This is a genomic window from Mucilaginibacter flavus (genome assembly GCF_030409315.1).
In the GTDB taxonomy this organism is placed as follows: Bacteria; Bacteroidota; Bacteroidia; order Sphingobacteriales; family Sphingobacteriaceae; genus Mucilaginibacter; species Mucilaginibacter flavus.
The window spans coordinates 54,148-111,818 of sequence record NZ_JAUFPS010000042.1 but is presented as its reverse complement, the minus strand read 5'-3'; the positions used below and the strand labels follow the sequence as shown (position 1 = coordinate 111,818).

Below are 57,671 nucleotides of genomic sequence, written 5' to 3'. Positions count from 1 at the left end.
TTTAGGTTTGTAAAACATAAAGGTGAACCGTAAAGGCTGGTTTTGGTGTTTCACCAGGTAGCTGTATAGTATCAGGCTGTTTGATGCTTTGCGTTGTACAATGAGCTCTTTTCCTGTATAGGCGCCAATAATGCTGCGGGTAGTATCAATTTTGGTGATTAGTTTTACCAGGCTGTTAGAGTCAATAAGCGGATTGGTTTTAAAAATATCCATCATCGCTTTGGTGGTACTCTCTTTATCGTAGCTTTTAAAGAACTTTTCAATAAGGATGGTAGGGCCGGTTACCACAGCGGCGGGAGCTTTGACCGTAGTGCTTGATGCCGTGGTGGTTGCCGGCTTGGTTTGGGCAAAAGTTTTGCTGCATATGGTGCAGGCGAGTGCTATCAAAACAAAGGCTTTGATGCCTTTAAAATGGGGGGTTTGCATGATGTTGGTATTTGTGTGCCTAAAATAGGTATTTTATACATAAAGGCGCTAATGAGCTGGTTTCAATTAACATATTTTGTGAATAATTCATTTTAGGTTGTCGTTAGGTAGGTGCTTTTTCAGAAAAGATATATAACGAAGTACTCATTCGTGTGTCATTGTTATACAATTGTTACGTTTAAAAGCTAAAATGTTAACAATTAGGCATTAAAAATAAAAACAATTGTATTTTATGCCTTTGTAAATGCAATTTTACTTGACTGTGGAATAGTTATTTGCTATTTTCGCAATAATGGCGTCAATAAAAAAAATACTTTTTGTATTCTTTTTTTTCCAGCTTGCAATAGCTGCATCTGCCGGTGCAGAAACAATTGTTAGCCATTACCAAAAATCGGGCAATAAGGCCGATGCCATCTCCCGCCTGCACCAAAACATCAATAACATTGTTGAACAACAGGAGGTTGACGACGATTCGCCCGGTGCCCCCGGCAAGGAAGGTAACCACGGCAGGGCTTATGTGAGATTTGTTCATAGCAGGCATAATAACTCTGTTGCCGCATTGCCCTTTCAACAAGTTGTAAAAAATAATATCGCCGCTACTTTAAAAGATGGCCCAGTTCAAAACGAGGTAATTAAAGCATCGTTGCCTGCCTATTATGGCTTTCTTTTCAGGCTCAGTCCGTTCTGATCTTTTTTCTCTGAAGCGATGTATAGTTCTATACATCTTGTATTACACCCCAAAACTTAATAACAGATGCATCCGGGCAGCTACCATGACCTGCATGTTTATTTAATGCTATCAGAAAAAAATGAGATCAATAAAATCAATATTGCCTTTGTTGGCAATTATTACCGCTATATATGTCACGGGCTGCACGTCAAAGGCGCAAACAGCCCAGGAAACCGCCGATACCCTGCAACTACCCGTATTAACACTGAGCACCCGTGATACCGTAATTCAAAAACCTTACGTTGCCGATATTCAGGCATTTAAAAACATCGAGATCCGGTCGCGGGTGCGCGGCTTTCTCGAAAAAATTTATGCCGATGAGGGGGCTACCGTAAAAAGAGGGCAATTGCTTTTTAAATTGAACGACCAGGAGTTTAAAGTAAACCTTACCAAAGCCAAAGCGGCGCTCAGTAATGCCACAGCCGATGCCAAAGCCACCGCGCTTGAAGTAGACAGGGTTAAACTATTGGTTGATAAAAAGGTGATTTCCAAATCGGAACTGGAAGTTGCCCAATCAAAGTTAAGTGCCGATAAAGCTACCATTGAAGAGGCCCAATCAATGGTGCAAAGCGCCGAAGACCAGTTGGCTTATACCTATATACACGCGCCATTTGATGGTATTATTGACAGGATTCCCCTAAAATCGGGTAGTTTAATTGATGAGGGTACATTGCTTACTAGCTTATCAGATATCAGTTCAATGTATGCCTATTTCAGTTTTCCCGAAAATGAGTATCTGCAATATGTGCGGAAACGCAAAACCGCGCCCGGTAAAACAAGCGATAAAGTAAAATTAGTTTTAGCCGATGGCCTTGATTTTCCTTATGAGGGCGAAATTGAAACCGTGGAGGCCGAAATTGATCAGAAAACAGGATCAATCAACTTCAGGGCGCGTTTCCCCAATCCTCAAAATTTATTGAAACATGGTGCTACCGGTAAGCTTTATATATCAACCAAGGCCGATAACGTGATCATGATTCCGCAGCAATCGGTATTTGATATTCAGGATAAAAGCTATGTGTATACAGTTGATCAAAGCAACAAGCTGCACATGCATGCTTTCACAACGCAAAGCCGCCTCTCTACCTGGTATATTGTGAAGGATGGATTAAAGGCCGGCGACCGTATTTTAATGGAGGGAACCCAAAATGTACATGATGGCATGACCATAGTGCCAAAGAAACCCGCGAAGGATTCTATGTTGGCTATGAAATAACAGCCGCAAACTTCTTCACAAATTGGGCGCTTTTAAATTGGTGCCCCAGGTTTATTGTACACTTATCTCTCAACGCCATGTTTGAAACTTTTATAAAGCGACCGGTGCTGTCGCTTGTTATATCTTTAATAATTACCCTGTTGGGTGTGTTGGCCTTAATTACTTTGCCGGTAACCCAGTTTCCTGATATTGTGCCGCCATCGGTAACCGTAACGGCCAATTACACCGGTGCCAATGCCGAAGTATGCGCCAAAGCTGTGGCTACCCCGCTTGAACGCGCCATTAATGGCGTGCCCGGCATGACTTACATGACCACCGTTTGTAGTAACGATGGCCTTACAGTGATTCAGATTTATTTTAATGTGGGGGTTGATCCCGATCAGGCCGCTGTGAACGTGCAGGGGCGTGTGGCAACCATTATTGATGAAATGCCTGAAGAGGTTATCAAAGCGGGGGTTACTACCGAAAAAGAAGTGAACAGTATGCTCATGTACCTTAACATCATGAGCGAGGACACCTCAATGGACGAAAAGTTTATTTACAACTTTACCGACATCAACGTACTGCAGGAACTTAAACGTATTGACGGCGTAGGCCGGGCCGAAATTATGGGCGCCAAGGAATACGCCATGCGTGTTTGGTTGAAGCCCGACCGGATGATGGCCTACAAAGTATCTACCGATGATGTGATTGAAGCCATCCGCGCGCAAAACGTGGAAGCCGCGCCGGGTAAAACCGGGCAAAGCTCAGATAAATCGCCACAGGTATTGCAATATGTATTGCGCTATCCCGGCAAGTTTTTTGAACCCAAACAATATGAAGATATTGTGATCAGGGCCGAAGATGGTGGCTCTGTTTTAAAACTGAAAGAAGTTGCCGATGTTGAGTTTGGCGCGCTTACCTACAGCATGGTATCTAATACCGATGGCAAGCCTTCAGCATCTATCATGATAAAACAACGCCCCGGCTCAAATGCCAGGGATGTAATCAACAACATTAAAACCCGCATGGCCGAGCTTCAGAAAAGTTCGTTCCCGGCAGGGATGACCTATAATGTAAATTATGATGTATCACGCTTTTTGGATGCTTCCATCCACGAAGTATTGCGCACATTGGTTGAAGCCTTTTTGCTGGTATTTGTGGTGGTTTTTATCTTTTTACAGGATTTTAGGTCTACGCTTATTCCCGCGTTGGCTGTCCCGGTGGCATTGATCGGATCGCTGTTCTTTATGCAATTGCTGGGCTTCTCCATTAACCTGCTTACGCTGTTTGCGTTGGTGCTGGCCATTGGTATCGTTGTAGATAACGCTATTGTGGTGGTAGAGGCCGTGCACGTAAAAATGACCGAGCAGCATATGAATGCCATGGACGCCACCATTAGCGCCATGAAAGAAATTAGTGGCGCTATTGTGGCCATTACGCTGGTGATGTCGGCAGTGTTTGTGCCGGTGGCCTTTATGTCGGGACCGGTTGGCGTATTTTACCGGCAGTTTTCTTTAACATTGGCTATAGCTATTGTGATATCGGGCGTAAACGCTTTGACACTTACCCCTGCCCTTTGTGCCATTATGCTGAAGCATAATCCCGCTCCTAAAAAGAAAAATCTAACACAGCGCTTTTTCGCGGGCTTTAATAAACGGTACGATGGCTTGCAAAACAAGTATTCTACCTTTATGACTTTTCTATCGCCCAGGAAAGGAATCACCATAATTTTACTGCTGGCTTTTTTTGTACTTACCTGGGGTACCAGCGCCATATTGCCAACAGGCTTTATTCCAACCGAAGACCAGGGAATGCTTTACGTAAACGTAACCACCCCGGCGGGTGCCACTGTTGAGCGTACCGAACAGGTTTTAAAAGAGATAGAAAGCAAAGCCCGGTCAATAAAGTCTATCGAATCGGTATCAACCCTATCTGGCTATAGTTTGGTGAATGAGATAGCCGGGGCATCCTATGGTATGGCCATGATCAACCTGAAACCCTGGGATGAGCGTAAGGAATCGTTAGATGATATTATAGCTGATTTAACCGCTAAAACCAAAAACATAGGTGATGCATCAATCCAATACTTTCCGCCGCCTACTGTACCGGGTTTTGGTAACTCCAGCGGTTTCGAGATCAGGGTGCTTGACCGTAGCGGCCAGGGCGATCTGCAAAAGGCAGCCAAAGTAACCAAGGATTTTGTGGACGCGCTGAATGCCTCGCCCGAGATTTCGGGAGCATTTACCAGTTTCGATCCTAATTTTCCGCAGTATATGATCTCTGTTGATCAGCAAACGGCGGCTCAAAAAGGCATCACGGTTGATAAGGCGATGTCGACCCTGCAAACGTTGATGGGGAGTTTTTACGCCTCCAACTTTATTCGCTTTGGGCAAATGTATAAGGTGATGGTGCAAGCCTCGCCAGAGTATCGATCCCAACCCGAGGATGTGTTAAACCTGCAGGTAAAGAATGACAAAGGCGAAATGGTGCCCTTTTCCACCTTCATCAAAATGGAAAAGGTATTTGGTCCCGAACAGCTAACCCGCTACAATATGTATACATCGGCCATGATCACCGGCGATGCGGCCAAAGGCTTTAGCAGCGGCGACGCTAATGCGGCCATTGAACGGATTGCCGCCCAAAAGCTGCCGAAAGGTTATGCTTTTGAATGGTCGGGCATGACGCGGGAGCAAATCTTATCGGGCAACCAGGCCATCTATATATTTGCCATTTGTTTACTGTTTGTATACCTGTTGCTGGCCGCGCAGTATGAAAGCTTCCTGCTGCCGCTATCGGTAATACTATCGCTGCCTACAGGGATCTTTGGTGCGTTCTTTTTCCTTAAAATAACCGGACTCGAAAACAACATCTACGCCCAGGTGGCCCTGGTGATGCTGATTGGCTTGTTGGGTAAAAACGCCATCCTGATTGTGGAGTTTGCCATCCAAAGGCAAAAGGAGGGGTTATCAATTGTTAAAGCCGCTATTGAAGGCGCGGTATCACGCTTAAGGCCAATTTTGATGACCTCACTGGCGTTTATTGCCGGCTTGATTCCCTTATGCCTTGCCGACGGTGCAGGTGCGATGGGTAACCGATCAATAGGTACTGCCGCCGCCGGGGGGATGCTTTTAGGCACCATTTTCGGGCTGATCCTTATCCCGGGCTTGTACGTCATTTTTGCCGGTATAGCCGAGACCAATAAAAAGCCAAAGCAACCTGTTGCAGAGGCCGAACCTCATTTAGAAATTGCTCATTAATAATACCAACATGCTTAAAAAAGCTCATTTATATATATTCCCTTCCGCCCTGGCTTTGATTTTAGCAGCCGGTTGTAAAAGTTATAAACCGGTCACGGCACAGGAGGCTGCAAGCAGTTTGCCGGCCTCATTTAATGGTGGTACAGATACAACTACGGCCGCGGTATTGCCCGTTAGCCAGTTTTTTGCCGATAAAAGGCTGGTTAACCTTATTGATACCGCGCTTAAGGCCAATCCCGATATTCTTACCGCCCTGCAACGTGTAGAAGCATCGCGCAGCAACTTACGCTTTAACGCGGCTAAATTATTGCCAACTATAAACCTGGCGGCCAATGCAGGCCTGGAAAAATATGGCGACTACACTCAAAACGGTGTTGGTAATTACGATACCAATTTTTCGCAAAACATTAACGATAAGCAGCATATCCCCAACCCTACGCCAAACTATTTCCTGGGTTTTCAAAGCTCATGGGAGGTTGATTTGTGGGGTAAGCTCAGCAATCAAAAAAAGGCGGCATACGCCCGCTTCCTGGCAAGCCAAAGCGGGTACAGGTTGGTAACCACCGCACTCACGGCGCAAATAGCAGGCTTGTACTATCAATTGCTTGCGCTGGATACTGAGCTGGGCATCATTAAAAAGAATATTAATTTACAGAATAACGCGCTGGAGATAGTAAAGATCCAAAAATTGGGTGGCCGCGCTACGGAGTTGGCCGTGCAGCAATTTGAGGCGCAGCTGATGCGCACCAGGGGATTGGAGTACACGACCATTCAGCAGGTTACCGAAACAGAAAATCAGCTCAAATTTTTAACCGGAAGTTTTACAGGAAAGGTAGCCAGGGATACTTCCATCATGTCTATCAAGCTACCTTCGGTGCTTGGCGCGGGGGTGCCATCGCAAATGCTGCTTAACCGGCCGGATATTAAAGCCGCTGAATTAGAACTAACCGCCATGAATGCCGATATTAAGGCCGCCAGGGCTAACTTTTTCCCTACGCTTACCTTAACGCCGTATGTGGGGTATAATAGTTTTAACGCGGGCTTACTGTTTAATCCGGCCTCGTTTACGTACGGGTTGATAGGTGGCCTTACCGCTCCTATATTTAACCGCAAAGGCATCAAGGCCGAATATGAGCGCACCATTGCCGAAGAAAAGATAGCGGTGTACAATTATCAGAAAACCATTCTATCGGGTTTCCAGGAGGTTAATAACAATTTAAGCGGCATCAATAATTATAACCAGGCTTTTGAATTTAAGCGGCGGGAGTTACTTGCGCTCAATAACGCGCTTTCGGTAGCCAACGATTTGTACGTTGTTGGCCGTGCCAATTACCTGGAGATCATTACCGCGCAACGAAGCGTACTGGATGCCGAACTGGAGCTGGCTAATATTAAACGCAACATCTTCCTGAGTTCGGTTAATTTATACCAGGCTGTTGGTGGCGGATGGAGATAGGAATAGTATTTGCTTTTTACTAGACCAAAGCGAGACTTACGAAGTTTCAAAAACTTCGTAAGTCTTTAGTATGCAGGCCTTAAAACAAAAGCGCCCGATAACTTACCGGGCGCTTTGAATATGTTTTAAATTTTACAACCTACAGAAATCCTGTTTATCTGTAAAATCCTTAAACCGTGTTGTTATTTAGCAACGTACATTACTTCTTTAACCGCTTTAACAACTCTATCTGCATTTGGCAGGTACTCTTGTATTAAAGTAGGCGCGTAAGGCAAAGGAACGTCGCCGCCCATAATACGCAGGATAGGCGCGTCAAGGTAATCAAAAGCGTCTTTTTGTACTTTAAATGCAACTTCTGTAGCAATTGAACCTAAAGGCCAGCTTTCTTCAATAATTACCAAACGGTTGGTTTTTTTAACCGATTCAATAACTGTAGGATAGTCAATAGGACGAACAGTGCGTAAGTCGATCACTTCGGCGCTGATACCTTCTTTTGCAAGTTCGGCAGCAGCGGCTATAACCACTTTCATAATTTTACCAAAACCTACCAAAGTAACGTCGCTACCTTCAGATACTACTTTAGCTTTACCCAAGGGTATATAGTAAGTTTCTTCAGGAACTTCGCCTTTATCGCCGTACATCAATTCAGACTCCATGAAAATAACCGGGTCCGGATCAAGTATCGCTGATTTTAATAAGCCTTTTGCATCATAAGGGTTTGATGGAACAACCACTTTTAAGCCTGGGCAGTTGGCATACCAGTTTTCAAAACACTGTGAGTGTTGTGAGCTAAGCATACCCGCGTTACCGGTTGGACCACGGAAAACGATTGGTACAGAAAACTGACCGCCACTCATTGACATGATTTTGGCAGCGCCGTTGATGATCTGGTCAATAGCCACTAACGAAAAGTTAAAGGTCATGAACTCGATGATAGGGCGTAAGCCATTCATGGCCGAGCCAATGCCTATACCGGCAAAGCCTAATTCAGAGATGGGCGTATCAATAACGCGTTTAGCACCAAACTCATCAAGCATACCCTGGCTTACTTTGTAGGCGCCGTTGTATTCGGCAACCTCTTCACCCATCAGGTATATATTTCCGTCGTTGCGCATTTCTTCGACCATGGCCTCACGTAGCGCTTCTCTGAATTGTATTTCTCTCATTATATTATATCAATATGATGTTTTTTGCGAACGCAAATATAAACACTAATGTGTTAAATGCAATTGTACCCTTTACACTTTGCGTTTTAATACAGATATTTTACAAAATGTGGTTACATTGCCGGTATAAACCTGCGCCACAATGAAATTTCCATCCATAAAAACACTTGCCGAAGGCTTTTTATCCACGCTAAAACGTTACCCCTTTGAATTACTGTTTGCCATTGCAGGTACCATTGCCGGAACTATTGAGGTAGAATTGAAGCATTTGAACCGGATAGATGAGGGCTGGCTAATGCGGATGGTAATGACGGCCAACCTCGGCTTGTTGCTTAGCCTATCAGCAACACTGTTTACACAAAGCAGATCGATGCTAAAAGGTAAAGCGCTTACTGTTAAGCTTATCGCCGCTGTTTTTGCGTGTTCACTAATTTTTATTATCGATCCTACCGCCCGCGAGGCAGATTATATTCGCTTTTTCCTGCTATGCCTGGCCTTTCACCTGCTGGTAGCTTTTGCAGCTTTTACTAGTAAGGGGCAGGTAAACGGTTTTTGGCAGTTTAATAAAACCTTGTTTTTGCGTTTTTTAACCAGCGTTTTGTACGGTGTGGTATTGTTTTTAGGCATTGCCGCCGCGATAGGTGCCACTAACTTTTTATTCAACTTCAAATTTGAGTGGGATACCTATGCCATATTATGGGTATGGATAGCGGGCATGTTTACTACCACTTTCTTTTTGGCCGGTGTTCCGGTTAATCCACAAGCTCTTGATGAAGACGTAAGTTATCCCAAAGGCCTCAAAATATTTACACAATATGTGCTCATTCCGTTATCAACCATTTACGTGGCCATTCTGCTGGCGTATGAAATTAAAATATTGGTACAATGGAGCCTGCCCAAAGGATTGGTGTCTGACCTGATATTAAGCTATGCCGTATTTGGTATACTCTCCTTATTGCTTGTTTACCCCATCAGGGAGCAAGACGGTAATAAATGGCTCAAAACCTATGCCCGTAGTTTTTACTTTTTGATAGTGCCGCTGTTGGTGTTACTATTTGTTGCAGTTGGTGCAAGGGTATTTAAGTATGGCATTACAGAATGGCGCTATTTTATAATGGCTTTGGCGTGTTGGCTATTGTTTATATCGATTTACTTTTTGGCATTTAAAAAGCAAAATATAAAGCTGATACCGATATCCCTGTGCATGCTTACGTTGTTATCTGTATACGGGCCGCAAAGCGCGTTCACGGTTTCTATGTATTCGCAAAGGAGGATTATTGTTAAGTTTTTTGAAAAAAATAATGCGATAAAAAACGACAAATTTACTGTTGTTGATAGCACTAAGGTTACCGTAAAGGATGGTAGCGCTGCTGTTGCAGCGTTGCAGTATTTTATTGATAAGTATGATCTTACAGCATTACAACCTTATTTTAATAAAAATCTGGAAGCAGTATCTGACTCATTAGGGAAGCTAAGACATAAAGAATTTCCAATGACAGGTTTGTACAGCCGCTATGAGTTTCGCGAATTGAAATATGAGTGGGCTAAAACCCACCTGGGACTTGGACATTTTGAGCCTTATTATTTTGCGACTGATTCTGTAGAAAAAATTAATGACGACTATGAATTTAACATAGCCTCATCTGTCAGAGATATTAAAGGGTATGATTTTGATTTTAGTCCCGGTTATACGGTTGATAGCCTTGACGATAACCAAAATTTAATAACGTTTAAACATCGTACTCTTTTAAATAAAGTGTGTTTTTTAACGATAAATAAGGAAACCTTTAGGTTTGATCCTACAGACGTTATTAATAAAATATTTATCGACCCTAAAACGCTGGGAAAATACAAGCCCCCGGTAAAAGACTACATGGGCGTTTATAAAATGCCGGCTGATCTTTTGTCGCTCACGCAACAGGGTAAGGGGTTTGAAGTAAAGTTTCAGATAGAAAACACGCGGTTTTCAAAATTAAAAGGGAAAAAGCCCAAGTTCATGTTCATAACCTTTAGCTATTACATAAAGCGAAAATAAATCAATAAAAAGGGCGACAGGTTTACCCATCGCTTTTTTTATATTACTTAAGTGCTATTAATTCACCCTAATCACAACCGGCTCCAACTGAATATCTTTAACAGATTTAGCCATGCGTTTAATAAAGATATAATTGGTAGTGCCGCCAATAACGGCCCCTACTACGGGCACCAACCGTTCGGCAGTGCGCACACCTAAATTGAGGATTACTTTTTCGGCAATGCTTTCCATCATGGTTTTGGTGATGGCTACGCCAGTTTCTACTTTAAAGGATATCGCTACCATTTTCATGAACTCATCGAAGCCCATTTGGTAACTGCCCCGGTTATAGTACATAATAGCCATAGTAACCCTAAATTGCTGGGTTATCAGGTTTACCATATCTACCGGCATGCCTACTACCATGGTTAAAATGCCTCCACTGCCGGATATAGCCCCGGTACCGGCGGCCATGATTGCGCATTGATTAATAAATTTATCTAAACCAAGCTTATCAACACCATTTTTAATTTTTAGCTGGTCTATATGGTCAAATACCTGTTTAAAGCCATCATGGGCAAGGTGATCTGAGTATTGTTTTATATCGGTGCCTATTTGTTTTAATGATTTCATGGTATGGGCAATTAATTTACGTAAGCCTTATTGACCTCATATATAGTTAGCTATTCCCGTGCCAGTTTATTGGGGTAGTAAAAATGGCGGTTATATCGTCGCCCTTTTGTAATTAAGCGGCGGCTTAAAAAGGTAACTGTGTAAGTTTCATGCATGTTTAGTAAATTTGAAGCTTTATTAAAAATATACAGTTCAGTTGAAAAATAACATTCTTATTGTTGATGATGTGCACCCCATTTTTATGGAAATTGCACAAGCTAAAGGGTATTCCTGCGATTATCGCCCAACTATAAAAACCGAAGAAGTAATGCAGATCATCGGCGATTATACCGGTTTGGTGATCCGCTCCAAATTCCAGGTTGATAAGGCGGTTTTTGATATCGCCACCAACCTGCAGTTTGTTTGCCGGGCGGGTGCCGGTATGGATAATATCGACGAAGCCTATGCCGCGCAAAAAGGTATCCAATTAATTAACGCGCCCGAAGGTAATTCCGACGCGGTGGGCGAGCACGCTGTAGGATTGCTGCTTTCATTAATGAATAATTTTAATCGTGGCGATTTTGAGATAAGAAATGGCAAATGGGAGCGTGAAGGCAACCGTGGCTACGAATTGAAAGGTAAAACGGTAGGCATCATCGGTTATGGCCACATGGGGCATAGCTTCGCCCGCAAACTATCAGGTTTCCAGGTTGATGTTATCGCTTTCGATAAATATAAAACCGGTTTTAGTGACCGCTATGCCCGCGAAGTAAGCATGGAGCAAATTGTAAAACTAAGCGATGTGGTAAGTGTACACGTCCCACTCACCAATGAAACCAATGGACTGGTAGATGACGACTACCTGTTTTATTTTAAAAAGCCCATATTTTTCATCAACACTTCCCGCGGTAAAACAGCCAAAGTAAGCTCGGTATTAAAAGCCATAAAAGAAGGCAAAGTTTTAGGTGCCGGACTTGATGTATTGGAAGTAGAAAAATTTCCTACCTTGGCCGAGCAGGCCTGGTACGAAGAATTACGCCAAAGCGGCAAAGTGATCCTGAGCCCCCACGTAGCCGGCTGGACGTTTGACTCCTACCGCAAAATAAGCGAAGTGATGGCGGAGAAGTTGGTTGGGCTGCAATAATGTGCAGATTTCAGGTGTGCAAATATGCAGATGATGCCCAATATTAATGATGATTTAGATAGTTTTTTAAGCATTTGACATCTGTAATTTGAAATCTGCACATCTAAATAAATTTGCATATTAAAACTTAATTCCCTTATCTTCGTTTTAATCAAAGCAAGACTATGTGGCACAGGCCTTATAGTCTTGTTTGTTTTTATAGTCATTGCGTCCTTCTTAAAAAAGGGAGGGCGGTTTTTTTTGGTACGACCAATAGAATAAACAGAAAATAAATTACGTGTTATGGCAGAGGTATCATACTTTACCAAAGATGGTTTAGAGAAATTAAAAGAAGAGTTACAACGGTTAAAAACAACCGGGCGCGCGGATATATCAAAACAAATTGCCGAGGCGCGCGATAAAGGCGATTTATCTGAAAACGCCGAATACGATGCCGCCAAAGAAGCGCAGGGCTTGCACGAAGCCAAAATAGCCCAGATGCAGGAAACCCTTGCCAATGCCCGTTTATTAGATGAATCTAAATTAGATACATCTAAGGTTTTGGCATTATCGATAGTGAAAATTAAAAACCTAAAAAACGGCGCTACCATGAGCTACCAACTGGTGGCCGAAAGTGAAGCCGATATGAAAACCGGGAAAATATCTGTGGCATCGCCAATCGCCAAAGGCTTGTTAGGCAAAAAAGTAGGCGAAAAAATTGAAATTACCGTACCAGCCGGCAAAATCGAGTTTGAAATACTGGAAGTAAGCCGGTAATTTGATTTGAAAAAACAAACGTCAAGGGGCGTTTTGAAATCCGCGGCCTTTGACGTAAACTAACCAAGGGACGACTCACCCCGACGAGGCTTTGCCCGTCTGCCCCTCTCTCCGACTGCATCGCATAGAGGGGTGGAAAAATAAAGGCAGTTTTCACCCTCTAGGCGGCTTTAGCCGGAGAGAGGGTCGGCCAGCGAAGCGTAGCCGGCGTGAGTCGTTGCCAGCGTTCAAGCGATACTCAAAAAACGAAATGCTTCGTTCCTCGCAATGACGCTTTCTTTTTATAATACATAAAATCGTGTTATATGCAACCCGAAGATCTTTTAAATGAAGGGAGCGACGACCAACAAAAGGCCGCCGCGAAGGATAGTCCGCTGCTGAGTTTAGAGCGGGAACTTAAGTTTTTTAAAGATTCCATTCACGAGGTAGCCGTCGAGATCATGATGGAGGGCCTCTCATCCTACCCTATTTTTGTAGCCCATCAGCATGAAGTAAAATTGGGCGAAGTGATATTAGACAGGCATGACCTGAACTCGGAATGGAGCATTCACGCCTCAACCCTCGAAGAGTTTACCGAACGTGGCGTTATCAAACCCGAACTAAAAGACCGCTTCATTAAAAACTACAAAAACCCCGACGATTTTATGTGCGTTTTTGTAATTGTACCCGAGGGGGCAAACTTTGTATTTGTGCCGTATAAAAAATAAAGTGTTGTTACAGGAGGTTGTAAAGTTGAAATGTTACAATGTTGTAAGGTTAAAATGTACTCGTATATTTACAGCATAAAAACAGCATTACAACGTTTCAACATTCAAACTTTCCAACAAATTTCTACTCCATGTCTGAAAAGAAACTCCTGATATTAAACCAGCAGCAAATTAAGCAAAAGCTTGAGCGCATGGCTTACCAGATACTGGAAGATAATTTCGATGAGGAAGAGATTATCATTGCAGGCATACTACCACGCGGTAACCACATTGCCAGCCGGTTGAAGACAATTTTGGATGACATCGCACCTTTTAAAAGCAAGCTGTTAACTATACAGCTTGATAAGCAAAGCAGCAGTTTGCAGGCTGATATTGAGTTTGATGTAAACGACTGCAGCAACAAGGTTGTGATATTGGTTGATGATGTACTAAACAGCGGCAAAACATTAGCCTATGGTTTTGGCGTTTTCCTGGATGTGCCTTTGAAAAAACTCCGCACCGCTATTTTGATAGATCGTAACCACAAAAGTTTCCCTGTAAGTACCGATTTTGCAGGCATGGCCCTATCAACCGTAATTAAAGAACATGTTGACGTGGTACTTGATGAAGAAGGCCAGGAAGATGCTGTTTATTTGAGGTAAGCAATAGCTTATTTATTCCCCAACAGCTTTAGGCCTTAAACATTCTGCTTTAAGCTTTTAATACAGGCAACGCAAATCATTTCAATAGCGTATTTGTTGTACATTTAAACATCAGCAAAAAACTCATGAAAAAATTAATCCTCCTAACTCTGTTTATAGGCATTAGCGCCTTTACTTATGCGCAGCGTAAAGTAGTTTGTTGCAGCAATCCATCGGCAACACAGCGTTTTGCCATGCTGGCCTCCAACCCAACCTTCCGCATGGCACACTTAAAGCCCTTGCCTATCCGTTTTCAAAGCAGCATCGGCACAAATATTACTTACAAAACCCCCGATGGTAAAGAGTCGACAGCTTACCTGCTAAAAGCCAAAACACCAACCAATAACTATATCCTGGTAATTCACGAATGGTGGGGACTGAACGATTTTGTAAAACGCGAATCGGAAAAGATCTATAACGATCTGGGCAATGTAAACATCATCGATCTTGACCTTTACGATGGTAAAGTAGCCACTACCCCGCAGGATGCTGGTAAATTAATGCAGGCCGTTAACGAGGATAGGGCAAAAGCCATTATTAATGGCGCGCTTGCCTACACCGGTCCTAAAGCGCACATCGCGACAATCGGCTGGTGCTTTGGCGGTGGCTGGAGTTTACAAACAGGCTTGCTTGCCGGTAAGAAATTAGTGGGTACGGTAATGTACTACGGCATGCCCGAGCAGAATGTTGCCCGGTTAAAAACCTTGAACGGCGATGTATTAGGCAATTTTGCCAATAAAGATCAATGGATAAACCCTAAAGTGGTTGGTAAATTTGATGCCGATATGAAAGCGGCAGGCAAAAAACTATACCTGCACCAATATGATGCCGACCATGGTTTTGCAAACCCAAGCAACCCGGCTTACAGTAGTGCTGCCACAACCGACGCTTATACAAATACCATAGCCTTTTTTAAAGCAAGATTAAAGTAAACAAAACTAACGGTATTACGTTATATGGGGCAAGCTAATCCTTGCTCCATTTTTTTTGTACTATTGCGTAAATTTTACTTTATTGACTTCGTCTGCCAAAAAAATTGTTTCTTTTTTACTTAAGGCCGGTATATTAATAGTTGCTGCATGGTTTATTTACAGGCAGTTTTCCAAAAAAAACAACGACTTAAAGGAGTTTGAGCATCTGGCTTCGGGCCTTAGTGCAACCAGGGTAATAATAACCATGACGGTGGTTGTATTGCTGATGTTTGTAAACTGGTTTCTGGAGGCTTTAAAATGGCGTTACGTTAGCAAAACGCTGGTTACTATTACGTTATGGGAGGCAGTTGAATCTGTTTTTTGCGGCCTTACCTGGGCCGTTACCACGCCAAACCGCATAGGCGAATATGGTGGCCGCGTAATGTTTTTACCCAACCGCAAACGTATACCCGGCATATTTGCCATGGGGGTGGGCTCGTTTAGCCAGGGCCTGGTAACCAACGTGTTGGGCGTAATTTCAATGGTTTGGTTTGTATTTAACTTTGTTCATGATAAGGTTTGGATATATGCTACGGTAATTGTTGTTTGTGCAATATTGGCAACCATACAGCTGGTGATATATTTTCACATCAAATGGATGGTTACCATATTTGATAAAATTGGCTTTATACGTAAATACCATCGTTTTTTTGAGGTTTTGGGTCGTTATAAAACCAATGAGTTGATACGGATTATGGGTTTTAGCCTGGCAAGGTATATTACATTTTCCATGCAATATTATCTTGTTTTTCAGATGCTGGTTCCGCAAATGCAGGTGTTTAACATGTTTATGATGCTGATGCTGTTTTTGCTGATATCGGCGTTGGTGCCCTCGCTTGATTTGTTTGATATTGGCGTACGTGGCTTTACCGCGGCCCACCTGTTTGTTTACATAACCGATCAAAAACTGGCCATAATTGCAGGGGTATCCTCTATTTGGCTTATTAATTTAATTATTCCGGCTATTTTAGGCTCTTTATTTGTTTTAAAACTCAAATTCTTTGATCGCACTGCTTAGTATCATTTCGTTATCGTTTACCGCTATTTACCTGGTATTTGTTGTTTATTTGGTAAAGGGCTGGTTTAGTATAAAAGCCATATCGCCGGCAGTTAAAACATCTTTTAACACCAGGGTAACCATTTTAATAGCGGCCCGCAACGAAGGCGAATCCATCCACCTTACTATAGGCGATATCCTGGCACAGGATTATCCCAAACACCTTTTAGAAGTTATTATTGTTGACGATCATTCAACCGATAATACAGCCGCGGTTATTGAAAGTTTTGCCGGGCAAGGCATTACCCTGCTTAAGCTTAATGAAGATCAGCCATTAAACTCCTATAAAAAGAAAGCCATAACCGAAGCTATTCAATTATCTACCGGCGAACTGATGGTAGCCACGGATGCCGATTGCAGGATGAACAGCAAATGGATATCAACCATTGTAAACTATTACGAAACCCAAAACCCGGTACTGATCTCATCACCGGTTACGTTTTTCCAGGAAAAATCGGTATTTGAACTGATGCAAACATTGGAGTTTTCTTTTTTAATTGGTATAGGCGCGGCGTTTATTGGCAATGGCAGGGCATCAACCTGTAATGGCGCTAATATGGCTTACCGTAAAGATGTATTTAACGAGGTTGGCGGTTTTAAAGGGATAGATCAGCTGGCCTCTGGCGATGATGAATTATTACTGCAAAAAGTGGCCGTTAGATACCCCGGCCGCATAGGTTTCATTAAACAAACAGATGCAATAGTTTATACGCATGCCAAGCCCAATTTAAAAGAGTTTATGCAGCAGCGCAAACGCTGGGCATCAAAATTTACGGTGTACAAGGATAAAAAGATAGTGATTATAGGGCTTATATTTTGGTTGTTTAACGTATCCATGTTGCTTAACTTTTTCCTGGGCCTTTTCTTTATCGATATTTTAAAACTTTTTGCCGTACAGTTTTTACTCAAATATTTATTTGAAGCCATCTTTCTTATCCCTGTAACCTCGTTTTTTAAGCGGAGTTACCTGGTTACACTGTTGGTTATTACCATACCGGTGCACGTGGTTTACCTGGCTTATATGGGCCTGATAGGTAGTAACAAAAAGTACCAGTGGAAAGGCCGCGAGGTTAGATAAGCGTTGTTGCTTTTTAATATCAATGTAATTTGTACCCCCGTTGATTGCTTATTGCGCCTATTTAACGATATTTAGCCAACAGCAACATTAACTATTGGCCCAGCTTACCCCCTCACAAAGAACGTGGAACGCCTTTAAGCGTAACAAAATTGCCCTGGCGGGGCTAATTTATATAGCTGTTGCTTTGCTGGTTGCCATATTAGGTTACCTGGTAATGCCGGATAACACGCCGCTGGCCAATAACATGACCATACAGCTAAGCATTAAAAAACCCGGCGCTAAGTTCATGATGTTGCACATCCGTAAAAGCGAACAGGTAGATACCGTGGGCTTTTTTAGCAGGATGCTGTTTGGGCAGCCATCCTTTTACCGCGAAATTCCGATAACAGGCTATTACTTTAAGCAGGATTCTATCCATGTAAATGAATACATAGGCAACGAGGATAAGCCCGATCAAAAAGCGTATAATATTTTTGAAGTAGTAACCGGCATTAAACCACGCTATCATTTTAACAAAGTATTATTAAACCCTACCCTAAGCTGCGAAAAAAGCGCGGAGATATACAAAAACTTTAACGATAGGATTAAAAACGAGCAGATAGTAACCAAAACTTACTGGCTTGGCACCGATATTTATGGTCGCGATTTGCTGAGTCGGTTATTGTTGGGTACACGTATCTCGCTTTCTGTTGGGCTAATGGCGGTTATTATCAGTATGCTGTTAGGTGTAACCATTGGCGCCATTGCAGGCTATTTTGGCGGCTGGATAGATGCCACGCTAAGCTGGCTCATGAATATATTATGGAGCTTGCCGGCCTTGCTATTGGTTATTGCCATTTCATTTGCGTTAGGTAAGGGTTTGTGGCAAATATTTATAGCCGTAGGCCTATCCATGTGGGTTGAGGTTGGCCGCCTGGTTAGGGGGCAGGTAATGAGCTTAAAACAAGTAGAATACATAGAGGCGGCCCGCGCGCTTGGCTTTAATAACAGGCGCATCATTACCAGGCATATTTTACCAAACATCACCGGCCCTATGCTGGTACTGGCATCGTCAAATTTTGCATCTGCTATACTGCTCGAAGCCGGTCTTAGCTTTCTTGGTTTTGGGGCGCAGCCGCCAATGCCTACCTGGGGCGGAATGATAAAAGAACATTATGGCTATATTGTGATGGATTCGGCTTATCTTGCCATTATTCCGGGTTTGGCCATTATGATGCTGGTATACGCTTTTAACCTGGTTACTATAGTGCTACGCGATGCGTTCGATATAAAATCACAAAGTACGCGCATTTGAAAATATTTTTTTACTTTAGTCAGGCGTACTAACAACAAATGCAATACAAAGACGATAGTTCTGGCGAAGACGAATTAATCAGGCTGTTGCTTAAACGGCAATCGGAGTTGAACTCTTTATTGGAGATCACCCGCGCTATTAATAAAAACATCGCAACCCCTATACTTATCCAAATGCTTGAGGTTATCCTGCAAAATTACCTGCAGGTTGGCAAGCTCCGTTTTTTGATAGAAAAAGATGATAAGTTTGTATGCATTTCTAAATATGGGGGCGATATGGAGTCGGCCATGGTACTTAGCAAGGCCTGTAACAAGCTAAGCAAAGTAAAATCGCCCACCTCCATTGCCGATCATGAGGATCACACCCTGCGCAAATACAACTACTTTATTCCCATTTACCATAAAAGCAAAGCATTGGCCTACGCCCTCATTGGCGATTTTAACACATCGGGCGAAATGCTAAGCAATGATCTCAACTTCATTCAGACCCTGATGAATGTGATTATTGTTGCTTTAGAAAATAAAAAGCTTTTCCGCGAACGTTTACAATCCGAACGCTTTCAGCGCGAAATGGAGCTGGCCGTTGAAGTGCAGAATATGCTGATCCCGATGAGGATGCATAAAGATGACGCGGTAGAGATTGGTGCCAAATACCTGCCGCATCAAAACATCGGCGGCGATTATTTTGATTTTATCCGCCTTAACGAAACCGAGTTTTTATGGTGTATTGCCGATGTATCGGGTAAAGGGATCTCGGCGGCTTTGCTCATGGCTAATTTTCAGGCCAGTTTGCATGCCTGGGCCGCGGTAGAGGATGATTTGACTAATATTATTGATCGCCTTAATAAAATTGTGCTCAACAATACCAAGGGTGAGCGTTTTATCACGCTTTTCCTGGCCCGCTATAACGAAAAGAAACGTAAACTTAATTACATCAATGCCGGCCATAACCCTACCATACTTTATTCAGATGGGGAAGCGATTCCGTTAAAGCTTGGCACCACCATGATAGGCGTTTTTGAAGAGCTCCCCTTTTTAAATGAAGGCGAGATAGATATGGACCCCGGCTGCCTTATTGTAAATTACACCGATGGTTTGATGGATTTTGAATCGACCAGTACCCGGGTTTGGAACGAAGACAAACTACTTGAATTTGTGAAAGCCAACGGCCATCTATCGCCCGATAATTTCAATGATGCTCTTTTAGATCATTTGAACCTGGTACATAAGAGTAAGCCTATTGATGATATTACGCTGCTTACACTGCGGATATTTTAGTGCACACGAATTACCCGAATTGGAGCGAAATTCACGAATTTTTGGCTTCAATGGTACAATTTAGTTCTATAGCTCCCGCTTTTTAGCTCACGTTTCTTCTGTCTTGATACTTGATACTTACTACTTGATACTTCTTCATATCTTTACCCCCATGTTAGCGGCCAGATATCAGCATGAGTTAATTGAAGCGGGATGTGATGAAGCCGGACGTGGTTGTTTGGCTGGGCCGGTGTTTGCGGCCGCGGTGATTCTTCCACCGGATTTTGATCATCATTTATTAAACGACTCTAAACAGGTAACTGAAGATATCAGGTACCAGCTGCGTGCCGAGATAGAGGAAAAAGCCATTGCTTACGCTGTAGCTTCTGTGGATAATTTTGAGATAGATGAGATCAATATTCTCAACGCTTCGTTCCTGGCCATGCACCGGGCTATCGAAAAACTACACACACAACCTCAGTTTTTAATTATTGATGGTAACCGCTTTAAAAAATATGCCAATATCCCCCACGAGTGTATTGTAAAGGGTGATGGTAAATATTTCAGCATAGCGGCGGCATCGATTCTGGCCAAGACCTACCGGGACGACTATATGCTGAGGATTGCCGCCGAGCATCCCGAATATGACTGGCACACCAATAAGGGGTATCCTACCACAAAGCACCGCGAAACCGTAATGAGGATAGGCTTTACGCCATACCACCGTAAAACTTTCAGGGTGAGCGATCCGCAGCTGCGTATTTTTTAGCCACATTGCTTTGATAAACACGCCGCGGATGGTATTTTTGTGAAAACCCATCAAGCTTTTGAAGATACTTATTTTAACACATCGTGTCCCATTTCCTCAAAATGGCGGATATGCCATAGTGGTATGTAACACCATTAAGGGGTTAATTGTCCTGGGGCATGATGTATCGCTGGTATCTTTAGATGCGCAAACTTATGGCGGCGGTTCGCATGAGCGCGACGAGCTACAGGATAAAATACAGTATACTTCCTACAAAATCAACATCAGCGTATCTATGGTTGATGCCATGGTGAACCTGTTTCGTAAAAAATCAAACAATGTTGATAGGTTTTATGATCCCGAATTTGAAAAACTGTTAGTGCGCGAATTGAAGCGGGATGATTATGATATCATTCAGTTTGAAGGTTTATTTGTGACGCCATACCTGGCCGCGGTTCGTAAGGTTTCAAAAGCTAAGCTTATTTACCGGTCGCACAATATTGAGCACCAGGTTTGGGAACGATTGGCCGAGCAAAAAAGCGACTTATTTAAAAAATGGTACCTGCGCATGGTGGCCAAGCGTATTAAGGATTATGAGTTACAGCAGCTTAATAATTTTGATGCCATAGCAGTATTTACTGCCGAGGATAAAGCAACCATTATATCGTACGGAACAACTATCCCGGTAGAGATCATCCCCGTGGGTATCGACCTTACAACCTATAAGCCCGATTTTAGTAAAACAGAGTTCCCGAGCTTGTTTTTCCTGGGATCGCTGGACTGGTTGCCCAACCGCGAGGGAATAGAATGGTTTATTGACAATTTTCATAAAGACCTTACCGAGGGCGATTTGCGGGTTAAGTTTTACGTGGCCGGCCATAACATCCCCGAGCGTTTTGATGACTACGAAGTGATGGGTAAAATTTTTATCCAGGGCGAAGTTGATGATGCCTTTGAGTTTGTAAACAGCAAGGCCATCATGATAGTACCCCTGTTATCGAGCGGAGGTATGCGTGTAAAAATTGTTGAAGGCATGGCCATGCAGAAGTGCATTATTTCTACCTCATTAGGGGCCGAAGGGATCAACTTTACCAACGGCGAAAACATACTGATTGCCAATGACCAGGATGAGTTTTACCAGGCCATTGAACGTTGCATTACCGATGAGGACTTTTGCAAAAGCGTTGGTTTAAATGCCCGAAAGCTGGTAGAGCGGCAGCACGATGTAAATAAGGTAGCCAAAGAACTTGTTGAGTTTTATGAAACGCTAAGTGCTGCGCTGGTTTAGGTAGATTGTAGTGTTAAAACGAGGATTCCAATTCTGATGCCTTCGCCAGAAAACCGGGGTGGGTATAAATATTCAATATAAACAGGCAACTCCTATGGAGCAAAAAAATGTTTGTGGTTGTTTAAAACAACCACACCGGGTGCTGCGTAGCAGCTACCTGTTCCTACCTGGAAACTTAAAGAGCGATTTACCCGTATCAGATTCATACTTCCCTCTCATTTCCGGTTATAAATAATTACTTTTGCGGCTTATTTGACTGACTGCATGAAGAATACTGCTTTAACCGATGTACACATAAAAACCGGTGCCAAAATGGTACCCTTTGCCGGCTACAATATGCCTGTGCAATACGCTGGTATCAACGCCGAACACGAAACCGTACGCAAAGCGGTAGGTGTGTTTGATGTAAGCCACATGGGCGAATTTATTTTAAAAGGCGAAAACGCGCTCGACCTTATTCAGCGTGTTACCAGTAATGATGCATCAAAGCTTTATGATGGTAAAGTACAATACTCATGCCTGCCAAATGAAGATGGCGGCATAGTTGACGATTTGCTGGTTTACCGTATTGACGATAAAACCTATATGCTGGTTGTTAACGCATCAAACATTGATAAAGACTGGGATTGGATTGTAAAATACAATACCAAAGGCGTTGATATGAAAAATATATCAGATCGTACCTCCCTGTTAGCCATCCAGGGCCCTAAAGCAGCCGAAGCTTTGCAAAGCCTTACCGATGTTGACCTGGTATCAATGGAATACTACACCTTTAAAAAAGGAACTTTTGCCGGCGTTGATAATGTAGTTATTTCGGCAACCGGCTATACCGGCGCGGGCGGCTTTGAAATCTATTTTGAAAATCAATATGCCGAACAGATCTGGGATGCTATTTTCAAGGCAGGCGAGCCTTTTGGCATTAAACCAATTGGTTTAGGCGCACGTGATACTTTACGTTTAGAAATGGGCTTTTGTCTTTACGGTAATGATATCGACGATACCACATCGCCATTAGAAGCCGGCCTGGGCTGGGTTACCAAATTCAATAAAGAGTTTACCAATTCTGAAGCATTGCAACAGCAAAAAACTGCAGGTGTAAGCAAAAAGTTAGTTGGTTTTGAAATGATAAACCGCGGCATTCCACGTCATGATTATCCAATTGTTGATGCCGATGGTAACCATATTGGTAAAGTAACCTCGGGCACCCAATCATACTCGCTGCAAAAAGCTATAGGCCTTGGCTACGTAAATACCGAATTTGCCAAAGAAGGCACCGAGATTTATGTAAGCATAAGGGACAACAAAGTGAAAGCTAAAGTTGTAAAACCACCGTTTTATAAATAGTCACTGGTCATTAGTCATTGGTCATTAGTTGGTTTTAATTCCTGCAATGATCAAAGACTTTGCAAGACCAATGACCAATGACAATTGACTAATGACTAATAATTTACACGTTTGCCTAACCCCGGCTTTATTGCCGCTCTTTAATGTTGAAAAGTACATTGTAGTGGTTATTGATATTTTCAGGGCAACATCATCTATATGTTATGGTATTGAAAACGGTGCTGAGGCTATTATCCCGGTATCACAGGTTGAGGAGTGTGCCGCATATAGAGAGAAAGGGCTGGATTACCTTTTGGCAGCAGAGCGCGACGGAAAAGTAGTGGAAGGTTTTGATTTTGGCAATTCGCCATTTTCATACACGATTGAAAAGGTTGCCGGCAAAACGGTGGTGCTTACCACCACAAATGGTACCCACGCGCTGCATTTGTCAAGAGCCGCGAAAAAAATCGCGATAGGATCTTTCCTTAACCTTACGGCTTTAAGCAACTGGCTTAAAACACAAAATGAAAATATTTTGCTGGTATGTGCCGGTTGGAAAAACAACTTTAACCTGGAGGATACCCTTTTTGCCGGCGCGGTTGTAGATCAGCTTAAATCAAGTGGTTTTGAACTGGATGACGCCGCCATTGCCGCCTATGATCTTTTCCAGGTAGGTAAGCACGATATAAACGGCTACCTCAAAAAAACATCCCACGGCGAACGCCTCAAAAAATTAGGTATCGAAAAGGATATTGAGTTTTGTTTACAGGTTGATGTTACCACCGCTATCCCGGTTTTGGATGGCGAGCGGTTGGTGAAGCTGGTATAAGGAAGGAATTTTCATCTGATGAGTTATAGCGCCGAAAGACTTACGAAGTTTTTAAAACTTCGTAAGTCTGGTTTCTGGAACATGCTATTACCGCTTTCTTACTTTTGCTCATCGCCATTTTCCACTCTCCTATTCCGCTTCCTCTTCCTGTACACCCATACACCCACAAAGCCAATAAATATTACCGGCCAAAGCATAATGGTATCAAAAAATAAAGTTTTCAGGATATCCCAACCTTCGGCAACGGCGTTTTTAAATTTGGTGTTAAATTGTTCATCGGCCCGCTCTGCGGTTGGGATGTTGTAAAATGTGATATCTAAGGAGCTAAACGCCACCTGGCTGTTTAAATAGTTCAATTGGCCCTGAGTGGTTTCTATATCGGTACGGATAGACTCAAGTTTATCTTCTATCTCCAATAAATCGCTTGTTTTTGTTGCACGTTTTAGCAACTCCAGGTAACGGTTTTCCAGCAGTTGTTTATTTTTAAGCTGGGTGGTAATGTCGATAAACTCTGTAGTAACATCTTTTACCCGGATGTTTTTGGCATCAATATGATCTGCATTGGAAGATAAAGTATCCAAAAAGCGGTCGAAGTTTTTTGATGGTACCCGTATTTTCAGGTCGTATTCCCGGCGGTTATTATCGCCGTTGTTGGTTTCGTTTTCTTCACCAACATAACCGCCAAGGCTTTTTAACGATACTAAAATCTTATCGCGGGTTGCTTTTAGATTCTTTGACTCAAATCTGATCTCGCCCTCTTTAACAATCTTCTTCGCGGTATCTACTGGTATGTTAACAGGGGCTTTACTGTCGGCCCGGGCATCGGTTTTATCCATTGCCTTTTCCGCCACTCGGTTTTTATAGCCTTCTGGCGGGGCCATCAATTCTACATTAGCCACTTTGAGCTTTTCGTCGGGTGCGCGGTTGCAGGCCATGAGCGCCGATAACAACACTAAGGAGATGATACTAATTTTCATAATAAGGCAATTTAGTTTTTGATTGAAACGAAGATTGCCGTATTAAATTATATAATAATATAAATAAAACAAATTAAATTCCGTTTTATTTATATTATCAAAACATAATTCTTTAAAGTGTCACTTCAGCTTCTCGTTATTCTTATGCCGGTCGGCATCACGGATGCTTTTCTTTTCCATATTCTTTTCCAATGCATCCGTGAGGTCGATACCGGTTTGGTTAGCCAGGCATATGAGTACAAAAAGAACATCTGCCATTTCATCAGCCAGGTTAACCTCTGTATCCGATTTTTTGAATGATTGCTCACCATACTGCCTCGCCATAATACGGGCTACCTCGCCCACTTCCTCCATCAAAATAGCGGTATTGGTAAGCTCATTAAAATACCTGATACCCGTGGTATTTATCCACTTATCTACAAGATGCTGCGCTTCTTTAATTTCCATAAAAAGTTTCTCAATTTTTTTAGTGTGCGTCTTTATCTTTTGTATCCATCATAATAGTAACAGGCCCATCGTTCAATAAGCTTATTTTCATATCGGCTCCAAAAATGCCTGTAGCGATCTTTTTATCTGTAATAGTTTCTAATGTTTTGATCATTTGCTCATACATGGGGATAGCCTTATCCGGCCGGGCAGCGCGAATGAACGATGGCCGATTCCCCTTTTTTGTTTGAGCAAACAAGGTGAACTGCGATATCAATAGAATATCGCCATTCACATCGGCCAGGGCCTTGTTCATCAGGCCGTTTTCATCGCCAAAAACGCGCATGCCGGCAATTTTATTGGCAAGCCAGGTAAGGTCATCTTCGGTATCGGCATCTTCAATACCCAATAATACCAGGAAGCCTAAACCTATTTGCCCGGTAATTTCACCATCAACTGTGCAGCTTGCTTCGGTAACGCGTTGGAGTACGGCTCTCATTGTGTTTAATATTTAAAGGCAGAAAGATAAGGCAAAAACAAGTGATAACACAAGTCACTAAAAGCGGTCTCGCAGCCTTTCGCCCTTAACCTTTTACCTTTCTCCTAAAAACACTATCTTTGCGCCTCATTTAACACTGTTTGCAGCAGTATCAATGGATTATGGCAATATATAATACACTACTGTACTATTGTTATTCAACAATAGCCGATGCGGAGCAATTTGCTGCCGATCATTTAAAATTTTGTAAAAACTTAGGTTTAACCGGTCGTATTATTGTGGCCCATGAAGGACTTAACGGTACCGTGTCAGGCAGTGTAGAAGCCTGTAAAACCTATATGGATACCATACACGCCGATGAGCGTTTTGCAGGTATTGATTTTAAGGTTGACGAAGTGCCCGAGCCTTCATTTGTAAAAATGCATGTGCGGCACAAGGCCGAGATTGTTTACTCGGGCCTGCGTGATCCGGAAATGATCGATCCAAAACAGAAAACCGGCAAACACCTGGAACCAAAAGAGTTTATGGCGATGAAAGACCGCGACGATGTGGTGGTACTGGATGTACGCTCAAACTACGAACACTCATTAGGTAAATTCAAAAACGCGGTTACGCTTGATATTGAAAATTTCAGAGATTTCCCGGCGATGATCAACGAGCTGGCTAAATACAAGGATAAAAAGATCCTTACCTATTGCACCGGCGGCATCAAATGCGAAAAAGCATCTGCGTTGTTGCTGCACGAAGGTTTCCCTGAAGTATACCAGTTACACGGCGGCATTATTAAATATGGCAAAGAAGCCGGTGGCGAAGATTTTGAAGGTAAATGTTACGTGTTTGATAACCGCCTTTCGGTTGATGTAAACAGTGTAAACCCGGTGGTTATTTCTACCTGCCGTAACTGTGGTAAAACCACGCCCAAAATGATCAATTGTGCCAATCCCGAGTGTAATGAGCATTTTACCCAGTGCGATGAGTGTGGTACCAAAATGGAAGGTTGCTGCAGCGATGCCTGCCAGGCACATCCACGCAAAAGGGTTTATGATGGTACTGGTTACTATGTAAAAGTGCCCCAGCCGGTGAATATCAACAAAAAAGAAAAAATACAATTGGCATAGGTCAAACAGACGGCTGATTTTATCGTTATATTGCGGTAAGCATTAAAGATGAAATCAGCCACCTTGTCTATTATCTTCTTTATCATAACGCTGAATGCCTCCGCGCAAGCCAATTGCGATCCACAGGCGTTTAAAAAGCTTGTTTCCGTTTCAAAAAAACACGCCCTGTCTGATAGGCAATTTACTGATGCATTGGTAATTGTTAGGCAATTAGAATCTGCAGGCTGCCCGGACTATGAGGTAAAAATTAAGGGTACCAATTATCAACTTGCCTGCCTTACCGAACTTTTAGGTACCCTTTGCATTAAAACCAATACGCCTGCCGCCGTTAACGAATATGTGCTATATCTGAAAAGGCACAGCGCATCCGCCGAAGAGCAGATGGCTTATTCCTTTGAGCAGATATTTGTAAAGCAACCAGCGTATGTATTAGCCGCCGTAGGGCAAAACACAGCGTTGTTAGATCAGCTGGAATGGGGCGTGGTGAATAATCAGCCTGCTATTAAACTCAATAACTACAAAACGGCCTTTTACAGCACCTACCCCGCTGTAAAATTGCTTTACCCCAAATACAAAAAACAAGTAGATTATTTACTGAACGCGATTGCTGCCGAACTTAAAGGGTAGTAAAAGTCCATCTTCGTTATTTCCCTCCCTTGGGAATGTGCGCAAAGGCAAGGAGGTATTTCTACAAGCGATCATCTATAATGTCAACGAATACTCAATAAACCCCTACCTCCCCTTCCCCAAGGAAAGAATCGCACACTCCCGCAGCTATTTTTTTAATTCCAGACAAAATCCTCCCATTTCCCATCTTTTTTCAAAAAAAAATAAAATAATTTTCACTGCGCAAATACACTGCGCAGTGGGTGTGAACCTTTGTATCATCAAAACAAATAAAGGAGGTCACAATGAAATTTAACCTGTTAAGCAAAGTACAAAACCAGTTAGCCAATCATGAGGGCGCAAAAGCCTTCGCGTTATCGCCAGAGATGGAACTGTATACCCTGGTAGTTACCTGGAGCTTAAGCGATTCCTTTTACGAAAAAAATGACGACCGTATGGAACGCCTGCGTGCCATTATTAATAAATGTAAGCCCGAATTTGTGGGTAAGTTGGCGGTTTACGCCCGTACTAAAATGTACATGCGTTCGGTGCCGTTAATACTGATTACCGAATTGGCTAAGCTGCACTCGGGCGACGATTTGGTTGCCCGGGTTACAGCCGGGGTAGTTAACCGTGCCGATGAGATCACCGAGTTACTGGCCTGTTACCAAATGCTGAACCAGCGTACAGGCACTAAAAAACTGAACCGCTTATCAAAGCAAATGCAAAAAGGTTTACAGGCTGCGTTTAACCGCTTTGATGAGTACCAGTTTGCCAAGTATAACCGCGATACCGCTATAAAAATGCGTGACGCCTTGTTCCTGGTGCACCCAAAGGCTAAGGACGACTTGCAACAAGCCCTGTTCAACAAAATAGTGAATGGAGATTTGCAAACCCCATACACCTGGGAAACCGAACTATCGGCATTAGGTCAGCTGAATTTTGATAGCGCGGAAGCAAAGGCATTAGCGTTTCGCGATAAGTGGGAAGAACTGATAGATAGCGGTAAACTGGGCTATATGGCGCTGTTGCGAAACCTGCGTAACATACAGGAAGCCGGCGTAAGCTACGCGCATTTTCAAAAGGTATGCGCAACCCTGGCCGATGGCGAACAGGTGGCAAAAGCCAAACAGTTCCCATTCCGTTACCTGGCCGCTTACCGCGAGTTATTAAACGCTGGTACAACTGCCGCCCCTTTAAAGGGTTTAACTCAAAAGGTAAGCACGATGTTGTTTGGCAACAAGGGCTACACCGGCGAATTGCTGGATGCTTTAGAAAAAGCGGTACAGGCAAGCGCTGCAAACATCAGGGGCTTTGATGAAAATACCCGCGTGTTGCTGGCCTGCGATGTATCTGGTTCTATGCAGACACCTGTATCGGCAAAATCAAAAATATTGATGTACGATATAGGCTTAATGCTGGCCATGTTGCTGCAATCGCGTTGTAAAAATGTGGAGGTGGGGATGTTTGGTAACTTTTGGAAAACCATCATGATACCACGCCATAACATATTAAGCAACGTGCAGGAGTTTTACAAGCGCGAAGGCGAAGTTGGTTACGCCACCAATGGTTACCTGGTGATCAAAGATCTGCTGGACCGCAAAGTGCAAAAAGATAAGGTGATGCTTTTTACCGACTGCCAGCTGTACAACAGTGCGCCATCTGTTGAGGGCGAACGTATCCATAAGCTATGGATACGTTATAAGGCTACAGTTGCGCCAAAGGCAAAGCTATACCTGTTTGATTTAAAGGGTTATGGTAATGTACCATTACAGGTAATGCAAAACGGTGTTTACCTGGTATCCGGCTGGAGCGATAAGGTTTTTGAAGTGTTAGAAGCACTTGAAAACGGACAGGCGGCTTTAAGCCATATCAAAAGTATAGCCCCCTAACCCCCTAAAGGGGGAATGTAAAAACCTTCGGCTCCCCTTTAGGGGGCTGGGGGGCATAAGAATGCCGTTAGATAAGGGTTACTTCGCTCAATTAAGGGGAGGGCACTGTGGCGAAAGCCGTGATGGAGGTTCGAGTCCTCACCAGCGGGGGCCCGGTCTCTTATCGCGTGTTGCTTCTTATAAAAATATAAAAAAGGTGCCGTAAATAAGTGTTACTTCGATTTCCCGCCTGAAACGCTGGTTCGATTCCAGCCCCTGCAAAGGGTAGTTTAGTTGGTAAAACACAGGAGTAAGCTCGCACTTGTTGTTTGTAGCCCTTTTAAAAAAAAAAATTAAAGATCAAGCTCTTTCGGGCAAACCGGGGGCTAAAAAGATGTCGTAAATAAGTCTTACTTCGCTTGGGGCGTCGCGGTTGCCGGTTCGGGCCCGGCCTTTGAAGCAATTCAAAGTAGCTCAATTGGTTAGAGCACGATGAGAAAGACTAATTGCTTGTTACTCTTTTTAGTTCCCCCGGTCCGGGAAGCGAGTTGAAAACAAAATTCTCCGCAAGGGAGGGAAGCTGTATGCGAGGTGTCGTTAAACGAGTGTTACTTCGATTTCCAACATCCCAGGTCGCCGGTTCGAGTCCGGCCTTTATCAAAAATATAAAGTAGCTCAGATGGTTAGAGCAGGCATAGTCACTTATTGCCAGTTGCCCTGGCATATAGCTTTTTTCCTTCGGGAGAAAACCCCTAACCCCTAAAGGGGAATAAAAAATTAAATCCCCTTTAGGAATTGGGGCAAAGGTGCCGTAAATATGCGCTACTTCGTGCTGTCGGTTCGAGTCCGGCCTTTGGAGCAATTCATTGTAGCTCAATTGGTAGAGCAGTAACCAGCGCATATTGCTTATCGCCCTTAAAAAACAAAAGATGCCGTTGTTTAGCGTTACTTCAACTCCAAATGAAACATATCCGCTAAACGCCTGTCGCTCTTTTTTAAAACCTTAAAAGGTGCCGTAAATTGGTGATCCATCGGTTAGAGCGTCTGCCGCAAACAGAAGGTCGCGGGTTCGACTCCTGCCTTAGTAGCTCAGTAAATTCACTAATTGCTCTTCGCCCTTTTATTAAAAAACTAATACCTAAACCTTCCCCAAAAGGGAAATCTAAAGATGCCGTAGGCTGGTGTTACTTCGTCGGTTAAAAACATGTAGCGATACATGAATACAGGTTCGAATCCTGGCTACACCTGCCGGTTGTCGCTCTTTAATTTTTTATCTTTAACAAATACGTTATGATACAAACTATCCATCAAAAACTGCTCGAACTGGAGCGGTCAGAAAATATAAAGATACTGTATGCCTGCGAGTCGGGTAGCCGGGCCTGGGGTTTTGCCTCGCCCGATAGTGATTTTGATGTGCGTTTTATATATGTAAAACCATTAAACCACTATTTACAGATAACCGATCAAACAGGTGTTACCGGGCTCCCTGTAGATGAGGTGTTAGATATAAGCGGATGGGATTTACGTAAAGCATTAAAGCTTTTCCTTACATCAAACAGTACAATGTATGAATGGCTGCAATCGCCAATAGTTTATGCAGAACAGCCCGGCTTTGCCGATGAGCTTCGCGCGTTGATGCCCCGGTACTTTTCGCTCAGAGCGGGTGCGCACCACTATTTATCAATGGCGCACAACACGCTTACGCAGGATTTGCAAGCTGAGGAAGTAAAACTGAAGCGTTATTTTTATGCTTTACGCCCGGCCCTGGCTTGTTTGTGGATAGTTGAAAAACAATCGGTACCACCTATGGAGTTTGAAAAACTAAGGGTATTGATAACTGACGGGAACATCCAAAACGACATAGATGAGCTGATGGAGCAGAAAAAGCTTTCAGACGAAAAAGCAATGATAGCTCCTGTTTTATTACTCAATAACTGGCTAAAAGAAACGTTGGATTATTGCAAAAGTAAAACCGCAGGCCTTGAAAGTCACCGGCATTTGCCGGACGAACTAAATGTATTATTCAGAAAATATATACCATCATGACCTATCCGCAACTATTACAGCAAAAGCAATATATGTTGCTGGATTGCATCAGCGGCAGTACGGCCTATAACCTTAATGTGCCGGGTTCTGACATTGATAAAAAAGGCATTTTTATATTGCCCCAACGGGAACTGTATGGATTTGCTTTTACAGATCAGGTAGCCAATGAAAGTAACGACGAGGTGTATTTTGAGATCAAACGGTTTCTTGAGCTGCTTACCAAAAACAATCCAAACATCCTGGAGCTGTTAAGCACGCCCACGGCGTTTGTTTTATACCGGCACCCGCTGATGGATTTAATAAAGCCGGAGGACTTTTTATCCAAACTTTGCCTGGATACCTTTGCCGGTTACGCGCAAACACAAATAAAAAAGGCAAAAGGACTTAATAAAAAAATTAACAGGCCGTTAGCTCATCAACGTAAAACTGTACCCGATTTTTGCTATGTGGCCGGCAGTAGCGGTGCTGTGCCGTTAAACGATTGGCTTAAAACCAAGGGCTTGTTGCAACAAAACTGCGGATTGGTAAAGCTGGATCATTTTAGAGATGCGTATCTGCTTTATTACCAGGATGAGGGTACTCTTTTCCGGGGAATAGTTTCTGGCCGTGATGCGGATGATGTGCAGGTAAGCCAGGTGCCTAAAGGGATGGAAAGTTTGGCTGTTATGCATTTTAATAAAGATGCATACTCGGTTTATTGCCGAGAGTACCGGGAGTATAAAGAGTGGGAAGAAAAGCGCAATGAGGCTCGTTTTCAAAGCACTTTATCGCAGGGTAAAAACTACGATGCTAAAAACATGATGCATACCTTTCGGTTGCTCAATATGGCAGAAGAGATAGCGTTCCATCAAAAGGTTATGGTTCACCGGCACGATAGAGACTTTTTATTAAGCATTCGCAACGGCGCATTTGAGTTTGATGAGCTAATGCAAATGGTTGAAAATAAAATGGATAGGATAAAAGAGTTATACGCAAAATCGGCATTGCCAGATAAGCCAGACGAAGAGATGGCCAAACAATTGTTGATTAGGATAAGAGAAGAGTTTTATGAGAGATAAAATGTATCTCATCTTCCTCTCAATAACAGCCTACCACTGCTGCACCCTGATACCAATTTGCCCATCCATCAAGGCAAACTCTTTGGCTCCCCATGGGCGAAGTTCTATTTTGCTGAGATTTGGATGCAGTAGTTCTGGGAATTTTGCTGCCACTTTTTCGTAAACCTCTTCAATATTGGCGGTTACCAGTCGGTATTCGGGATGTTCTTTTTCGGCGTATTCTTTATTTTCAAATAGCATGATGCTCAATCCATCTTTATCAACAACGCAGAACGGGCAAGCCGAATTTAGTTCGTTATGCGCGATGCTAAATTCCAGGCATTCTACAAAAAGCTTAATGCCCAATTGAATATCCGTATAAAAAATGCTGGGGACTAATTTGCTGAAATTCATGACCGTTAATTTAGTTTGATAGAAGGTTGATCCTATAATGGAATGCTTTAACAAACTTAACAAACTGATTTTGATAAAGTAAGAACCATTTGATATCGCTTACAGATAATTTGGCATACAATCACTCATCTATATTAATTGCCCGTATATTTATAACCCAATATTAATACGCCATGAAAAGACGCTCATTTGTTAAAAAAACCATTATCGGCGGCGCGGTAGCCTCCGCGTTACCAACTGTAAGCAAAGCCATAACCGTAAACACCGGGGCGGCCGTTAATGATTTTTACGAATTGCGGGTTTATACGCTAAAAGATGAAACCCAGCAAAAACTGGTAGAGGATTACCTGCAAAAGGCCTACATCCCCACCGTTAAAGGCCATGGCATTAACCATGTTGGTGTATTTACCGAGCTTAAACCCGAAGGGCAAACCAAAATATTTGTGCTTACCCAATACAACACCCTTGATAAGGTTGACCAACTGCAAGCACTGCTTGACGGCGACAAAAAATACCAGGAACTTGGGTCGGCTTATTTGAATGCCCCTGCCAGCGCCCCTGCTTATGAGCGTATTGAGAGTTCATTAATGAAAGCCTTTAAAAACATGCCGCACCTGGTAGCGCCCGAAAAAGGAAGTCGTATTTTTGAGTTAAGGCAATACCAGAGCGCCAGCGAAGCCGCAGGTAAAAAGAAGATTGAGATGTTTAACGACGAGGGCGAAATAGACATTTTTAAACGCCTGGGCTTTAAACCCGTATTTTGGGGCGAAACGGTGATTGGTCCGCTCCGGCCCAATCTTACCTATATGATCACTTTTGATGACCTCGCCGCAAAGGACGCCCACTGGAAAGCATTTGTTGCAGACCCGCAATGGAAAAAGATAAGCAGCGTACCCGAATACGCGGATGCCTTGCTGGTGAGCAAAATTACCTCAACCTTGCTGGTGCCTACCGCATACTCGCAGATATAAGATGCCTAAACATAAAAAGGTTTGTTATCTCCACGCATGAGGGATAACAAACCTTTTTGTTTTATACAACTTGTGCTTACGCGTTGGTCACGTTTTTCTTTAGCTCCACTTCCAGGTTTTGCAATTCCGTGTTGAGGGTTTTGCGGTTAGCAGTGCCCTCATCATGAATGCGTTTAACCTCGGTAAGGGTTTCAATTAATGACGCGGTGGTGCGTTTTAAAGTATCTAATGATACCACGGTTTTCTCATTTTCGCGGGCCACGTCGATGCTGTTTTGTTTAAGCAGCTCGGCATTCTTTTGCAATATGGTGTTGGTGGTATCTGATATCTTTTTCTGCATCTCCACGTTTTCCTTCTGGCGATTTAAGGCCACGGCTATGGTAAGCTGATTTTTCCAAACCGGGATGGTGGTTGATACTATCGACTGGGCTTTCTCGGCAATGGTGGTATTATTGCTCTGCACCACGCGGATCTGCGCCAATGATTGCAGCATAATAAACCTAACCACTTTTAAATCGGCCAGGCGTTTATCCAGGCGGTTCACAAAATCGCGCAGGTCGGCAATTTCATAGTCGTTGTAGGCCGATGGGTTGGCGTCCATCTGCGCTAACTGCTCGCTAAGCTCATTGTACTTTAACTGGCCGGAGATGATCAATTCTTCCATCTGATGGATGTACGTCACATTGCTATCAAACATGGTTTGCAATGAGCTATTATCCTTCAATGAATTAACCCTGCCGGCTTTAATCTTATTGGTGATCTTATCAATGTTGTTAATTACAGTATCGTACTTCTGGAAAAGCTTTTTAGCATCAAATACCAACTTTTTAACAAAAGGAATATGCGATATGAAGGAGGTGAACGCGTTTTGATTCAACTCATCTACATCGATATAATTAAGTTCGGTAAGCAAATCATTAATCAGGGAGCCAACCTCGCCCGAATTGTAGGTGCGTACCGATGTTAAAAAGTTATTGCTATACTTTTCCATCGAGGCCTGTACATCGGTGCCATAGTTAAGGATAGAGTTAACATCCTTAGGATCGAGTGCCTTGGCTACCTCGCCGTATTTCTGTACTTCGGTAGGGGTAATATTGGTTAAATCAACATTGCCTTCCTTATCCAGTAATTTTACCGGTGTTGTAGTGCCGGGTGCCGGAGTAACATTTAAGCTAACCGGGGTTATGTTTATCGGGTCTATGTTATTAGGTGAACCTTCCATTTTTTTAAGTTTTTTGTGGTGAATGGTGAATGGTCAGTAGTGAATGGTAAGTTGGCAGTGGCGAATGAACTTTTTCAACTCACCACTAACTATTCACCACTCTCTATAAATAGTTTTGTCCTACAGTACGTACGGTTTCTTCCAGTTTGCGGTCGCGGGTTGGTTCGCCAATGGCGTTAAACTTCCACTCGCCGTTCTTTTTGTAAAACACGCCCAATACCATTGACACATGGCCTGCAAACTCTTTGCTGTGCGCAATATCATAAGTTGCAAAAACCTCGTTAACGCGTATTGGCGTGCCTTCGTAAATTCGGATAGAAGCAAAAGGGATCGATCCAAAATCCTGCCCGCGGAAACTATTAAGCATAAATGCTACATAATTTACCGATGGACTGATGGATGAAAGATCAACCGTGATCACTTCGTTATCCAATCCGTCATTGCCATCCATATCGCCGGTAAGATCGTCGCCGCTGTGGCGTACCGAACCATCTTTTGCACGCAGGTTGCCAAAGTAAATTACATCTATCAGGCGTTTGTTTTCGTCAAACAAAGCACAGCTGGCGTCAAGGTCAACCGCCTCTTTGATGGTGCCAAAGCCAAACAGCCCTTTCTTTTCAATAGCGCCCCAGTTGATGCCTACACAAACACTTTGTAATTTGCTGCCATTACTTTTTTCGAGGCTGATGCGCTGCCCCTTTTGAAGATTAATTGCCATAATTTTATTGGTATTTGTTTAAGTAATCCTGCAAGCCGCCTTTCATGCCTGCGCCTACAGCTTCAAACTTCCAGTTGTTATCTTTTTTGTAGATACGGCCAAACTCTACAGCGGTTTCTATCGAAAAATCTTCCTCAAGCTCGTATTTCAAAATGTCGGCACCTGTTTCGGTATCAAAAATGCGGATAAAGGAATTACGCACCTGTCCAAAATTCTGACGGCGGGCTTCGGCCTCATGGATGGTTACCACGATGCATATTTCAGAAACTTTCGAGTCTATTTTAGATAGGTCTACTTTTACCTGTTCGTCATCGCCATCACCGTCGCCGGTAAGGTTATCACCGGTATGTTCAACCGCGCCATCCGGCGATTTCAGGTTGTTGTAAAAAACAAAATATTCGTCGGCAGGTAGTCTTTTATTATCGCCCAAAATAAAAACAGAGGCGTCTAAATCAAAGGCGCTGCCTGTTGATGAGCTATTGGTATCCCAGCCCAGCCCTACGGTAAATTTAGGGGCGTGGATGCTTTCGCGCTGGCCTTTTTGCAAATTAATTGCCATGTTTAATTAAAGTTTTATTGTTTATAAATAGGTTGTCGGCAATAAAGGTAAGGTTTTGAGTATAGGCATCAATAGTATGATAGTCGTTGCCCAAAGCCATATCATATAGCAAGTTTACAAAATCCATCGATTGATTTTGTATAAAAATACTAAAGCACTCGGCATTATAATTCAATATGTATTTTACAATGCGGGTGTTGATAGCAAAGTTGCCACTTTGTATAATAGGCTCCAGGTCAAATATGGTTTTTACCTGGTGGTAGTTCAAAAAATTTTCAATATTGGGGTGAATGTTTTTGTTTACCAGTTCGGCAAAGTAAAGCATATAAATATCATTATGCAGGCCATATTCGCCCACCATTTTCATGATCATGCGCTCGTGACTGCCGGTGATCTTAATATCATCCAAAAAGATCAAGGTTTTACCGGTCAGAAAATCTTTATCGATATGGAAAGAGTCGTTGCCAATGAGACTCATGCGCTGCTCGGCGTTTAATTCGCCATAATCCTCTTTATAGGTAATGGTGCGGTGTACCTTGGTTTCCTGTACCACGGGATGGCCATGTTGGGCCAACCAGCGGTTAAGTCGGTACACAAACCAGGTTTTCATGGCAAAGGTAGCCGTAGGAATAAATGAGTACGGACTTGAAATTACCACTATTTGCTGCGCGATGGGTTGCTTTGCCAACACCTGCTCAATAAAACCATTGGCAAGGGCAGCGCCAAAATCACGGGCCACGGCCTCGTCTCCAAACTTAAACCGACTGTAGCTATCCGGGCAAAACCCAAAATTGCTGGCGTTATCAATGTGATGTAATGAAAAGGTAGCGTTCATTAGCTTAATAAGCTTAAAATCGATTGGTTGTTTGAGTTGATGAGCAAACTTTTTATGCCTGCAGCCTTAGCTCCTTCCACATCAGCCCGTGGATTATCGCCCACGTGAATGATGCTGTTTAAGTTTATATTATTATTGATCTGTTTTATTTGTTGCAGCATTAAAGCAAACAAAGCCGGGTTTGGTTTTGACATCCCCACCTCATCTGAGTATAGCTGAAAATCAAAGTACTCGTGCAGTTTTAATTCAACCAGCACCTTGCGTAACGTTGCACCTTTTATAAAGCCGGTATTACTCAATAAATTAAAGGTAACACCTTCTTTTCGTTTTAGATGCTGTAGCGTAGAAATTGTTACAGGCGAGTACACCAGCGGCAGGTAGTAGAAAAGCAGCTTTTCCATATCCTGGTAAAGCTTAACAGTATCAATATCGGTAAGTGAAAGCTGGTTATCATTGATGAGGCTAATCACCATCAGGTACATTTCATCAGCATCAATGTTTTTACCCGTGTTTTCATTGACAGCATTGCACATCAAATCAACCTGCCTAAAGGCCTTGGCTACCTCATCAATACTTCTACCACCAGGATTAAAATCCCGGTGAAATATTTTGGTACGCTCAATTTTAAAATAAGGGTTCGATTTAATCAGCGTAAGCCATAAATCGAAGGAATAGTGGTGGTAAGGCATCTTGCAGGTTCGAGAGGGAGTCAAGAATTAAGAGTCAAGAATCAAGACAGCTGCATTTTGAGGTAACTTTGCCTCAAGCTCTTGTTTGAGGTGTAAATCAAGAAATCAAGTTCTCCGAAATCTTTCAAATAACTGTAGCTGTCTTGGCTCTTGATTCTTGACTCCTGATTCTTTTCCCCTGCAGCTGTCTTAATTCTTGACTCTTGATTCTTCCTCCTAATATTGTTTAAGCAGTTCTAAAAAATTATCGGTGGCAAAAGGTTCGCCAAGGGCGCGGAATTTCCAGGTGCCATCTTTGCGGTACACCTCAGCAAATTTCATGGAGCACATGCCGTTATAGGTCGAATCGCCGGATAGGCTGAACTTGGCTATTTCCTTACCGTGGTTATCAACGGCGCGGATAAAAGCATTTTCGACCATGCCAAAGTGTTGGTTATTGCGCTGCCCCTGGTATATAGCCACGATAAACAGGATGCGATCAAACTTAGGGTCGAGCGAATCCAGTTTTACGATGATCTGCTCATCATCGCCATCGCCGGCACCTGTGCGGTTATCGCCGGTGAGCCAGATATGGTTCGATGGGTGTCTTAGGGAATTAAAGTAAACAACATCGCCTTCAAACAGGCTTACTTTGTTACCATTGGGTTTAATAGCGGTACGCCCCCTATCGGCCACGCGACCATTTTTATCTAACAGGAAAGCTATCGCATCAAGGTCATATTCTTTTTCTTCGGCACCGCCGCCAAATAGTTTACCCAAAAAGCCGCTGCCGTGCGATTGGCGCACGTCCCAGCCCAGGCCAATAGTTACCGAAGAAAGATCGAAGCTTTCGCCTTTGTCATTTTTACGCAGATCAATAGTTTGACCTTTTACCAGATTGATTGCCATAGCCTTGCTTATTTAATGATCTGTCCTTTAAAATACTTGCTTAAAAAGAAGGCCAGGTCTTCCTTGTAACCTACACCCGATGCCTCAAATTTCCAGGCCCCGCTACGGCGATATAGCCTGCCAAATTCAATGGCTGTTTCTATAGAAAAATCTTCGCCCAACTCATATTTACAAACTTCCGATCCGGTAAGTTCATCAACTATGCGGATGTATGAATCGCGCACCTGGCCAAAGTTTTGCCTGCGAGGCTGTGCCTCGTGAATAGTAACAACAAATAAAATTTCCTGGATCTTGGCGTCAACCTTAGTTAAATCTACGTTGATGGATTCATCGTCGCCACCGTCGCTGTTACCGCCCGATGGATCATCGCCGGTATGATGTACCGATGAATCGGGCGAGTCGACATTATTATAAAACACGAAAAATTCATCCTGGGGTACAAAGCGGTTGGCATCAATCATGATAGCCGATACATCCAGGTCGAAATCATAACCTGTGCCTTCATTGGGGTTCCAGCCTAAACCAACTGTCATCCTGGATAACCCGATATCTATTTTTTGTCCTTTTTGAAGATTAATAGCCATTGTAAAATGTATTTATATATTGACAAGCAAGCGGCCTAAATGTTACGAAAACGCACGGGTATTTTGCTTGCCATAGGTTTAAAATGCGAAACTAAGGTATATGTTTTTTTAATACGGAAGGTGAAATAAAAATGAAGGCGTTGCCTTTCTAAATCCCTTCTAAAGGAGAGACAAAAGAGAATATGTACTCATATGTTTCTTGTCTTTGCTCCTTAATCCTTCCGTCCTTGCTCCATTATCAATGATAATTGTCAACTTTACATAACCTTATAAGCCAGTTAGTATCATGATAAAGCCCGCCCCAAAATCAAATACCGAACAAGTAACCGAATACATTCAAAAACTGGATAACCCTACCCGTGAAATTGTAGAAGCTATACGGCAAACTGTATTATCCACGCATGCCGAAATTGGAGAAGAGATAAAATGGAACGCGCCCAGCTTTTTATACACAGGAGAAATGAAATCTTTTGAGCCAAAGGAGTATAAACGTTACATTATTGTAATGAACCTGCATAAACGCATTTTGCTGGTATTCCCCAGCGGTGCAAAAGTGGCTGATACAACCGGGCTGTTAACTGGTGATTATGCCGATGGTCGTCGCTTGGTTTATATAAAAGATATGGATGATTTGAAAATTAAAGAAGCGGGGATAAGAAAAGTGATATTAGATTGGCTGGCTTTGGTGGAGAAATAGGGATTACTTTGTTTTCACTTTCTTTTCTCTTTTTACCGGCGAAGTCATTTTAAGAATTGTTTTGCCATGCACAATATCTTTAGGGCTTTTAACTTTTTGAACGGCATTATGCCAGGCCTGCTCAATTAGCCCGGTTACGTATGCAATAGGGAAATCATTTTGATTCTCGAAAAACAGGTAGCGATATTGGTTGCCGTTGCCTAATAGAAGTTTTTGTGGGTCGGCCAGTTCAGATCCCCAGTAAAAACCAAAATGGATTCCCTGGCTGCTGCGATATACCGCTATGGAGCAAAAAGTTTGCCCCAGCTTTTCTGTTACCGACCAGCCCACAGCCAGCGCGTTATAATTATCATAAATAAGCTCGTTGGCCTGCGGGTACATGTCCCAAACAAACTCGCGCAACCAAATTACTTTTTCGCGTACCTCGGGTTTAAACTCATATAAAAACCTAAGCAGGTCTGATACTTCTTCTTTAGGCATGGTTGTAGTTTTAATTGGTTGTAAAACTTTACTGCGGTGCTATAAACAACTCCCCGGTTTTGGGTCTGTGCATTCAACCAGCGAATAATGATAAATATAACATTTTTATTATTGGTCAATTCCTTCTTAATCAGTATAAAATAATGTTGCCAAGCCGGCGGCTTGCAAGCATTTCGTTTATTTCAGCCCGCGACTGCCTCAAAAGGATATTCCGCATGGGGGCCCTAAGGTGCTATGTATTTGTGTGGTGGTAAAATGTAGATTATTAGGCTTTTAAAGCAACAGCTAAATCTTATCTTTAAGCATTATTCAATGCCATGTATAAACAGCTTCCCATATTTTTTTTCTTTTGGGTTATATGTTCTTATGCATCGGCCCAAAATCTTAACGATCAGAAACCAGCTTACCTCTCAGTAAAGGATGGCTTACCAGATGCCTCCATTACCGCTATTTGCCAGGATAGCGATGGCTTTTTATGGATTGGCACCAGTGACGGGCTTAGCAGGTATGATGGTGTAGTGTTTGTAAATTACTATCATTCAAAGCAACAACCCTCTTTGCCGGGCAATTATATTAATAAACTGATTCCGTTAAGCGCTCACAGATTGTTGGTGGCTTCTACAACCGGCTTGTGTTTGTTTAATACCCGCACAAACACTTTCAAAAATCTGATCATTAAAGCCGAGGCCGCAATGTTTGGTTTTGAAAACAACTTTACGGCAATTGCCGTAAGTAAAGACGGGCACCTGTGGGCCGGCTCTCAAACTTGCTTGTATGAATTGGATACAGCCCTTAATATTTTACAACGAAGAAGTGATTACCGGAAAAAAGGGGTGAGTCAAAATCTTTTTCTATATGTTGAAAGCCTAAGATCACTGCCCGGCGGTAATGTTGTTTTTGAAACGCAGCAAAGCATGGGTAAATCGCCTTATCGTTGGTATTTATCTGAAAATAAAAAGATAATTCCGTTGCAAAACTCTATTTCTCCGTATAAACGCATTTTTGATCCGCTGCAATTAAGGGATTTTACTTTTAATACCGAAGGGGACGCCTTTTTTATTAAGCGAGGTGTTGACAGTTTGTTTTTTTTAGATGTTGACCTAAACCACGTAACGGCCACACGGCTTGATAAAATTAAAGGCAACAGCCAGATTTCTTTTAACAGCCAGGTTAGTGTAATTAAAAACCAGTTCTTTGGTTGCTCCTTACTTGACGGCGGTTTGTTGTATACAAATATGCTTGGGGCCGTAAAAGCAAACGGTAAACCGCAATGGCATATTACCCTGCCAGGCAAGCACGTTACCAGCGTTTTTTGTGATAGGGAGAATAATATATGGATAGGCACAACAAACGGCTTATATAAGTTTACCATGGCCTTAAGCAGCGTAGCAGTATCTGCCTTGCCGCAAATAGGGGTAACAACAGGACTGAATATCGAATTGTCGAATATTTTTATGGACAACAATAACATCTTTCTCTCCTCAACAGGTGGGGGCTTATTTTACACGCAAGCCAATGAAATAAACTGGAAAAACCTTACCTGGAAACCTAAAAGTGAACTGAACGATACCTGGAATATAAGGGCAACAGGCAGTGACAGATATTGGATTGGTACACAGCGCGGTTTATTTGAGTGGCATGCCGGGGCCAAACATGCTACACCTTTATTGCTATCCCAAACCTGGCAATGGATAAATGCACTGCCGGTTACAACGCAATTTTTGGATAGAGAGGGTATTTTATGGCTTGGACTTGGTGTGGGTAAAGGAGTTGCTGCTTTTAATTTAAATAACAAACAGATAAAGTTGTACTCATTAGAAACCCCCAACCGTTTTCCGTTGCGATACCCTGTAACCATAGCCGAAGATGAATTGGGTAATTTATGGATGGGCGGCGTTGAGGGACGGGGCCTGGTATGCTGGAACCGAAACCGGGATAAATTTACGTTGCTACCGCCGCAGTTTAACAGCGAATTTGATAGTGGGGTAATTAATACCATTTATGCCGATCATAGGGGCAGCCTGTGGCTGGGTACATCGGGAGGGCTTTTTCAGTTCAATATAGCATGCCGGTTGTTTAAAAAATATGGTGTGCCACAGGGATTGTCGTCAAATACCATTTACAGCATAGAGGCAGATAGCGCCAAACATTTATGGATAGGCACCAAAAACGGGTTAAGTTGTATGGGGCTTGCAAATAAAGACGTAGTTAATTTTAATGGCTATTATCAAAACTCAGAAGATGCGGTTGCCTGTATAAAATATGATGCCACCAACCATAAGATATACTTTATTACGCCGCATAATTTCTACAAGGTTGCGCCGCGGGAGTGGTTGCGCCGTCGTGAGGCCCCCTCTTTATTTATAACTTCGATAGTTTCATCGGGCATAGATTTATCAAACCATCAAAATATCGAACTCCATTACAGTAATAACAATATTAATATAGCCTTTAGCGCTGTAAACCTGGTAGATGGCGGCGAAACCAAATACTTTTATCGTTTAAATAGTCATCAAAAAAACTGGACTTCTACCCAAGGGGCAAGACAGGTAAGTTTTTCAAGTCTTTTGCCGGGGCGGTATGCCTTTGAGGTAAAAGCTCAGTTATCTGACGGCACCTGGAGCAAAAACAGGGAAGTACTTTTGTTTTCGGTAGCAAACCCTTTCTGGAAAACGTGGTGGTTCATCCTGCTTGATGTTACCGTTGCTTCGCTTATCATTTATGTATTTTACAATTACCGCATCCGGCAAATAATGGCATTGCAAAACATTCGGAGCAGTATTGCCTCTGATTTGCATGACGATATTGGCTCTACGCTGAGTAACATTTACATACTAACCCAGCTAAGCCATGCCAACCTTGGTCGGCCAGAAAACGCCGACCGGTTTTTGACCCGCATTGCCGAGGAAGTGGCATCATCGAGCCAATCATTAGACGATATAGTTTGGAGTATTAATACCAATAATGACAACTTTGAGCAGGTGGCGGCACGCATGCGCAGGTACGCGGCCGATTTATTAGAGAGTTCTGAAATTGAGTATCATGTTGATTTTGATGAAAGGCTGTTGCATAAAAAATTAAACCTGGAGCAACGCCGGGATATTTACCTTATTTTCAAAGAAGCCTTAAATAACATATATAAACACGCGAAAGCCACAGCGGTAACAATAGCCTTGACAACCGATCGTGATTTTTTTAAAATGACAATCGGCGATAACGGAGTTGGCTTTGATCCCCGAGAACCAACTACCCGCAACGGGCTAAAAAATATGCATACCAGGGTAAAAAAACACAGGGGGAATTTAATGGTTACTTCGCAAAAAGGAGCGGGAGCCACGGTGTTGGTTGTTATGAAAATTTTCCGTTAATCACTCAAATGAGCGATTGGCAGATAAAGTATTAAAAAGTACCTTAGTATTTATGCCTGTAACTATTGTATTATTTGAGGATAACGACCGGCTCAGGGAGTCACTATCGTATCTGTTAGGTGCCTGTGACGGTTACGATGTTAAAGGAGATTACAACAACTGTAATGACGCTGTTGCTATCATTAGGCAAATGCAGCCCGATATTGTGTTAATGGATATTGATATGCCGGGCAATTCGGGCATTCAGGGCGTTGCCATGGTTAAAGATACAAGGCCCCAAACGGCCGTAATCATGTACACTGTTTTTGAAGACGACGAGCGCTTATTTCAATGCATTTGCGCCGGTGCCGATGGTTATTTGCTTAAAAAAACGCCGCCGGTTAAGTTATTTGACGCCATTGCTGAGGTATTGGATGGAGGTGCCCCCATGTCGCCACTTATAGCCCGGCGGGTCTTAAATTCATTTCAGCAAAAGCCGGGTAACAGATACAATCTGTCGGCCCGCGAGATAGAGGTACTTCAATTGTTAATTAAGGGAAACAGCATAAAAATGATTGCCGCTCAGCTTCACATTGCCTTTGATACCGCACGCTCGCACCTTAAAAATATCTATCACAAATTGCACGTTAACTGCGGTAAGGAAGCTATCGCGAAAGCACTTAACGAAAAAATAATTTAAGTTTTCTGTTTTTTCGGTAAATCCTTCATTCACTCAAAAAGAGGATTGACCAGGTTAGCGCATATTTTCAAATTAGTTGTCTGTTTATCAGTATCAATAAAACAGCCGAAACTTTATGAAAAATGCAATCTACCTTTCAATCCTGTTATTTTTATCAGCAATCGTAACGATATCTACGGGCTGTAAAAAAAATAATCCGCCGCCGGCGCCGGTCATTAGTACAATTTCGCCTTCGTCAGGGTTAGCTGGTGCGTCAGTTACCATCAATGGCTCTAACTTTGATGCCTCGGCCGCCGGTAATACGGTTAAATTTAATGGTTCGGCTGCAACAGTTATATCATCCAGCGGCAATACATTGATTGCAACTGTACCGGCGGGCGGCAGTACAGGAACCGTAATGGTAACCACAACAGCCGGCACCGCCACCGGACCAGTATTTACATACCTGCAAGCGCCGGTTATAAGCACTATTAATCCCATTTCGGCCAAGGCGGGTACCGCTATTACCATTACGGGGACTAATTTTGATCCGGTTGTTGCTAATAACTCGGTTAAGTTTAACGGAACCGCGGCAACCATCACATCTGCAACAAGTACTTCACTGGTTGTAACCGCGCCTGCGGGCGGCAGCACTGGAGCCGTAACCGAAACCACAAGCGGCGGTACCGCCACAGGCCCGGTATTTACCTATTTGCAGGCACCAGCCATTTCTGGTATCAGTCCGGCTTCGGGGGTGGCAGGTGCGTCAATAACCATTACAGGGACAAATTTTGATGTTACGGCAGCAAATGATATTGTTAAGTTTAACGGAACAACGGCTGCTGTTACCAGCGCTACTGCCACACAATTGGTTGTGGTTGCGCCTACGGGCGGCAGTTCGGGCAATGTAACCGTTACTACCCTGGTGGGAACATCAAACGCTTTTGCTTTTACTTATGTTGCATCTACTGGTGCTGGTATTTATGTGGTTGGTTCTGATACCCGCTACGGGTACGGTTACTGGCAAAACTCAAAGTTTACAGCAGTGGCCGATTGGCTTAACCCTTACGGTATGGTTGGTGTGGGGGCCGATATTTATGTGGCCGGTGTTTCAACAGCACACACACCCAACTATTGGAAAAACAGTATCGCTACGCAGCTTTCTTCCCAAACAGGGTACACAGTTTCCGTTGCCATTACCGGAACTAATATATATTGCCTTGGCACGGCCAATAATACCTGGAATGTGTGGAAAAACGGCACCGCGCAGGCCTTAACCACCATAGTGACCGATATTATTTCCGGAGGCGCTAACGGTATGGCTATCAGCAACAGCGGCGACGTATATGTTGCAGGCGCACGCTATTTAAGCCGGTCGACTATTTTGAAGGCAACCTATTGGAAAAATGGTGTTCCGGTTGATATTACCAACGGCGTAAGCTCTGGCAGCGCCCAGGCCACGGCTGTATACATATCCGGGAGTGATGTTTATATTGCCGGTACAGAAGAAATACGTGACGCTACTACCGGCGGAGTTGTTAATAAGGCGCCCCGTTTGTGGAAAAATGGTGTAGCGGTATCCATGAGCACTCCCGCAAACAGCTTATTTAACGACGTTTCGTGCATATCGGTATTTGGCAGCGACGTCTATGTTGGAGGACGGTATAACGGCACCGGGGCTGTTTGGAAAAACGGCAGCATGATAAATATTGCCGGATATGCGCTTGCAGAGAATGTTTCTTCAATATTTTTATACAATAACACTGATTTGTATGTAACCGGCGCCTCGTCATCATCCGGCAACAACTGTTATTGGAAAAATGGAAACTTTGTTGAAATGGACCCCGGTTGTACCGTAGCAAGTTCAAACTGTGCAGCTACCTTTGCCAACCAGGTTTTATCCATTTACGTGAAATAAAAAACCTCAAAAGTAAAAGGGCCTTACTGAAAAGCAAGGCCCTTTATTGTTGCGGAATGGACGGGTCCGCGAAAATGCCGTTTTTGACCGCTTAGATCAATATTTCGTATCTTAGGTAACCGATAAGGTAACCGAATAACTTGATTTCAATTGATTGATTTTGACTCGCTCGATACGAATTTAGGCCAAAAATCCGACATTTCCAACTCCTATCATCTATGGATTTCTTTAACGGTTAGTTTGATTTCCAATCCCAATGTATCACATAGTTTTTGCAGGTTAGCCATTGTTAAATTACCCTTTGAAGATTCAAATTGCTTGAGTGTGCGAAGCGACACTCCGGACAATTCTGACACTTCCTCTTGCGTAACTTGAAGTGATTTACGTCTTGTTTTTATGGTAGCAATTATTTCTTTAAAGTGCATTATAGTGCTCTTTTGGGGATTTAAATTAATAATATTTATTATCAGCACATTGAAAGTGCATTTAATTGCACTTTCAATGTGCTTTATCAAAGTCGTACAACGACACGCTAAGAGTTATTACTAAGTTGCCAATAATTCCGCATTGGCTTTGAGCTTTCTCTTTAATAAACGCATATCACTGCCAACTTTGTTATCTGTTAACTTCGCATAATGCTGGGTGTGCTTTAGGGATTTATGCCCAAGCATTTTTGATACCGTTTCCATTGGTACACCATTTTCAAGCGTGACCGTTGTGGCAAAGGTATGCCGGGCGATATGAAAAGTTAAATTCTTATTTATTTTGCATTGGTCGGCAATTTCTTTCAAATACGAATTCATTTTCTGGTTGGTAAGCACAGGTAAAACAGAACATCTTTTTATACAGGTAGGATGCTGGTTGTATTTATTCATAATCTGTTCTGCAGCCGGTAGAAGCGGCAGGCGTGTGATTGCTTTGGTCTTTTTACGCTTAGTGTTTATCCATTTTTCGAGGCCTTCCCCGGCTATGATATCATCACGGTGTAATTTGTAGACATCAACATATGATAATCCGGTAAAGCAGCTGAAGAGAAAAATATCTTTAACATGTTCTAACCGGTCGATAACGAATTTTTTTGAGACGATCCTATTTAACTCGGCTTGGGTCAAGGCCACTGGTTCAGCCTCTTTCCTGTTAAATTTATAATCGACAAAGGGATCACTTTTTAACCAACCTTTCTTAACACATTCCAAAACGATCTTTTTAAAATTGCTTAAATACTTCATAGCTGCATTGTGCCCGCAATTGCGTTCACTCTTCAGCCAGAAACCAAAATCGGAAATGAACTCATAATTTAATTGTTTGATGTTTAGGTCATGTTGTTGATATTTCCAGTTGATAAATGCTTGCGCATGCCCCTGTACTGTTTTATAACGTGTAAGGGTAGACCGCTCAAAATCTGTTCCTATCAATGAGGCGATGCGTTCATTGTGCTTCTCTATTTCAGCAATGATGGTATGCTCCTGATCTTCTTTCCCGGTGAGCAGGTCCTTTATATTTTGTGCAGTAATGGGTTTGCTCATCTCCATTAAATGACGTTTGATCTGATAGACTTTACTTGTTATTACATCGAGATAAGAATTTAATTCTCTAGCATCCTTTTTGTTGCCTGTAGCCCGGCCAAACTCTGTATTCCAATTCAAAGTATCCCATTGCCGTTTGAGCGAAATATCCTTCCGTTCACCATCGACGGTAATTCGCAGATAAATATATTTTTTGTGTTTTTTTTGTGTTTTTGTTTGTTTGAGATAATAAAATAGTCCAAAGCTTTTCTCTAGCATAGTTGATCTTTATAAATGAAAAAGCTGGTAAGATGCACAATTATGGCTGCTCAATTACAGAGGAGCCCGCAGATTACCCATGAATACAAAAGGTATTTTGTTTAAAGAGAGTTTTGGCGTAATATAAAATACTATATCACGCCAAAACTGCTTTTTTTTATATAGTTTTGGCGCAATATAAAAATCTATATCACGCCAAAACTCATAATTTATGGAAAATGTAATTGGTAGAACAGAAGAAAAAACAATAATTAAACGGATTGAAAATTCTGGTGAACCTGAGTTGCTTGCTGTATATGGCCGTAGAAGGATTGGAAAAACATTTTTGATCAGGAATGGATTTATTAATGGCTTAGCATTTGAGTTTTCAGGCACGCATAATGCAACACTTCATCAGGAACTGGAAAGTTTCAGCCTGGCCTTAACCAATGTTAGCGGCGGAATTCAGTTAGCTAAACCAGATAGTTGGATACAGGCTTTTCAAATGCTGATCCAATACCTTACGCCTTTAGTTAAAAAGGGCAGACAAATTGTTTTTTTTGATGAGTTTCCCTGGATAAATACACCCCGATCTGGTTTTTTGCCTGCATTTGAAAATTTTTGGAACAGTTGGGCCTCCAAAGAAAAGAATCTTGTAGTGGTGATCTGCGGTTCTGCAGCATCCTGGATGATAAAAAAAGTCATCAATAACCGTGGCGGCCTTCATAATAGAGTAACACGCAGAATACGTTTACTGCCTTTTACGGTGGCAGAAACCGCAGATTATTTAAAGCACAGAAAAGTCAAACTGGATAAATATCAAATATTACAGATCTATATGGCCATGGGTGGGATACCTCAATACCTGAAAGAGATAGAATCGGGAGATAGCTCAGCTCAGGCGATTGACAAATTATGTTTTACCAAAGACGGGTTGCTCCACGATGAATTTAAAAATCTCTATTATTCCTTGTTCGACAGTGCGGAAAACCACATTGATATTATAAGAGCTTTAGCGAGCAAAGGCAAGGGGTTGACACGAACTGAGATCATCGAAACCTGCAAGCTGACATCCGGTGGCTATACCTCGCAGCTATTAAATGAGCTAACAGAATCTGGGTTTATTACACCTTACATCCCCTTTGGCAAAACTTCGAAAGACAATGTTTATAAGTTAACAGACGAGTACTCCCTATTTTATATCAAATTTATTGAAAATAGCCGGGCAATAGGACCCGGTACCTGGTTAATGTTCTCGGCAGGCGCATCATGGAAAAGCTGGAGCGGCATAGCCTTCGAAAGTATATGTATGAAGCATATTGATCAGATCAAGAATGCCATCGGAATCAAAAACGTTTATTCAGAAGTTTCTGTCTGGAGGTATCAACCCAAATCGAAGGGCGAGCAAGGTGCACAAATTGATATGTTAATCGACAGGGCTGATCGCTGTATTAACATATGTGAAATGAAATTTGCTTCAGATACTTTTGAAATAACCAAAGCATACGCGAAGGAACTTGACAATAAGCTTAAAATTTTTCAAGAGCAAACGAAAAGTAAAAAGTCGCTATTTATGACTTTGGTAACTACGTATGGTATAAAAAACATTCGTAGCTATCCGGGATTAATACAACAGCAAATTACCATGGATGTACTATTTGAGGTATAACTTCTCAGAATCACATTTTAATTCCAATTATAATGACGTACTGCTGTGCAACCTTCTTGATATAAGAACTGTCTTGCTTTTATTAAATTCGTAGACATAAGATCATAAGGAACCAGTCAATACTTATTTTGTTGCAGTTATTCTTAGCGACATTAGCGCAGGCGCAATCCCCCGGACAGGTATTAAACTGGCAATACGATCACTATCTACTTTCGATAGGTATAAACCGTCTGCCATTTTCCAGCTGAAATGGTGCAGATCGGTGACGATGTCGCGGCAAAATAAGGTCCGCGACCGGTCTGTTTGCTTGGCCGAGTCGATCAACAGGTCGGTCGCCGCCAAGTTCATTTCCTTTAACACGTAAGATGCCGGCTTGGGTTTTGTCCCGTTCTGATAGATGGCCGTGATGTTACGGAAATAGATCGCGCCGACATGGATAGACGGCATCGACCTAGAGAAAACACTCAAAAAAGCACAAAGCGTATTCTCTTAAACCCATATGAAACACGGATTAATAATCGATATGGACGGCGTGATCTACGCTGGTGACGAACTGATCGAAGGCGCTGATGTTTTCGTCAAACGCTTACTCGATAAGAAGATACCCTTCACTTTCCTGGCCAACAACAGCTCCAAAAGCCGCGCGAATGCGGTCGGGAAGCTGTCCAAACTGGGTATCAAAGTGACCGAAGCACACATCTACACTAGCGCCATGACAACTGCTACTTTCCTGACGGAACATTATCCCGGCTGCAGCGTCCATGTTTTGGGTGAAGGCGGCTTGCTGAAAAGTCTGAGTAATGCCGATATCCGTATGGTAACAGCAAAACCGGATCTGGTGCTCCTCGGCGAAGGTTACGAATTCAGTCTGGATAAGGTACACCAGGCGGTGGATATGATCCTTGCCGGTGCAAGCTACATCGCGACCAACCGCGATCCCTCACCGCGGCGCGAGGGCTGGAATAATTTGGGTATTGCGGCTACCGCAGCCATGATCAAAGAAGCCAGCGGCCGTGAACCTTTTGTGATCGGCAAACCTAACCCCTTGATGATGCGTTCGGCGGCGGCCTATATGGGGTTGAAGCCGAAATAGGTTACGGTCATCGGCGATACGATGGAAACCGACATTATTGGCGGTATCTATATGGGCTTCAAAACAATACTGGTGTTATCCGGGATCGCTGACGAAAAAGAGTTGGTGAAATACGGCTACCGGCCGCACCTAATCGTAGACTCGGTAGAGCAGATCAGATTTCCTTTAGCATGGTGGCAATAATCCGGACAAAAGTGGAGCCCGCTTCTGTAGATCTACCGGTTGGCTGTAGTACCGTCCAGAAAACCGTAAACCGTGTTCAACAAGGATTCCAGATCAAACGGCTTGTACAGGATCCCGTCGCAGCCCTCTGGGAGCGCCGTGTCCGCCGCCGTAAAGCAAGCTGAGAAAATAACCACCGGAATATGGCGGTATTCGGGTGAAGCCTTTAACTGCCGGCAAAGATCGCCGCCATTGGTATCCGCGAGCCGGTAGTCCAGCAGGATCAATTCCGGCGAGAATTCCCGCACGGCATCGAACAGCTGACTGCCCAACGCGATATCCCAATACCTCAAACTGCTCATACAACAGTGCTTCGGCAACGACGTCCAGGATGGCCTGGTGATAAAATGTTTGCAGGAGTCCGCATCCCTAAGCCACTGCTAAACAAAACCCGTTGTTTTTGGTTTATTTGCTATTCACGGAAAACCTGTCCCATTATGCAACTGACCAACGGAGAAAATTTAGAGAAAGCGGTACTGACCGCACCCATCGGTATCTGCATACTGGATGCGGCCACATTGGTCGCTGAGATCGTTAACGATAAATTCCTGGAGATCGCAGGCAAGCCCAGGGCAGCAATCCTCGGCAAATGGTATTGGGAACCTTTTGCCGAAGCAGAATCACTTTATGCAAGTGCGCTGAAAAGAGTGGCAGAATCGGGTGAGGCATTTTATGCCAACGAAGTTGAATTGATGCTTATCCGTCACGGCCGTGAAGAACTGATCTTCGTAACCTTCGTTTATGCACCGGTTTTGGATAACACGAATAAGGTCAGCAAGATCGCGGTCTGGGTACTGGAAAATACCAAGCAGGTAAAAGAACGGCGGGCCATTGCTGCCGACGAAGAAAGGCTGCGCGCCCTTGTTACCGCAACATCCGATGTGATCTACAGCCTCAGTCCCGATTGGGAAGTGATGCGACCGCTGGATGGCCGCGGCTTTTTGCGCGACACCCTGGAACCGATCACGGGCTGGCGTGATCAAAACGTCTACCCGGACGATATGGAAATGGTCAATATAAAGATCAGCGAAGCGATCCGGGATAAAAAGATCTTTGAATTGGAACACCGCGTATTGCGCGCTAACGGTTCGACGGGCTGGACCTTTTCCCGCGCGGTCCCCATTCTGGATGACCGGGGCGAGATCCTGGAATGGTTTGGTACCGCCAGCGATATTACCCAACATAAGCAGATCGAAGCGGCCTTGCGGGAAACCCGTGAACAGGCAGACCGTCAACGCAGGGTCTATGAGACGATCACTTCCGGAACGCCCGACCTGATGTATGTCTGGGACCTCGATTATAATTTTACCTATGTCAACAGTGCACTGCTGGCCATGTGGGGCAAGACCTGGGACAACGCCATCGGCAAAGGTCTGCGTGAGAATGGTTATGAAGAATGGCATGCTGCAATGCATGAACGGGAGATCGACCAGGTCAGGGCAACCAAAAAATCCGTGCGAGGCGAGGTGGCTTTCCCCCATGCCACCCTGGGCAAACGGATCTACGATTATATTTTGATACCGGTACTGAATGCTGAAGGGGAAGTGGAAGCTGTTGCGGGCACGACAAGGGATATTACCGAACGTAAGGTCTGGGAAGAGAAACTGGCCCAGGCCTCGGAAGAATTACAGGCTGTGAACGAGGAGATGATCGCCGTAAATGAAGAACAGGCTGCCTCCAATGAGGAATTGATCACCACCAATGAAGAACTGATCTCGATGCAGCAGCGCCTGCAGGCCACGAATCATGAACTGGAGACCAGCACTTCACGTTTAAAGATGGCTATCGAATCCACCCGCCTGGGCACCTGGGATTATGATCCCCGCAGCGGCGCACTCTACTGGTCAAAGGAATGCCGCGAGATCTATGGACTACCGCCTGACCAGGAGCCGACTTTTGCTACTTTCTCTGAGCACATCCATCCGGAAGACCACGACTGGGTACAACAACAGATACAAAGAGCCATAGACCCCCAAAAAGGGGGGCATTATGAAATCACTTTTCGGATCATTCGTTTTGGAGATGAAGAGATCCGCTGGATCAAGGTACAGGGAACCGCATTCTTTGACCGGGGTGAGGCGGCCCGGTTCATCGGAACCGTGCTGGACATTACCGATATCAAATCCGCCGAAGAGCAAAGCGCCAAACTGGCTGCGATCATTCAGTCCTCGGATGATGCCATCATCAGTAAAACCTTCGACAGTGTGATCACCAGCTGGAACGATGCGGCTGAACGGATCTTTGGTTATACCGCGGGGGAAATGATCGGCGAAAGCATCTATAAGCTCATACCTGATGAGTTGCATCATGAAGAGCCGCAGATCATCTCGCGTCTGAGATCCGGGCAACGGGTACAGCACTTCGAAACCAAACGGCAAACCAAAGATGGCCGCCTGATAGATGTGTCGCTGACCATATCGCCGATCAGAGACCGGCAGGGTAACATGATCGGTATATCCAAGATCGCGCGTGATATCACGGAGAAAAAACTCGATGAGACCCGGAAAGGCGATTTTATCGGGATGGTGAGCCATGAGCTCAAAACACCGCTGACCTCACTCAGTGCGATCGTCCAGGTGGCTAACCTCAAGCTAAAGAACAGTGAAGACAAATTTCTGATCGGAGCTATAGAAAAAGCTGGACAGCAGGTCAAACGGATGACCAACATGATCAACGGCTTTTTGAATATCTCCCGTCTGGAATCGGGTAAGATCCATATCGATAAACAACCGTTGGATATCGGGGAACTGATCGCGGATATGATCAGCGAAGCCAGCCTGACCGCAAATACCGATCTGATCCGGTTTGACCGCTGCCCACCGATCACCGTGACAGCGGACCGGGACAAGATCGGCTCTGTGATCTCCAATCTGCTCAGCAATGCGATCAAATACTCTCCTAAAGGAGCACCGATCGAGATCAGCTGCGCTGCGGGCGATGGACAAGTGACCGTCAGTGTAAAAGATGAAGGCCTGGGGATCAGAGCCCAGGACTTAGATAAGATATTTGACCGTTATTACCGGGTGGAAGCAGATCACACCCGACATATTGCGGGCTTTGGCATCGGACTCTACCTGAGCTCGGAGATCATTGAACGTCACGGCGGCAAAATATGGGCAGAAAGCGAACCGGGCAAAGGCAGCATCTTTCATTTTAGACTGCCGCTCTGATGACCCATAGGACATCGGATAAAAAAGGGGACACCTTGCGGCATCCCCTAATCAATTCAGATAAAAATGAATTATTCAACCTCCGCAGCAGCGGCTTCGTTTACATAATTCTCGGCTACCTGGGTCAGCAGGGAATCTGCATTTTTTTCTTCGGCCAGGGTTTCATCTAGCAGGCTTTGCGCTTCGCTGTAACCTAACGTTCCTGCCAAAGTGCGCAGGGTGCCATAAGAGGCGATCTCGTAATGTTCTACTTTTTGAGCTGCCGAAATAATGGCCACATCGCGTACTTCAGTTCCTTTATCCGTATCTGATAACAGTTCAGTGGCCTCTGCTAACAAGCCTTCCATGGCCAGACATTTTTTAGCGGCAGCTTTTTCACCAACTGAGGCAAACACGCTTTCCAGACGGGTGATCTGGTTCTTGGTTTCTTCCAGGTGGGTAGTGATCGTTTGTTTCAGATCCTCCGAAGTTGCGCCCTTGATCAGTTTCGGTAAGGCGGTAGCTAAATGCTTTTCGGCCCAGTAAATATCTTTCAATTCGTCAACGAATAATTCTTTTAAAGCGCTTTCGGCTTTTTCAGAGCGGCTTGCAGCTGCTGCAGTCGCTTTTTTGTTTGTTTTTGTAGGCATAATGTTAGATTTTAATAGTTTTTGATTTGATATTTGACTGCGGAATCAATCGCACATAAACAGTACAAATAATATTCCAGTAAGTGCTTATTCTTTTATTGAACTGATCTCGCCGTTGCGTTCCATATAAACTTTTTCGATCTTGTTCATATCCTCGGTCATGGCTGATTTCCGGACGCCCTGCATGATGTCCTCTTCACAAACCAGCGCGTCTTTCATGTGCTCCTGGTTAAATCGCCCTTTTTCGAAAAGTACCATTTTGTCCCCTTCGATGAACCGCCCGAAAGCCTTGCTGTGCGCGATCAGCCAGCCGAACAGCCGGTGCAGCAACACGATCACGAAACAGCAAACCACGACGGGCACGAAATCAGACGCACCGACGATCGCCCGGCTCATCACTGCACCGAGTGAAATCGTAATAATATTATCCAGCGGCGTCCGTACCCCAAAGGAGCGGCGTCCGGAGATCCGGATGAGGATTAGCGCGATCACGAATATGACCGCGGCGCGATCACTCATCTGCAGTGCGTTGAGGTCTTTGCCTTCGCCGAAAAGTTTATTTAATAGTTCCATGTCCGATCAGTTTGATTGCCGGTTGCTCACCCAGTCTGCCGGTCACTTTGAACCGCTTACCGGCTTGTTCGTTATAATTTATAAAAAAATGTTCCAGTTGATTTAAGATAGCTTCCGGCAGGTCTTCCAGCGTTTTGACCTCTGAAAATAGCTGGGAAACTTCGGGGACGCCGATGAAACGATCATTGCGCCGGGTCCGGCCATCGCGCTCAGTTTGTTCCGCTTGTAACGCACCGATGATGCGGCAATCGATCATACAGCCCGGAAAGGTCGCATATTCGTCCAGTACAATGATATCCAGCGGATCGCCGTCTTCACCTTTGGTCCCCGGGATCATGCCGAAATCAAAAGGAAAAGCCAGGCCGGCCGGTAATACTTTGTTGAGCCGGAAGCGGTTTTCTTTTTCATTATAATCAAATTTCTGGCTGGAGCCTTTAGGGCTTTCCACCATTATCGTTACGGTTATCGGCTTTTTCATTTGGCTGCGGGTCTGGGTTTACGGGCAACGGATTTTCGTTTCTGGTTCTCCTCCGCGGCATCAATGGAATGCGTTTTGGTCAGGTCGTTTTCCTTTTCTGCCAGGTTTGATAGCTGCCGGTAGAATTTATACAGGTGATCCAGTTCCTCCTCGGTCAGGTCTTCAATGTTCACCATCCGGTTGCTGGTGCCTTCATGCGAGGCCAGCAGTTCATTTAGTTTCAAATGGATAGCCTTTGAATCCTTGTTCTGCGATTTTTGAATGAGGAAGACCATCAGAAAAGTGACAATGGTCGTCCCTGTATTGATGATCAGCTGCCAGGTATCCGAATAATGAAAGACAGGTCCCGTGATTAGCCAAACCACGATCGTGCCGATAGCGATAAAAAAAGCCGCCGAACTACCGGTAGCCGCCGTCGCCCAATTGGAGAACCGCTCAAAAAAATTGCTTTTCTTTTTCATAATCCGCCAATTTTTACACCCGCATCTTTGAACCCTTGTAACAAGGCCTGTTGCAGGCGCATCTTCGTATCCCAGAAACCATGGGCCGCCACCCAGACATTGATGGCCATCACAAAATTATCCTGTTCCAGCTGCGAGATGCCGATCCGTCGCTCGGGGGTTTTGAGACAGGCCTCTTCCTGATCGATGATCCCGCCGATCACTTGTTGCACCTGTGCGATATCCACGCCGTTTTTAAATTTGTAGTCGATGTCCAGCCGCCGGCTGCCTTCCCGGCTGATATTGATGATCATATTGTTCGACAGCATGCTGTTGGGCAGGATCACCGAGCGGTTATCGTAAGTGGTCATCAGCGTATAAAAGATCTGGATCGAAGTTACCGTACCTTCCAGGCCCTGGGTGATGATATTGTCGCCCACCACAAAGGGCTTGAGCAGCATGATCAGGATGCCGCTCGCGAAGTTCTGCAGCGTGCCCGAAAGCGCCAGCCCAATCGCCACGCCGAACGCGCAGACCAGCGCCGTAAACAGTGTCATCTGGATCCCCATGATCTGCATGACCCCCAGTACCAGTAATACCCGCAGCACCACGCCCAGCAGGCTTGCTAAAAAGGACTTCAGGGTAGGGTCAACTTCCTTGCGGTGCATGCCTTTATGCGAGCGGTTCAGCAGCAGTTTGATCAGCCAGAGGCCGATAAACAATACGATCATTCCTACGAGAAAACGCGGCCCGAACCGGATCACCCAGTCATAAGCCTTATCATAAAACTTTGTTAAATTCATTCCAGTTTACCGTTACCCGGCCATCCCCCGGAATAAAATATTCCAGGTGACCATGATTTATTTCCTTACCATTTATCAATGTATGATCAACCCTGACCTCGAACGCGGGAAGTTTTTCCTGATCAGTCTTTACGATCACCAGCCTGCTTTGCAGCCGTCCGTCGCCCGCCAGTTTAAATTTGGCCGGGCGGTGTTTTTCGGGGGAGAAGCCATAGGTCGGATAGTCAGTGCAGATCATAAATGACGCTCCCTCGATCCGG

The 57,671-nt window shown here is 43.7% G+C and carries 57 protein-coding genes (2 of these 57 only partly in view); 32 read left to right on the top strand and 25 right to left on the bottom strand.

The window, feature by feature from the left end:
- Positions 1-426 carry the 5' portion of a hypothetical protein gene (locus QWZ17_RS21770; protein WP_290307427.1) on the bottom strand. Its footprint begins 87 nt before the window's first position, so 426 of the gene's 513 nt are visible here — the first part of the coding sequence; it begins with the start codon at positions 424-426; the stop codon falls past the left edge of the window.
- A 292-nt stretch (positions 427-718) separates the two neighbouring features.
- On the opposite strand from QWZ17_RS21770, the gene QWZ17_RS21765 reads away from it, so the two are divergent.
- The 4 genes from QWZ17_RS21765 to QWZ17_RS21750 all read left to right on the top strand — a co-directional run bounded on the left by QWZ17_RS21765 (position 719) and on the right by QWZ17_RS21750 (position 7,067).
- Positions 719-1,114 carry a hypothetical protein gene (locus tag QWZ17_RS21765; RefSeq protein ID WP_290307426.1) on the top strand — a complete coding sequence of 132 codons (396 nt, stop codon included), beginning with the start codon at positions 719-721 and terminating at the stop codon, positions 1,112-1,114.
- Between the two features lie 121 nt (positions 1,115-1,235).
- Complete coding sequence (locus QWZ17_RS21760; protein WP_290307425.1) at positions 1,236-2,372, top strand: efflux RND transporter periplasmic adaptor subunit; 1,137 nt, start codon at positions 1,236-1,238, stop codon at positions 2,370-2,372.
- 77 nt (positions 2,373-2,449) lie between these two features.
- Positions 2,450-5,611, top strand: coding sequence for an efflux RND transporter permease subunit (locus QWZ17_RS21755; RefSeq protein ID WP_290307424.1), 3,162 nt, complete (start codon positions 2,450-2,452; stop codon positions 5,609-5,611).
- Between the two features lie 10 nt (positions 5,612-5,621).
- On the top strand, positions 5,622-7,067 hold the full coding sequence (locus QWZ17_RS21750) for a TolC family protein (protein ID WP_290307423.1): 1,446 nt from the start codon (positions 5,622-5,624) through the stop codon (positions 7,065-7,067).
- 182 nt (positions 7,068-7,249) lie between these two features.
- Here QWZ17_RS21750 and QWZ17_RS21745 read toward each other — a convergent pair whose 3' ends face one another.
- Positions 7,250-8,233, bottom strand: coding sequence for a pyruvate dehydrogenase complex E1 component subunit beta (locus tag QWZ17_RS21745; protein WP_290307422.1), 984 nt, complete (start codon positions 8,231-8,233; stop codon positions 7,250-7,252).
- Between the two features lie 142 nt (positions 8,234-8,375).
- Here QWZ17_RS21745 and QWZ17_RS21740 point away from each other — a divergent pair, with 142 nt between their 5' ends.
- Positions 8,376-10,268, top strand: coding sequence for a DUF4153 domain-containing protein (locus tag QWZ17_RS21740; RefSeq protein WP_290307421.1), 1,893 nt, complete (start codon positions 8,376-8,378; stop codon positions 10,266-10,268).
- Between the two features lie 57 nt (positions 10,269-10,325).
- Here the strand turns inward: QWZ17_RS21740 and QWZ17_RS21735 are convergent, their stop codons facing one another.
- Positions 10,326-10,880, bottom strand: a complete 555-nt coding sequence (locus QWZ17_RS21735) for a hypothetical protein (protein WP_290307420.1) — start codon at positions 10,878-10,880, stop codon at positions 10,326-10,328.
- Positions 10,881-11,076: 196 nt separating this feature from the next.
- On the opposite strand from QWZ17_RS21735, the gene QWZ17_RS21730 reads away from it, so the two are divergent.
- The 13 genes from QWZ17_RS21730 (at position 11,077) to QWZ17_RS21670 (ending at position 23,990) form a co-directional block, all read left to right on the top strand.
- Positions 11,077-12,003: an NAD(P)-dependent oxidoreductase gene (locus QWZ17_RS21730; RefSeq protein ID WP_290307419.1), complete on the top strand. Its 927-nt coding sequence runs from the start codon at positions 11,077-11,079 to the stop codon at positions 12,001-12,003.
- A gap of 282 nt (positions 12,004-12,285) precedes the next feature.
- A complete protein-coding gene (gene greA, locus QWZ17_RS21725; protein WP_290307418.1) occupies positions 12,286-12,759 on the top strand; it encodes a transcription elongation factor GreA in 474 nt (157 codons plus the stop codon).
- Between the two features lie 305 nt (positions 12,760-13,064).
- Positions 13,065-13,466: a hypothetical protein gene (locus QWZ17_RS21720; RefSeq protein ID WP_290307417.1), complete on the top strand. Its 402-nt coding sequence runs from the start codon at positions 13,065-13,067 to the stop codon at positions 13,464-13,466.
- Between the two features lie 131 nt (positions 13,467-13,597).
- Complete coding sequence (locus QWZ17_RS21715; RefSeq protein ID WP_290307416.1) at positions 13,598-14,107, top strand: phosphoribosyltransferase family protein; 510 nt, start codon at positions 13,598-13,600, stop codon at positions 14,105-14,107.
- A 125-nt stretch (positions 14,108-14,232) separates the two neighbouring features.
- Positions 14,233-15,078, top strand: coding sequence for a dienelactone hydrolase family protein (locus QWZ17_RS21710; RefSeq protein WP_290307415.1), 846 nt, complete (start codon positions 14,233-14,235; stop codon positions 15,076-15,078).
- Positions 15,079-15,160: 82 nt separating this feature from the next.
- Positions 15,161-16,135 (top strand): lysylphosphatidylglycerol synthase domain-containing protein, encoded by a 975-nt coding sequence (locus QWZ17_RS21705; protein WP_290307414.1) that lies wholly within the window; start codon positions 15,161-15,163, stop codon positions 16,133-16,135.
- Positions 16,119-17,252 (top strand): glycosyltransferase family 2 protein, encoded by a 1,134-nt coding sequence (locus QWZ17_RS21700; protein ID WP_290307413.1) that lies wholly within the window; start codon positions 16,119-16,121, stop codon positions 17,250-17,252. The genes QWZ17_RS21705 and QWZ17_RS21700 overlap by 17 nt, the downstream gene beginning before the upstream one ends.
- 94 nt (positions 17,253-17,346) lie before the next feature.
- The gene (locus QWZ17_RS21695) at positions 17,347-18,546 is read left to right on the top strand and encodes an ABC transporter permease (protein WP_290307412.1); all 1,200 of its coding nucleotides are present in this window, start codon (positions 17,347-17,349) and stop codon (positions 18,544-18,546) included.
- 38 nt (positions 18,547-18,584) lie between these two features.
- Positions 18,585-19,823, top strand: a complete 1,239-nt coding sequence (locus QWZ17_RS21690; RefSeq protein ID WP_290307411.1) for a PP2C family protein-serine/threonine phosphatase — start codon at positions 18,585-18,587, stop codon at positions 19,821-19,823.
- Positions 19,824-19,974: 151 nt separating this feature from the next.
- On the top strand, positions 19,975-20,571 hold the full coding sequence (rnhB, locus tag QWZ17_RS21685; RefSeq protein WP_290307410.1) for a ribonuclease HII: 597 nt from the start codon (positions 19,975-19,977) through the stop codon (positions 20,569-20,571).
- Positions 20,572-20,629: 58 nt separating this feature from the next.
- Entirely contained in the window at positions 20,630-21,838 is a 1,209-nt protein-coding gene (locus QWZ17_RS21680; protein ID WP_290307409.1) for a glycosyltransferase family 4 protein, read from the top strand.
- A gap of 264 nt (positions 21,839-22,102) precedes the next feature.
- Positions 22,103-23,182 carry a glycine cleavage system aminomethyltransferase GcvT gene (gene gcvT / locus QWZ17_RS21675; protein WP_290307408.1) on the top strand — a complete coding sequence of 360 codons (1,080 nt, stop codon included), beginning with the start codon at positions 22,103-22,105 and terminating at the stop codon, positions 23,180-23,182.
- 91 nt (positions 23,183-23,273) lie between these two features.
- Complete coding sequence (locus QWZ17_RS21670) at positions 23,274-23,990, top strand: 2-phosphosulfolactate phosphatase (protein WP_290307407.1); 717 nt, start codon at positions 23,274-23,276, stop codon at positions 23,988-23,990.
- Between the two features lie 98 nt (positions 23,991-24,088).
- Here the strand turns inward: QWZ17_RS21670 and QWZ17_RS21665 are convergent, their stop codons facing one another.
- From QWZ17_RS21665 to dtd, 3 genes are all read right to left on the bottom strand, one after another.
- A complete protein-coding gene (locus tag QWZ17_RS21665) occupies positions 24,089-24,967 on the bottom strand; it encodes a DUF4349 domain-containing protein (protein ID WP_290307406.1) in 879 nt (292 codons plus the stop codon).
- 120 nt (positions 24,968-25,087) lie between these two features.
- On the bottom strand, positions 25,088-25,414 hold the full coding sequence (locus tag QWZ17_RS21660; protein WP_090638190.1) for a nucleotide pyrophosphohydrolase: 327 nt from the start codon (positions 25,412-25,414) through the stop codon (positions 25,088-25,090).
- A gap of 19 nt (positions 25,415-25,433) precedes the next feature.
- The gene (gene dtd / locus QWZ17_RS21655; protein ID WP_290307405.1) at positions 25,434-25,892 is read right to left on the bottom strand and encodes a D-aminoacyl-tRNA deacylase; all 459 of its coding nucleotides are present in this window, start codon (positions 25,890-25,892) and stop codon (positions 25,434-25,436) included.
- Positions 25,893-26,053: 161 nt separating this feature from the next.
- On the opposite strand from dtd, the gene trhO reads away from it, so the two are divergent.
- From trhO to QWZ17_RS21630, 5 genes are all read left to right on the top strand, one after another.
- Positions 26,054-27,010, top strand: a complete 957-nt coding sequence (gene trhO / locus QWZ17_RS21650; protein WP_290307404.1) for an oxygen-dependent tRNA uridine(34) hydroxylase TrhO — start codon at positions 26,054-26,056, stop codon at positions 27,008-27,010.
- A 48-nt stretch (positions 27,011-27,058) separates the two neighbouring features.
- On the top strand, positions 27,059-27,637 hold the full coding sequence (locus tag QWZ17_RS21645; RefSeq protein WP_290307403.1) for a hypothetical protein: 579 nt from the start codon (positions 27,059-27,061) through the stop codon (positions 27,635-27,637).
- Positions 27,638-27,921: 284 nt separating this feature from the next.
- Positions 27,922-29,508: a TROVE domain-containing protein gene (locus QWZ17_RS21640; protein ID WP_290307402.1), complete on the top strand. Its 1,587-nt coding sequence runs from the start codon at positions 27,922-27,924 to the stop codon at positions 29,506-29,508.
- A 1,269-nt stretch (positions 29,509-30,777) separates the two neighbouring features.
- On the top strand, positions 30,778-31,533 hold the full coding sequence (locus tag QWZ17_RS21635) for a nucleotidyltransferase domain-containing protein (RefSeq protein WP_290307401.1): 756 nt from the start codon (positions 30,778-30,780) through the stop codon (positions 31,531-31,533).
- Positions 31,530-32,591, top strand: coding sequence for a DNA polymerase beta superfamily protein (locus tag QWZ17_RS21630; protein WP_290307400.1), 1,062 nt, complete (start codon positions 31,530-31,532; stop codon positions 32,589-32,591). Before QWZ17_RS21635 ends, QWZ17_RS21630 begins: the two co-directional genes overlap by 4 nt.
- Positions 32,592-32,621: 30 nt before the next feature.
- Here QWZ17_RS21630 and QWZ17_RS21625 read toward each other — a convergent pair whose 3' ends face one another.
- Positions 32,622-32,984 carry a VOC family protein gene (locus QWZ17_RS21625; protein ID WP_290307399.1) on the bottom strand — a complete coding sequence of 121 codons (363 nt, stop codon included), beginning with the start codon at positions 32,982-32,984 and terminating at the stop codon, positions 32,622-32,624.
- Positions 32,985-33,157: 173 nt separating this feature from the next.
- On the opposite strand from QWZ17_RS21625, the gene QWZ17_RS21620 reads away from it, so the two are divergent.
- Positions 33,158-33,955 carry an NIPSNAP family protein gene (locus tag QWZ17_RS21620; protein ID WP_290307398.1) on the top strand — a complete coding sequence of 266 codons (798 nt, stop codon included), beginning with the start codon at positions 33,158-33,160 and terminating at the stop codon, positions 33,953-33,955.
- Positions 33,956-34,031: 76 nt separating this feature from the next.
- On the opposite strand, the gene QWZ17_RS21615 is transcribed toward QWZ17_RS21620, so the two are convergent.
- From QWZ17_RS21615 to QWZ17_RS21585, 7 genes are all read right to left on the bottom strand, one after another.
- On the bottom strand, positions 34,032-35,177 hold the full coding sequence (locus QWZ17_RS21615; RefSeq protein WP_290307397.1) for a toxic anion resistance protein: 1,146 nt from the start codon (positions 35,175-35,177) through the stop codon (positions 34,032-34,034).
- Between the two features lie 103 nt (positions 35,178-35,280).
- Positions 35,281-35,895, bottom strand: coding sequence for a TerD family protein (locus QWZ17_RS21610; RefSeq protein WP_290307396.1), 615 nt, complete (start codon positions 35,893-35,895; stop codon positions 35,281-35,283).
- A gap of 4 nt (positions 35,896-35,899) precedes the next feature.
- Positions 35,900-36,454, bottom strand: coding sequence for a TerD family protein (locus QWZ17_RS21605; protein ID WP_290307395.1), 555 nt, complete (start codon positions 36,452-36,454; stop codon positions 35,900-35,902).
- Positions 36,444-37,289, bottom strand: coding sequence for a phosphoribosyltransferase family protein (locus QWZ17_RS21600; protein WP_290307394.1), 846 nt, complete (start codon positions 37,287-37,289; stop codon positions 36,444-36,446). The genes QWZ17_RS21605 and QWZ17_RS21600 overlap by 11 nt, the downstream gene beginning before the upstream one ends.
- Positions 37,289-37,978: an HAD family hydrolase gene (locus QWZ17_RS21595; RefSeq protein ID WP_290307393.1), complete on the bottom strand. Its 690-nt coding sequence runs from the start codon at positions 37,976-37,978 to the stop codon at positions 37,289-37,291. The genes QWZ17_RS21600 and QWZ17_RS21595 overlap by 1 nt, the downstream gene beginning before the upstream one ends.
- Positions 37,979-38,194: 216 nt before the next feature.
- Positions 38,195-38,866, bottom strand: coding sequence for a TerD family protein (locus QWZ17_RS21590; protein WP_290307392.1), 672 nt, complete (start codon positions 38,864-38,866; stop codon positions 38,195-38,197).
- 8 nt (positions 38,867-38,874) lie between these two features.
- The gene (locus QWZ17_RS21585) at positions 38,875-39,450 is read right to left on the bottom strand and encodes a TerD family protein (protein ID WP_290307391.1); all 576 of its coding nucleotides are present in this window, start codon (positions 39,448-39,450) and stop codon (positions 38,875-38,877) included.
- A 286-nt stretch (positions 39,451-39,736) separates the two neighbouring features.
- On the opposite strand from QWZ17_RS21585, the gene QWZ17_RS21580 reads away from it, so the two are divergent.
- On the top strand, positions 39,737-40,147 hold the full coding sequence (locus QWZ17_RS21580) for a DUF1801 domain-containing protein (protein ID WP_290307390.1): 411 nt from the start codon (positions 39,737-39,739) through the stop codon (positions 40,145-40,147).
- 3 nt (positions 40,148-40,150) lie between these two features.
- Here QWZ17_RS21580 and QWZ17_RS21575 read toward each other — a convergent pair whose 3' ends face one another.
- Positions 40,151-40,627: a hypothetical protein gene (locus QWZ17_RS21575; protein WP_290307389.1), complete on the bottom strand. Its 477-nt coding sequence runs from the start codon at positions 40,625-40,627 to the stop codon at positions 40,151-40,153.
- A gap of 317 nt (positions 40,628-40,944) precedes the next feature.
- On the opposite strand from QWZ17_RS21575, the gene QWZ17_RS21570 reads away from it, so the two are divergent.
- The 3 genes from QWZ17_RS21570 to QWZ17_RS21560 all read left to right on the top strand — a co-directional run bounded on the left by QWZ17_RS21570 (position 40,945) and on the right by QWZ17_RS21560 (position 46,571).
- Entirely contained in the window at positions 40,945-43,995 is a 3,051-nt protein-coding gene (locus tag QWZ17_RS21570; RefSeq protein ID WP_290307388.1) for a ligand-binding sensor domain-containing protein, read from the top strand.
- A 52-nt stretch (positions 43,996-44,047) separates the two neighbouring features.
- Positions 44,048-44,674, top strand: a complete 627-nt coding sequence (locus tag QWZ17_RS21565; protein ID WP_290307387.1) for a response regulator — start codon at positions 44,048-44,050, stop codon at positions 44,672-44,674.
- Positions 44,675-44,789: 115 nt separating this feature from the next.
- Complete coding sequence (locus tag QWZ17_RS21560; RefSeq protein ID WP_290307386.1) at positions 44,790-46,571, top strand: IPT/TIG domain-containing protein; 1,782 nt, start codon at positions 44,790-44,792, stop codon at positions 46,569-46,571.
- Between the two features lie 212 nt (positions 46,572-46,783).
- Here QWZ17_RS21560 and QWZ17_RS21555 read toward each other — a convergent pair whose 3' ends face one another.
- Complete coding sequence (locus QWZ17_RS21555; protein WP_290307385.1) at positions 46,784-46,996, bottom strand: helix-turn-helix domain-containing protein; 213 nt, start codon at positions 46,994-46,996, stop codon at positions 46,784-46,786.
- Positions 46,997-47,116: 120 nt separating this feature from the next.
- The gene (locus QWZ17_RS21550) at positions 47,117-48,355 is read right to left on the bottom strand and encodes a site-specific integrase (protein ID WP_290307384.1); all 1,239 of its coding nucleotides are present in this window, start codon (positions 48,353-48,355) and stop codon (positions 47,117-47,119) included.
- A 211-nt stretch (positions 48,356-48,566) separates the two neighbouring features.
- Here QWZ17_RS21550 and QWZ17_RS21545 point away from each other — a divergent pair, with 211 nt between their 5' ends.
- Entirely contained in the window at positions 48,567-50,003 is a 1,437-nt protein-coding gene (locus tag QWZ17_RS21545) for an AAA family ATPase (RefSeq protein ID WP_290307383.1), read from the top strand.
- 123 nt (positions 50,004-50,126) lie between these two features.
- On the opposite strand, the gene QWZ17_RS21540 is transcribed toward QWZ17_RS21545, so the two are convergent.
- Positions 50,127-50,351 carry a hypothetical protein gene (locus QWZ17_RS21540; protein ID WP_290307382.1) on the bottom strand — a complete coding sequence of 75 codons (225 nt, stop codon included), beginning with the start codon at positions 50,349-50,351 and terminating at the stop codon, positions 50,127-50,129.
- A gap of 151 nt (positions 50,352-50,502) precedes the next feature.
- On the opposite strand from QWZ17_RS21540, the gene QWZ17_RS21535 reads away from it, so the two are divergent.
- Positions 50,503-51,096, top strand: a complete 594-nt coding sequence (locus QWZ17_RS21535; protein ID WP_290307381.1) for an HAD-IIA family hydrolase — start codon at positions 50,503-50,505, stop codon at positions 51,094-51,096.
- A gap of 9 nt (positions 51,097-51,105) precedes the next feature.
- A complete protein-coding gene (locus QWZ17_RS21530) occupies positions 51,106-51,279 on the top strand; it encodes an HAD hydrolase-like protein (protein ID WP_290307554.1) in 174 nt (57 codons plus the stop codon).
- A gap of 32 nt (positions 51,280-51,311) precedes the next feature.
- Here QWZ17_RS21530 and QWZ17_RS21525 read toward each other — a convergent pair whose 3' ends face one another.
- Complete coding sequence (locus tag QWZ17_RS21525) at positions 51,312-51,620, bottom strand: response regulator (RefSeq protein WP_290307380.1); 309 nt, start codon at positions 51,618-51,620, stop codon at positions 51,312-51,314.
- A 135-nt stretch (positions 51,621-51,755) separates the two neighbouring features.
- On the opposite strand from QWZ17_RS21525, the gene QWZ17_RS21520 reads away from it, so the two are divergent.
- Positions 51,756-54,488: a PAS domain S-box protein gene (locus tag QWZ17_RS21520; protein ID WP_290307379.1), complete on the top strand. Its 2,733-nt coding sequence runs from the start codon at positions 51,756-51,758 to the stop codon at positions 54,486-54,488.
- 71 nt (positions 54,489-54,559) lie between these two features.
- Here the strand turns inward: QWZ17_RS21520 and QWZ17_RS21515 are convergent, their stop codons facing one another.
- From QWZ17_RS21515 to QWZ17_RS21490, 6 genes are all read right to left on the bottom strand, one after another.
- Positions 54,560-55,117: a YciE/YciF ferroxidase family protein gene (locus tag QWZ17_RS21515; protein ID WP_290307378.1), complete on the bottom strand. Its 558-nt coding sequence runs from the start codon at positions 55,115-55,117 to the stop codon at positions 54,560-54,562.
- An 87-nt stretch (positions 55,118-55,204) separates the two neighbouring features.
- Positions 55,205-55,690, bottom strand: a complete 486-nt coding sequence (locus tag QWZ17_RS21510; RefSeq protein ID WP_290307377.1) for a DUF421 domain-containing protein — start codon at positions 55,688-55,690, stop codon at positions 55,205-55,207.
- Positions 55,674-56,168, bottom strand: a complete 495-nt coding sequence (locus QWZ17_RS21505) for an inorganic diphosphatase (RefSeq protein WP_290307376.1) — start codon at positions 56,166-56,168, stop codon at positions 55,674-55,676. Before QWZ17_RS21505 ends, QWZ17_RS21510 begins: the two co-directional genes overlap by 17 nt.
- Complete coding sequence (locus QWZ17_RS21500) at positions 56,165-56,629, bottom strand: low affinity iron permease family protein (protein WP_290307375.1); 465 nt, start codon at positions 56,627-56,629, stop codon at positions 56,165-56,167. The genes QWZ17_RS21505 and QWZ17_RS21500 overlap by 4 nt, the downstream gene beginning before the upstream one ends.
- Positions 56,626-57,411 (bottom strand): mechanosensitive ion channel family protein, encoded by a 786-nt coding sequence (locus tag QWZ17_RS21495; protein WP_290307374.1) that lies wholly within the window; start codon positions 57,409-57,411, stop codon positions 56,626-56,628. Before QWZ17_RS21495 ends, QWZ17_RS21500 begins: the two co-directional genes overlap by 4 nt.
- On the bottom strand, positions 57,389-57,671 hold the final stretch of the coding sequence (locus QWZ17_RS21490; RefSeq protein WP_290307373.1) for a glycoside hydrolase family protein. The gene runs 1,940 nt beyond the window's last position; 283 of the gene's 2,223 nt are visible here — the last part of the coding sequence; its start codon lies beyond the right edge, outside the window; it ends in the stop codon at positions 57,389-57,391. The genes QWZ17_RS21495 and QWZ17_RS21490 overlap by 23 nt, the downstream gene beginning before the upstream one ends.

Bases quoted from the DNA above. Each gene is read 5' to 3' on its own strand.
- QWZ17_RS21735 (WP_290307420.1), bottom strand. From the start codon at position 10,880: ATGAAATCATTAAAACAAATAGGCACCGATATAAAACAATACTCAGAT.
- QWZ17_RS21555 (WP_290307385.1), bottom strand. From the start codon at position 46,996: ATGCACTTTAAAGAAATAATTGCTACCATAAAAACAAGACGTAAATCA.
- QWZ17_RS21520 (WP_290307379.1), top strand. From the start codon at position 51,756: ATGCAACTGACCAACGGAGAAAATTTAGAGAAAGCGGTACTGACCGCA.
- QWZ17_RS21755 (WP_290307424.1), top strand. From the start codon at position 2,450: ATGTTTGAAACTTTTATAAAGCGACCGGTGCTGTCGCTTGTTATATCT.
- QWZ17_RS21615 (WP_290307397.1), bottom strand. From the start codon at position 35,177: ATGGAAGGTTCACCTAATAACATAGACCCGATAAACATAACCCCGGTT.
- QWZ17_RS21660 (WP_090638190.1), bottom strand. From the start codon at position 25,414: ATGGAAATTAAAGAAGCGCAGCATCTTGTAGATAAGTGGATAAATACC.
- QWZ17_RS21640 (WP_290307402.1), top strand. From the start codon at position 27,922: ATGAAATTTAACCTGTTAAGCAAAGTACAAAACCAGTTAGCCAATCAT.
- QWZ17_RS21670 (WP_290307407.1), top strand. From the start codon at position 23,274: ATGACTAATAATTTACACGTTTGCCTAACCCCGGCTTTATTGCCGCTC.
- QWZ17_RS21630 (WP_290307400.1), top strand. From the start codon at position 31,530: ATGACCTATCCGCAACTATTACAGCAAAAGCAATATATGTTGCTGGAT.
- QWZ17_RS21595 (WP_290307393.1), bottom strand. From the start codon at position 37,978: ATGCCTTACCACCACTATTCCTTCGATTTATGGCTTACGCTGATTAAA.
- dtd (WP_290307405.1), bottom strand. From the start codon at position 25,892: ATGAGAGCCGTACTCCAACGCGTTACCGAAGCAAGCTGCACAGTTGAT.
- QWZ17_RS21720 (WP_290307417.1), top strand. From the start codon at position 13,065: ATGCAACCCGAAGATCTTTTAAATGAAGGGAGCGACGACCAACAAAAG.
- QWZ17_RS21765 (WP_290307426.1), top strand. From the start codon at position 719: ATGGCGTCAATAAAAAAAATACTTTTTGTATTCTTTTTTTTCCAGCTT.
- QWZ17_RS21495 (WP_290307374.1), bottom strand. From the start codon at position 57,411: ATGAATTTAACAAAGTTTTATGATAAGGCTTATGACTGGGTGATCCGG.
- QWZ17_RS21580 (WP_290307390.1), top strand. From the start codon at position 39,737: ATGATAAAGCCCGCCCCAAAATCAAATACCGAACAAGTAACCGAATAC.
- QWZ17_RS21550 (WP_290307384.1), bottom strand. From the start codon at position 48,355: ATGCTAGAGAAAAGCTTTGGACTATTTTATTATCTCAAACAAACAAAA.
- QWZ17_RS21610 (WP_290307396.1), bottom strand. From the start codon at position 35,895: ATGGCAATTAATCTTCAAAAGGGGCAGCGCATCAGCCTCGAAAAAAGT.
- QWZ17_RS21745 (WP_290307422.1), bottom strand. From the start codon at position 8,233: ATGAGAGAAATACAATTCAGAGAAGCGCTACGTGAGGCCATGGTCGAA.
- QWZ17_RS21600 (WP_290307394.1), bottom strand. From the start codon at position 37,289: ATGAACGCTACCTTTTCATTACATCACATTGATAACGCCAGCAATTTT.
- QWZ17_RS21545 (WP_290307383.1), top strand. From the start codon at position 48,567: ATGGAAAATGTAATTGGTAGAACAGAAGAAAAAACAATAATTAAACGG.
- QWZ17_RS21565 (WP_290307387.1), top strand. From the start codon at position 44,048: ATGCCTGTAACTATTGTATTATTTGAGGATAACGACCGGCTCAGGGAG.
- QWZ17_RS21635 (WP_290307401.1), top strand. From the start codon at position 30,778: ATGATACAAACTATCCATCAAAAACTGCTCGAACTGGAGCGGTCAGAA.
- QWZ17_RS21535 (WP_290307381.1), top strand. From the start codon at position 50,503: ATGAAACACGGATTAATAATCGATATGGACGGCGTGATCTACGCTGGT.
- QWZ17_RS21750 (WP_290307423.1), top strand. From the start codon at position 5,622: ATGCTTAAAAAAGCTCATTTATATATATTCCCTTCCGCCCTGGCTTTG.
- QWZ17_RS21525 (WP_290307380.1), bottom strand. From the start codon at position 51,620: ATGAGCAGTTTGAGGTATTGGGATATCGCGTTGGGCAGTCAGCTGTTC.
- QWZ17_RS21690 (WP_290307411.1), top strand. From the start codon at position 18,585: ATGCAATACAAAGACGATAGTTCTGGCGAAGACGAATTAATCAGGCTG.
- QWZ17_RS21575 (WP_290307389.1), bottom strand. From the start codon at position 40,627: ATGCCTAAAGAAGAAGTATCAGACCTGCTTAGGTTTTTATATGAGTTT.
- QWZ17_RS21585 (WP_290307391.1), bottom strand. From the start codon at position 39,450: ATGGCTATTAATCTTCAAAAAGGACAAAAAATAGATATCGGGTTATCC.
- greA (WP_290307418.1), top strand. From the start codon at position 12,286: ATGGCAGAGGTATCATACTTTACCAAAGATGGTTTAGAGAAATTAAAA.
- QWZ17_RS21590 (WP_290307392.1), bottom strand. From the start codon at position 38,866: ATGGCAATCAATCTGGTAAAAGGTCAAACTATTGATCTGCGTAAAAAT.
- QWZ17_RS21570 (WP_290307388.1), top strand. From the start codon at position 40,945: ATGTATAAACAGCTTCCCATATTTTTTTTCTTTTGGGTTATATGTTCT.
- QWZ17_RS21515 (WP_290307378.1), bottom strand. From the start codon at position 55,117: ATGCCTACAAAAACAAACAAAAAAGCGACTGCAGCAGCTGCAAGCCGC.
- QWZ17_RS21740 (WP_290307421.1), top strand. From the start codon at position 8,376: ATGAAATTTCCATCCATAAAAACACTTGCCGAAGGCTTTTTATCCACG.
- QWZ17_RS21715 (WP_290307416.1), top strand. From the start codon at position 13,598: ATGTCTGAAAAGAAACTCCTGATATTAAACCAGCAGCAAATTAAGCAA.
- QWZ17_RS21625 (WP_290307399.1), bottom strand. From the start codon at position 32,984: ATGAATTTCAGCAAATTAGTCCCCAGCATTTTTTATACGGATATTCAA.
- QWZ17_RS21645 (WP_290307403.1), top strand. From the start codon at position 27,059: ATGAAATCAGCCACCTTGTCTATTATCTTCTTTATCATAACGCTGAAT.
- QWZ17_RS21620 (WP_290307398.1), top strand. From the start codon at position 33,158: ATGAAAAGACGCTCATTTGTTAAAAAAACCATTATCGGCGGCGCGGTA.
- QWZ17_RS21560 (WP_290307386.1), top strand. From the start codon at position 44,790: ATGAAAAATGCAATCTACCTTTCAATCCTGTTATTTTTATCAGCAATC.
- QWZ17_RS21710 (WP_290307415.1), top strand. From the start codon at position 14,233: ATGAAAAAATTAATCCTCCTAACTCTGTTTATAGGCATTAGCGCCTTT.
- QWZ17_RS21500 (WP_290307375.1), bottom strand. From the start codon at position 56,629: ATGAAAAAGAAAAGCAATTTTTTTGAGCGGTTCTCCAATTGGGCGACG.
- QWZ17_RS21665 (WP_290307406.1), bottom strand. From the start codon at position 24,967: ATGAAAATTAGTATCATCTCCTTAGTGTTGTTATCGGCGCTCATGGCC.
- gcvT (WP_290307408.1), top strand. From the start codon at position 22,103: ATGAAGAATACTGCTTTAACCGATGTACACATAAAAACCGGTGCCAAA.
- trhO (WP_290307404.1), top strand. From the start codon at position 26,054: ATGGCAATATATAATACACTACTGTACTATTGTTATTCAACAATAGCC.
- QWZ17_RS21505 (WP_290307376.1), bottom strand. From the start codon at position 56,168: ATGAAAAAGCCGATAACCGTAACGATAATGGTGGAAAGCCCTAAAGGC.
- QWZ17_RS21760 (WP_290307425.1), top strand. From the start codon at position 1,236: ATGAGATCAATAAAATCAATATTGCCTTTGTTGGCAATTATTACCGCT.
- QWZ17_RS21605 (WP_290307395.1), bottom strand. From the start codon at position 36,454: ATGGCAATTAATTTGCAAAAAGGCCAGCGCGAAAGCATCCACGCCCCT.
- QWZ17_RS21510 (WP_290307377.1), bottom strand. From the start codon at position 55,690: ATGGAACTATTAAATAAACTTTTCGGCGAAGGCAAAGACCTCAACGCA.
- rnhB (WP_290307410.1), top strand. From the start codon at position 19,975: ATGTTAGCGGCCAGATATCAGCATGAGTTAATTGAAGCGGGATGTGAT.
- QWZ17_RS21540 (WP_290307382.1), bottom strand. From the start codon at position 50,351: ATGAACTTGGCGGCGACCGACCTGTTGATCGACTCGGCCAAGCAAACA.